The sequence below is a fragment of the Kribbella sp. NPDC050459 genome (genome assembly GCF_040655315.1).
Classification (GTDB): Bacteria; Actinomycetota; Actinomycetes; order Propionibacteriales; family Kribbellaceae; genus Kribbella.
The window spans coordinates 392,199-448,617 of the sequence record NZ_JBFAJQ010000002.1 but is presented as its reverse complement, the minus strand read 5'-3'; the positions used below and the strand labels follow the sequence as shown (position 1 = coordinate 448,617).

The 56,419-nt window shown below is 69.2% G+C and carries 54 protein-coding genes (2 of these 54 only partly in view); 29 read left to right on the top strand and 25 right to left on the bottom strand.

The features are described from left to right. Positions 1-188, bottom strand: the 5' end (the start) of a protein-coding gene (locus AB0I12_RS07995) for a WYL domain-containing protein (RefSeq protein WP_359926222.1). Its footprint begins 784 nt before the window's first position; 188 of the gene's 972 nt are visible here — the first part of the coding sequence; its start codon is at positions 186-188; its stop codon lies off the left edge, out of view. A gap of 62 nt (positions 189-250) precedes the next feature. Here AB0I12_RS07995 and AB0I12_RS07990 point away from each other — a divergent pair, with 62 nt between their 5' ends. The 3 genes from AB0I12_RS07990 to AB0I12_RS07980 are packed head-to-tail and all read left to right on the top strand — an operon-like array spanning position 251 to position 2,753. Further along, complete coding sequence (locus tag AB0I12_RS07990; RefSeq protein WP_359926221.1) at positions 251-1,219, top strand: ATP-binding cassette domain-containing protein; 969 nt, start codon at positions 251-253, stop codon at positions 1,217-1,219. Then, positions 1,216-1,971: an ABC-2 family transporter protein gene (locus AB0I12_RS07985; RefSeq protein WP_359926218.1), complete on the top strand. Its 756-nt coding sequence runs from the start codon at positions 1,216-1,218 to the stop codon at positions 1,969-1,971. Before AB0I12_RS07990 ends, AB0I12_RS07985 begins: the two co-directional genes overlap by 4 nt. Beyond that, positions 1,968-2,753 (top strand): ABC-2 family transporter protein, encoded by a 786-nt coding sequence (locus AB0I12_RS07980; protein WP_359926215.1) that lies wholly within the window; start codon positions 1,968-1,970, stop codon positions 2,751-2,753. The genes AB0I12_RS07985 and AB0I12_RS07980 overlap by 4 nt, the downstream gene beginning before the upstream one ends. Before the next feature lie 106 nt (positions 2,754-2,859). On the opposite strand, the gene AB0I12_RS07975 is transcribed toward AB0I12_RS07980, so the two are convergent. The 3 genes from AB0I12_RS07975 to AB0I12_RS07965 are packed head-to-tail and all read right to left on the bottom strand — an operon-like array spanning position 2,860 to position 5,141. Further along, positions 2,860-3,747: an aminoglycoside phosphotransferase family protein gene (locus AB0I12_RS07975; RefSeq protein WP_359927740.1), complete on the bottom strand. Its 888-nt coding sequence runs from the start codon at positions 3,745-3,747 to the stop codon at positions 2,860-2,862. Between the two features lie 44 nt (positions 3,748-3,791). After that, the gene (locus tag AB0I12_RS07970; RefSeq protein ID WP_359926213.1) at positions 3,792-4,457 is read right to left on the bottom strand and encodes a hypothetical protein; all 666 of its coding nucleotides are present in this window, start codon (positions 4,455-4,457) and stop codon (positions 3,792-3,794) included. 33 nt (positions 4,458-4,490) lie between these two features. After that, positions 4,491-5,141 carry a LysE family translocator gene (locus tag AB0I12_RS07965; RefSeq protein WP_359926211.1) on the bottom strand — a complete coding sequence of 217 codons (651 nt, stop codon included), beginning with the start codon at positions 5,139-5,141 and terminating at the stop codon, positions 4,491-4,493. A 145-nt stretch (positions 5,142-5,286) separates the two neighbouring features. Between AB0I12_RS07965 and AB0I12_RS07960 the strand changes: the two genes are divergently transcribed. Continuing rightward, entirely contained in the window at positions 5,287-5,463 is a 177-nt protein-coding gene (locus AB0I12_RS07960; protein WP_359926208.1) for a DUF5302 domain-containing protein, read from the top strand. Positions 5,464-5,527: 64 nt separating this feature from the next. Here AB0I12_RS07960 and AB0I12_RS07955 read toward each other — a convergent pair whose 3' ends face one another. Genes AB0I12_RS07955 through AB0I12_RS07945 form a run of 3 tightly spaced genes read right to left on the bottom strand, consistent with a single transcriptional unit; the run spans position 5,528 to position 7,348 of the window. Beyond that, positions 5,528-5,944, bottom strand: a complete 417-nt coding sequence (locus AB0I12_RS07955) for an SRPBCC domain-containing protein (protein WP_359926206.1) — start codon at positions 5,942-5,944, stop codon at positions 5,528-5,530. After that, positions 5,934-6,251 (bottom strand): metalloregulator ArsR/SmtB family transcription factor, encoded by a 318-nt coding sequence (locus AB0I12_RS07950; protein ID WP_359926203.1) that lies wholly within the window; start codon positions 6,249-6,251, stop codon positions 5,934-5,936. The genes AB0I12_RS07955 and AB0I12_RS07950 overlap by 11 nt, the downstream gene beginning before the upstream one ends. 32 nt (positions 6,252-6,283) lie before the next feature. Then, a complete protein-coding gene (locus AB0I12_RS07945; protein ID WP_359926201.1) occupies positions 6,284-7,348 on the bottom strand; it encodes a class I SAM-dependent methyltransferase in 1,065 nt (354 codons plus the stop codon). 93 nt (positions 7,349-7,441) lie between these two features. Here AB0I12_RS07945 and AB0I12_RS07940 point away from each other — a divergent pair, with 93 nt between their 5' ends. From AB0I12_RS07940 to AB0I12_RS07925, 4 genes are all read left to right on the top strand, one after another. Further along, entirely contained in the window at positions 7,442-10,132 is a 2,691-nt protein-coding gene (locus AB0I12_RS07940) for an AAA family ATPase (protein ID WP_359926198.1), read from the top strand. A 9-nt stretch (positions 10,133-10,141) separates the two neighbouring features. Then, the gene (locus AB0I12_RS07935) at positions 10,142-11,323 is read left to right on the top strand and encodes a cytochrome P450 (RefSeq protein WP_359926196.1); all 1,182 of its coding nucleotides are present in this window, start codon (positions 10,142-10,144) and stop codon (positions 11,321-11,323) included. Between the two features lie 97 nt (positions 11,324-11,420). Further along, positions 11,421-12,050 carry a DedA family protein gene (locus AB0I12_RS07930; RefSeq protein ID WP_359926194.1) on the top strand — a complete coding sequence of 210 codons (630 nt, stop codon included), beginning with the start codon at positions 11,421-11,423 and terminating at the stop codon, positions 12,048-12,050. 75 nt (positions 12,051-12,125) lie between these two features. Beyond that, on the top strand, positions 12,126-13,361 hold the full coding sequence (locus AB0I12_RS07925; RefSeq protein WP_359926191.1) for a hypothetical protein: 1,236 nt from the start codon (positions 12,126-12,128) through the stop codon (positions 13,359-13,361). Here the strand turns inward: AB0I12_RS07925 and AB0I12_RS07920 are convergent. Beyond that, the gene (locus AB0I12_RS07920; protein WP_359926189.1) at positions 13,356-14,180 is read right to left on the bottom strand and encodes an acyltransferase domain-containing protein; all 825 of its coding nucleotides are present in this window, start codon (positions 14,178-14,180) and stop codon (positions 13,356-13,358) included. The two genes, AB0I12_RS07925 and AB0I12_RS07920, sit on opposite strands and share 6 nt — an antisense overlap. 548 nt (positions 14,181-14,728) lie before the next feature. Here AB0I12_RS07920 and AB0I12_RS07915 point away from each other — a divergent pair. Next, positions 14,729-16,552 carry a DUF222 domain-containing protein gene (locus AB0I12_RS07915; protein ID WP_359926186.1) on the top strand — a complete coding sequence of 608 codons (1,824 nt, stop codon included), beginning with the start codon at positions 14,729-14,731 and terminating at the stop codon, positions 16,550-16,552. Between the two features lie 1,099 nt (positions 16,553-17,651). Here the strand turns inward: AB0I12_RS07915 and AB0I12_RS07910 are convergent. The 10 genes from AB0I12_RS07910 to AB0I12_RS07865 all read right to left on the bottom strand — a co-directional run bounded on the left by AB0I12_RS07910 (position 17,652) and on the right by AB0I12_RS07865 (position 27,356). Then, a complete protein-coding gene (locus AB0I12_RS07910) occupies positions 17,652-18,722 on the bottom strand; it encodes a hypothetical protein (RefSeq protein WP_359926183.1) in 1,071 nt (356 codons plus the stop codon). Positions 18,723-18,798: 76 nt separating this feature from the next. After that, positions 18,799-19,086, bottom strand: coding sequence for a 4a-hydroxytetrahydrobiopterin dehydratase (locus tag AB0I12_RS07905; protein ID WP_359926180.1), 288 nt, complete (start codon positions 19,084-19,086; stop codon positions 18,799-18,801). Positions 19,087-19,095: 9 nt separating this feature from the next. Next, positions 19,096-19,218, bottom strand: coding sequence for a hypothetical protein (locus AB0I12_RS07900; RefSeq protein WP_359926177.1), 123 nt, complete (start codon positions 19,216-19,218; stop codon positions 19,096-19,098). Between the two features lie 134 nt (positions 19,219-19,352). After that, complete coding sequence (locus AB0I12_RS07895; protein WP_359926175.1) at positions 19,353-20,747, bottom strand: MFS transporter; 1,395 nt, start codon at positions 20,745-20,747, stop codon at positions 19,353-19,355. A 34-nt stretch (positions 20,748-20,781) separates the two neighbouring features. After that, the gene (locus AB0I12_RS07890) at positions 20,782-22,758 is read right to left on the bottom strand and encodes an AarF/UbiB family protein (RefSeq protein ID WP_359926172.1); all 1,977 of its coding nucleotides are present in this window, start codon (positions 22,756-22,758) and stop codon (positions 20,782-20,784) included. A 119-nt stretch (positions 22,759-22,877) separates the two neighbouring features. After that, the gene (locus AB0I12_RS07885) at positions 22,878-23,630 is read right to left on the bottom strand and encodes a succinate dehydrogenase/fumarate reductase iron-sulfur subunit (RefSeq protein WP_355701204.1); all 753 of its coding nucleotides are present in this window, start codon (positions 23,628-23,630) and stop codon (positions 22,878-22,880) included. Further along, entirely contained in the window at positions 23,627-25,504 is a 1,878-nt protein-coding gene (locus AB0I12_RS07880) for a fumarate reductase/succinate dehydrogenase flavoprotein subunit (RefSeq protein WP_359926168.1), read from the bottom strand. Before AB0I12_RS07880 ends, AB0I12_RS07885 begins: the two co-directional genes overlap by 4 nt. A 32-nt stretch (positions 25,505-25,536) precedes the next feature. After that, positions 25,537-26,337: a hypothetical protein gene (locus AB0I12_RS07875; RefSeq protein ID WP_359926166.1), complete on the bottom strand. Its 801-nt coding sequence runs from the start codon at positions 26,335-26,337 to the stop codon at positions 25,537-25,539. Beyond that, entirely contained in the window at positions 26,337-26,639 is a 303-nt protein-coding gene (locus AB0I12_RS07870) for a hypothetical protein (RefSeq protein WP_131285659.1), read from the bottom strand. Before AB0I12_RS07870 ends, AB0I12_RS07875 begins: the two co-directional genes overlap by 1 nt. A 102-nt stretch (positions 26,640-26,741) precedes the next feature. Next, positions 26,742-27,356 (bottom strand): hypothetical protein, encoded by a 615-nt coding sequence (locus tag AB0I12_RS07865; protein ID WP_359926162.1) that lies wholly within the window; start codon positions 27,354-27,356, stop codon positions 26,742-26,744. Positions 27,357-27,373: 17 nt separating this feature from the next. On the opposite strand from AB0I12_RS07865, the gene AB0I12_RS07860 reads away from it, so the two are divergent. The 10 genes from AB0I12_RS07860 (at position 27,374) to AB0I12_RS07815 (ending at position 38,011) form a co-directional block, all read left to right on the top strand. Then, a complete protein-coding gene (locus tag AB0I12_RS07860) occupies positions 27,374-27,742 on the top strand; it encodes a (deoxy)nucleoside triphosphate pyrophosphohydrolase (protein ID WP_359926159.1) in 369 nt (122 codons plus the stop codon). 146 nt (positions 27,743-27,888) lie between these two features. Further along, entirely contained in the window at positions 27,889-28,935 is a 1,047-nt protein-coding gene (locus AB0I12_RS07855; RefSeq protein ID WP_359926156.1) for an ABC transporter permease, read from the top strand. A gap of 3 nt (positions 28,936-28,938) precedes the next feature. Then, positions 28,939-29,943, top strand: a complete 1,005-nt coding sequence (locus tag AB0I12_RS07850) for an ABC transporter permease (RefSeq protein ID WP_359926153.1) — start codon at positions 28,939-28,941, stop codon at positions 29,941-29,943. Positions 29,944-29,956: 13 nt separating this feature from the next. Continuing rightward, positions 29,957-31,027: an ABC transporter ATP-binding protein gene (locus AB0I12_RS07845; protein WP_359926150.1), complete on the top strand. Its 1,071-nt coding sequence runs from the start codon at positions 29,957-29,959 to the stop codon at positions 31,025-31,027. Between the two features lie 16 nt (positions 31,028-31,043). Then, on the top strand, positions 31,044-32,087 hold the full coding sequence (locus tag AB0I12_RS07840; RefSeq protein WP_359926149.1) for a dipeptide ABC transporter ATP-binding protein: 1,044 nt from the start codon (positions 31,044-31,046) through the stop codon (positions 32,085-32,087). A gap of 211 nt (positions 32,088-32,298) precedes the next feature. Further along, positions 32,299-33,972, top strand: a complete 1,674-nt coding sequence (locus AB0I12_RS07835) for an ABC transporter substrate-binding protein (protein ID WP_359926146.1) — start codon at positions 32,299-32,301, stop codon at positions 33,970-33,972. Between the two features lie 174 nt (positions 33,973-34,146). After that, a complete protein-coding gene (locus AB0I12_RS07830; RefSeq protein ID WP_359926143.1) occupies positions 34,147-34,443 on the top strand; it encodes a LuxR C-terminal-related transcriptional regulator in 297 nt (98 codons plus the stop codon). Between the two features lie 58 nt (positions 34,444-34,501). Beyond that, positions 34,502-35,413, top strand: a complete 912-nt coding sequence (mshB, locus tag AB0I12_RS07825) for an N-acetyl-1-D-myo-inositol-2-amino-2-deoxy-alpha-D-glucopyranoside deacetylase (RefSeq protein ID WP_359926141.1) — start codon at positions 34,502-34,504, stop codon at positions 35,411-35,413. Positions 35,414-35,595: 182 nt separating this feature from the next. Beyond that, positions 35,596-36,114 carry a flavin reductase family protein gene (locus AB0I12_RS07820; protein WP_359926138.1) on the top strand — a complete coding sequence of 173 codons (519 nt, stop codon included), beginning with the start codon at positions 35,596-35,598 and terminating at the stop codon, positions 36,112-36,114. Positions 36,115-36,226: 112 nt separating this feature from the next. Beyond that, the gene (locus tag AB0I12_RS07815; RefSeq protein ID WP_359926136.1) at positions 36,227-38,011 is read left to right on the top strand and encodes a VanW family protein; all 1,785 of its coding nucleotides are present in this window, start codon (positions 36,227-36,229) and stop codon (positions 38,009-38,011) included. A 16-nt stretch (positions 38,012-38,027) separates the two neighbouring features. Here AB0I12_RS07815 and AB0I12_RS07810 read toward each other — a convergent pair whose 3' ends face one another. Next, positions 38,028-38,465, bottom strand: a complete 438-nt coding sequence (locus tag AB0I12_RS07810) for a type II toxin-antitoxin system PemK/MazF family toxin (RefSeq protein WP_359926134.1) — start codon at positions 38,463-38,465, stop codon at positions 38,028-38,030. A gap of 54 nt (positions 38,466-38,519) precedes the next feature. Between AB0I12_RS07810 and AB0I12_RS07805 the strand changes: the two genes are divergently transcribed. Further along, on the top strand, positions 38,520-39,884 hold the full coding sequence (locus tag AB0I12_RS07805) for an MFS transporter (RefSeq protein ID WP_359926131.1): 1,365 nt from the start codon (positions 38,520-38,522) through the stop codon (positions 39,882-39,884). Here AB0I12_RS07805 and AB0I12_RS07800 read toward each other — a convergent pair. Then, a complete protein-coding gene (locus AB0I12_RS07800; RefSeq protein ID WP_359926128.1) occupies positions 39,866-40,792 on the bottom strand; it encodes a GNAT family N-acetyltransferase in 927 nt (308 codons plus the stop codon). The two genes, AB0I12_RS07805 and AB0I12_RS07800, sit on opposite strands and share 19 nt — an antisense overlap. A 127-nt stretch (positions 40,793-40,919) precedes the next feature. Between AB0I12_RS07800 and fdxA the strand changes: the two genes are divergently transcribed. Further along, entirely contained in the window at positions 40,920-41,246 is a 327-nt protein-coding gene (gene fdxA / locus AB0I12_RS07795; protein ID WP_012923087.1) for a ferredoxin, read from the top strand. Between the two features lie 45 nt (positions 41,247-41,291). On the opposite strand, the gene AB0I12_RS07790 is transcribed toward fdxA, so the two are convergent. Continuing rightward, positions 41,292-42,269 (bottom strand): hypothetical protein, encoded by a 978-nt coding sequence (locus tag AB0I12_RS07790; protein WP_359926125.1) that lies wholly within the window; start codon positions 42,267-42,269, stop codon positions 41,292-41,294. Between the two features lie 100 nt (positions 42,270-42,369). Continuing rightward, positions 42,370-43,308, bottom strand: coding sequence for a 2,3,4,5-tetrahydropyridine-2,6-dicarboxylate N-succinyltransferase (dapD, locus tag AB0I12_RS07785; protein WP_359926122.1), 939 nt, complete (start codon positions 43,306-43,308; stop codon positions 42,370-42,372). A gap of 53 nt (positions 43,309-43,361) precedes the next feature. Here dapD and AB0I12_RS07780 point away from each other — a divergent pair, with 53 nt between their 5' ends. Genes AB0I12_RS07780 through AB0I12_RS07770 form a run of 3 tightly spaced genes read left to right on the top strand, consistent with a single transcriptional unit; the run spans position 43,362 to position 48,179 of the window. Beyond that, positions 43,362-44,192: a phosphotransferase gene (locus AB0I12_RS07780; protein ID WP_359926119.1), complete on the top strand. Its 831-nt coding sequence runs from the start codon at positions 43,362-43,364 to the stop codon at positions 44,190-44,192. After that, positions 44,189-45,082 (top strand): NAD-dependent dehydratase, encoded by an 894-nt coding sequence (locus AB0I12_RS07775; protein ID WP_359926116.1) that lies wholly within the window; start codon positions 44,189-44,191, stop codon positions 45,080-45,082. Before AB0I12_RS07780 ends, AB0I12_RS07775 begins: the two co-directional genes overlap by 4 nt. 19 nt (positions 45,083-45,101) lie before the next feature. Beyond that, the gene (locus AB0I12_RS07770) at positions 45,102-48,179 is read left to right on the top strand and encodes a GH92 family glycosyl hydrolase (RefSeq protein WP_359927737.1); all 3,078 of its coding nucleotides are present in this window, start codon (positions 45,102-45,104) and stop codon (positions 48,177-48,179) included. Between the two features lie 38 nt (positions 48,180-48,217). Here the strand turns inward: AB0I12_RS07770 and AB0I12_RS07765 are convergent, their stop codons facing one another. From AB0I12_RS07765 to AB0I12_RS07755, 3 genes are all read right to left on the bottom strand, one after another. Beyond that, on the bottom strand, positions 48,218-49,216 hold the full coding sequence (locus AB0I12_RS07765; RefSeq protein WP_359926113.1) for a LacI family DNA-binding transcriptional regulator: 999 nt from the start codon (positions 49,214-49,216) through the stop codon (positions 48,218-48,220). A 69-nt stretch (positions 49,217-49,285) separates the two neighbouring features. Then, entirely contained in the window at positions 49,286-50,224 is a 939-nt protein-coding gene (locus AB0I12_RS07760) for a ribokinase (protein ID WP_359926111.1), read from the bottom strand. Beyond that, the gene (locus AB0I12_RS07755; protein WP_359926108.1) at positions 50,221-50,883 is read right to left on the bottom strand and encodes an SIS domain-containing protein; all 663 of its coding nucleotides are present in this window, start codon (positions 50,881-50,883) and stop codon (positions 50,221-50,223) included. The genes AB0I12_RS07760 and AB0I12_RS07755 overlap by 4 nt, the downstream gene beginning before the upstream one ends. Positions 50,884-51,113: 230 nt before the next feature. Here AB0I12_RS07755 and AB0I12_RS07750 point away from each other — a divergent pair, with 230 nt between their 5' ends. The 5 genes from AB0I12_RS07750 to AB0I12_RS07730 all read left to right on the top strand — a co-directional run. Continuing rightward, the gene (locus AB0I12_RS07750) at positions 51,114-52,475 is read left to right on the top strand and encodes a sugar ABC transporter substrate-binding protein (protein ID WP_359926106.1); all 1,362 of its coding nucleotides are present in this window, start codon (positions 51,114-51,116) and stop codon (positions 52,473-52,475) included. Positions 52,476-52,540: 65 nt separating this feature from the next. Next, entirely contained in the window at positions 52,541-53,428 is an 888-nt protein-coding gene (locus tag AB0I12_RS07745) for a sugar ABC transporter permease (RefSeq protein WP_359926103.1), read from the top strand. Further along, positions 53,418-54,215 carry a carbohydrate ABC transporter permease gene (locus AB0I12_RS07740; RefSeq protein WP_359926101.1) on the top strand — a complete coding sequence of 266 codons (798 nt, stop codon included), beginning with the start codon at positions 53,418-53,420 and terminating at the stop codon, positions 54,213-54,215. Before AB0I12_RS07745 ends, AB0I12_RS07740 begins: the two co-directional genes overlap by 11 nt. A gap of 9 nt (positions 54,216-54,224) precedes the next feature. After that, positions 54,225-55,250: a glycoside hydrolase family 172 protein gene (locus AB0I12_RS07735; RefSeq protein WP_359926098.1), complete on the top strand. Its 1,026-nt coding sequence runs from the start codon at positions 54,225-54,227 to the stop codon at positions 55,248-55,250. 3 nt (positions 55,251-55,253) lie between these two features. Continuing rightward, positions 55,254-56,419, top strand: the 5' portion of a protein-coding gene (locus AB0I12_RS07730; protein ID WP_359926095.1) for a DUF4185 domain-containing protein. It continues 868 nt past the right edge of the window; the window shows 1,166 of its 2,034 coding nt (coding positions 1-1,166); its start codon is at positions 55,254-55,256; the stop codon falls past the right edge of the window.

Sequence of the window (56,419 nt, the reverse complement as noted above, 5' to 3'; positions counted from 1 at the left end):
GGCAGCATCGTCCACCCGCCGCCCCGGCCGCGGATCGAGTACACCGGCACCCCGGCGAGGCTGAGCGCGTCCAGGTCGCGCTGGACCGTCCGTGGTGACACCTCGAGCGCGGCGGCCAGTTGCGCGACCGTCGACCGGCCGCGTGTCTGCAGGTTCAGCAGCAGTCGGAGGAGCCGCTCGGCGCGCATTCTCCGACTATCTCAGGAAAACAAGCCATCAGCTGTCGTCTTTGCTTCCTACGGTCGGGCCCATGAGTGCAGTCGAGGTGGAGAACCTCTCGATGTCCTACAAGGCCCCGGTGCGCAAAGGCGGGCTCCGCGCGGCCCTTGGGTCGCTGGTACGCCGCGAGTACAAGACCGTCCAGGCCCTCGATCAGGTGTCGTTCACGATCGCCCCGGGTGAGGTCGCCGGGTTCATCGGGCCGAACGGCGCCGGTAAGACCACGACGATGAAGATCCTCTCCGGGATCCTCTACCCGACCGGCGGCGAGGTCCGGGTCCTCGACCACGTCCCGTGGCAACGCCGCTCCACGTTCCTGAAGCGGATCGCGTTCGTCCGCGGGAGTCAGCCGGTCGGCGGCTCGCAGGAGCTGACCGTGATGGACTCCCTGGAGTATCAGCGCCTGCTGTACGACGTGCCGCGCGCGACGTTCCGCCGTACCCTCGCCGAACTCGAAGCGCTGCTCGACCTGGAGCCCCTGCTGGAGCGCCAACTCCGCGCGCTCAGCCTCGGCGAGCGGATGCGCGTCGGCCTCGCGATGGCGCTGATCTATCGCCCCGAGGTGCTGTTCCTCGACGAGCCGACGATCGGCCTCGACGTCAGCGCCGCGAGCCTGATTCGCGAGTTCGTGCGCGAGTACGTCGAGCAGAGCGGCGCGACTGTCCTCCTGACCAGCCACTACATGGCCGACGTCGCGTCGCTGTGTCCGCGGCTGATCCTGATCGACCACGGGCAGGTCCAGTACGACGGCCCGCTGGCGGAACTGTCGGCGCGTCTGTCGCCGTACAAGCTGATCCGGATCTCCGCGGCGGAGGATCCGTCGGCGTTCGGGGAGGTGGTCGAGAAGGCCGACGGCCAGTGGGTCCTGCGGGTGCCGCGGGACGAGGTCGCGGGCACGACCGCGCGGTTGCTGCAGGCGCTGGAAGTGGTGGATCTCGCGGTGGAGGAGCCGCCGCTGGAGAAGGTCATCGACCAGGCGTACCGGGAGGGGCTGCGATGAGAACTGCCGTACTGCTGGGGTTCCGGCTCCGTCAGGAGGTGCTGGAATGGTCCGGCGCGTGGTGGTTCCTGCTGACGCTCGTGGTGCAGGCGGTGGTCGCGCCGCTGATCGGGTTGTTCGTCTGGTCGGCGGTCTCTCCGGACGATCCGGCGATCGGGCGGTACTACACCGCGGTCATCCTGGTGACGCTGATGACCGAGTCGTTCGAGCAGCACACGTTTTCCGAACGGATCTACAACGGCACGCTCAGCCACGAGTTGCTCCGGCCGCAGCCGGTGGTGATCGGCGTGATCGGGATGAACCTCGCGATCCGCGCCTGGCTGACGGCGCTCGGCGCACCGATCGTGCTGCTCACCGGGATCGCCCTGCAGGTCGGCTTCGACTGGCCGGCCGTGCTGCGGAGTGCGCCGTACCTCGTGCTCGCCGCGGTCCTCGTTTTCCTCTGGACGTTCCTGTTGTCGCTGACCGCGTTCTGGACGGATCGGGTGCATGCCGTGGTCGGGTTCGGCAGCCAGTTGGTGTTCTTGTTCGGCGGTACGGCGGCGCCGATCGCGTTGCTGCCGGACGGGTTGCGCCGGGTCGCGGAGATGCTGCCGTTCTACGGGATGATCGGCCTTCCGGCGGAGATCGCCGCCGGGACCCGAGCTGGTGGATCGCTGCTCTACCAGCTGGCGTGGGTGGTCCTTCTGGTCGGCGTGGTCGCGGTCCTGTGGCGGGCCGGCGTCCGGCGGTACACGGCGGTGGGCTCGTGAAACCCCTTCGTCTGCTGGCGGCAGGCTTCTCGATGTCGCTGCGCCGGAGCCTGGCGTTCCGCGTCAACCTCGTCTTCGACGTGCTGCTGGCGTTCACCGGCCTGGGTACGGCGATCGCGGCTGTGCTGATCGTGTTCAGCCGGGCCGACTCGCTGGCGGGCTGGTCGAAGGCGGAGTTCCTGGTGCTGATCGGGACGTATCAGCTGATCACCGGTCTGCGGACGACATTCATCGACCCGAACCTCGCGTGGTTCCCCGAGTCCGGCATCCGCAACGGGAAGCTGGACGGCTATCTGTTGCAGCCGGCGTCGAGCCTGTTCCTGTCCAGCCTGTCGCAGTCCTCGCCGCTGCAACTGATCCAGGTCGTGCTCGGGGTCGGCGTGCTGAGTTGGGGGATCGGAGTGGCCGATCGGCCGCCGAGCGCGGGCGGCGTGGTGAGCTGGTTGGTGCTTGTCGTGGCGGGAACGGTGGTGACGTGGGCGTTGAGCGTACTGCTGGCCTGCCTGGCGTTCTGGGCGCCGAAGCTGCAGCTGGACGTCTTCTACCACTCGGCCTGGCAACTCGGCCGCTACCCGACGGATGTCTTCGCCCGCCCGCTCCGAGTCCTCCTCACCTACGTGTTCCCGATGGCGCTGATCGCGAGCGTCCCCTCATCCGCACTACTCCACGGTGCCCAACCCTCAACGATCCTCGCCGGCGTCACCGCAGCAGCCGGCACCGGCGCGCTGGCATTCCTGACCTGGCAAGCGGGCCTGCGGCGCTATACCGGCGCAACGTCGTGACGCTCTCGACAGGACATGTGCCTCGATTCGGGGGTGAGCCGGCGTCGGCTCAGGCGTGCGGGCGGATATACGTACAGGCGTACGTCCTGTCGAGAGTGCTCTAGCGTTAGGCAGCGTCGAGCAAGGCGGTCAGGGTGTGGTGGGCGGTGCGGGACATGACGGGGTTGGTGTCGACGTAGTACCAGAGGCAGCCGATGGCTTGGGCGAACGACCAGCCCATGCCACGGCGCCACTCGTCCTCGTCGCTGCCGAGTGCTGTGCGGAACGCCGCGCGGGCGGTGGGATCGAAGAGGTTCCACGCGGGCTGCAGATCCATCGCCGGATCCGAGACCGTGAACATGCCGACGTCGATGACTCCGGCCAGCCGGCCGTTCTCGGCGAGCAGGTTGCCGGGCATCAGGTCGCGGTGCGTCCAGGCGTCCGGTTCGGTGCGCGACGTCGTCCGCAGGTCGGCCCACAACTTGGTGAGCGCGTCCACGTCGATCATCCCGCGACTGCGCTCCAGGCAGTCCGCGACCCATTCGTCCTGTGACGTCAGCAGCCCGCCGCGCCACGGGCCCGTGAACACCCGCCCCTCGGTCGGCTGCGCCCGCAACGCGAGCACGAACCGCGCGAGATCCTCGGCGAAGGCGGACGACCCGGCGACGTCGGCGTCGTACGCGATCGTGCCGTCGACCCAGGTCTGCACGGCCCAGGGCAGCGGGTACCCGGCGGTGGGTTCGCCGATCGCGACCGGCTCCGGCGTCGGGTACGGCGACATCGCGTGCAGTCGCCGCGCGGCCTCGGCCTCGCCCTCGAGTTCTCGCCGGACGTCTGCCGCGTCACCGGGCTGGATCGGCAACCGCGCCGCCAGGCCGTCGCCGATCCGGAACACCGCGTTGACCGTCCCATGCGAAGGAACGGCGCGCACCGCGAGGCCGCTCCAGTCCGGGAACTGCTCCTTGACGAGCCCTTCGACCAGCTCGACCGTCACATCCAGTTGTCCCTCGTGCATCACGCCCAGAAGTATCCGGGAGCCCCCCGAGCCCCGCACACGATTTAGACCAGGACTGCAGGGGCGACCCTGGCCGAGCCGATGCCCCGGTCCGGTTTGCCGAGCCGGAACCGGACCTTCCCCTTCAGCACGGTCCCGGACTCGGCCTGCCCGTCGACGAGTTGCTCGCCGGGGAACAGCGTGAACGTCCACCGCTCGTTGTGCTCCCAGTCCGGCGGTGTCGCGCCGCACTGCAGCACCCGCGCGCCCCAGAGCTGACGGGTCATCCACTGCCGCGTGTCCTGGCCGTCCACGACGAAGTCGTCCGACGCGATCACGTCGTTGTAGCTGCCCAGCGACGGTCCGTACGAACCGATCACGCTCACGACCAGCTGCCAAGTCCCGCCATCTGGCAGCGCGACGCCTGCGGGCAGGCGCTTGTCGAACACGTCAGGCGCGGTCAGTTCGCGCGGCAGCGGCCGCCGGGTGTCGAGCCTCGACCGGTCCGGGACGAGCAGTACGCCGTACTCGACCTCGTCGGCGAAGCGCGCCGCGGCGAAGTGCTCGCTTAGCGCCCGCGTCGCGTCCTCGGCGCGTTGCCAGGAGAACGTGTCGAGCAGGTACTCGCGGGTGATCACGGGCAGGCCGCGGTCGCGCACGAGGGCGGCGACCGGCGGCGCGTTCCAGGCCGCGACGAGGTGGTCGAGTGACGAGGCAACGAAATCGTTCATCCCGGGCCACGCTAATGAGCGGCCCGGACACTTTCAGTGCGTCGGCAGCGGGCGGGCGCGGTCGGTGGCCAGCCGGACCGCGAAGACCGCGAGAGCGGTCCCGGTCAGGTAGCGGTGGACGCGCATCCAGGTCGGACGGCGGGACAGGAAGACGGCGACCGATCCGGCGGTGATCACGAAGACGGCGTTCATCACCACGCCGACGGTGAGCTGGCCGAGGCCGAGGATGAGGCTCTGCAGGCCGAGATGCCCGCGGGACGGGTCGAGGAACTGGGGCAGCAGCGAGATGTAGAGGATCGCGATCTTCGGGTTCAGCAGGCAGGTGAGCAGGCCCATACCGAACAGCTTGCGCGGGCGGTCCGGCTCGAGCTCCTGGGTCGCGAACACCGACGTACCGCCGGGGCGGAAGGCCTGCCAGGCGAGCCACAGCAGGTACGCCGCGCCGGCCAGCTTCAGTGCCACGTAGATCTCGGGAACCAGCGCGAAGAGCGTGGCGAGGCCGGCGCTTGCCGCCAGCAAGTACGTGAGGAAGCCGAGCCCGACACCGGCCAGCGAGATCAGCCCGGCGCGGCGGCCCTGCGCGATCGAGCGCGAGATCAGGTAGATCATGTTCGGTCCGGGCACGATCACCAGGCCCAACTCGACCAGGGCGATCCCGAGCAGTGCCTCACTACTGACCAGCATTCCGTGTCCCTCCCTCGGCGTCCTCCGAACCTAACAGCGCCGCCCGGGCCGCCCCGGTGGGTTTCCGCGAACTGGTATTCCACTCGCACCCACGCTCACCCTCGGTTAGCGTGGGTGCGTACGCCTACGGTTTGAAGGAGACGGTATGAGCGACAAGTCCAGCGAGCCGGCGGACGATCTGCAGAAGAAGTTTCGCGAAGCGCTCGAGAAGAAGAACGCCGGGAACCACTCGCACCCCGGCAGCGGGGTCCGGGGCTCGGGCGTCGGCGAAGCGCACAACGACAAGCAGAAGCGCCAGTTCCGGCGCAAGTCCGGCAGCTGAGTAACCGCCAAACTGTCCATCCATCCGCATGAGCCCCGGGTTGCCGCCCGGGGCTCGACCTTTGTCAGACCCGGACGCCGAGGACCGCGGCCAGGCGCTCGATCTCCGGGTCCCAGCCCATCCGGTGGTTCGCGGCGTCCTCGGCCGTCGCGAAACCGGTGTGGCTGAGCAGCATCCGGGTGCCGTCGGCGACCTCAGTGAGCTCGACCTCGACCCGGGTCGGCTCGTCGTCGGTGCCGTCCCATTTCCAGCTGAAGACCAGCCGGCGCGGCGGATCCACCTCGAGGTACGTGCCCCGCACCACGTGCGGGCCCATCTCCACGACGTACGAGCCGCCGGCCCGGACGTCGGCGTCGACCTTCAGCTCGAGCTTCGGGTTCGGGCAGTACCACCGGGCCAGCAGATCGGGCCGCGTCCAGGCGTCGTACACCTTGCCGATCGTTGCCGGGAGCACTCTTTCGATCCGGATCTCAGTGTCCATCGCCATCCCCTCGCAGAAGCTCTTCCAGCCGGTCAACGGTGCTGTTCCAGTACGTCGTGAGGTCGCCGAGCCACTGCTCGACCTCCGCGAACGCCTCCGGCCGCAGCGAGCACACCACGGTCCGGCCGACCCGCCGCCGGCTCACCAGGCCGGCGTCGACCAGCACCCCCACGTGCTTGGTCATCGCCGGGGCGGTGAGCCGGTGCGGCTCGGCGAGCTCGCCCATCGTGGCGTCGCCGCGGCTCAGCCGGCCGACGACGGCCAGCCGGGTCGGGTCCGCGAGAGCTCCGAAGGTTCTGCTCAGCACCGCATTACTTCACCAACTGGTGAACTGTTCTGTCAAGGGCGGACCTCGAAGACCAGGTTGAACGGCGTCTGCGCGACGGTGCGGAACCGGCTGAACCCGGCCGCTTTGGTGACGTCCTGGATCCGGGCCTGGCCGGCCTGCGTACCGAGTGCCAGACCCACCGGCTGCGACAGCGAGGCCGGCGTGCACAGCAGCGTGGAGAAGCCGTAGTACGCCCGGCCGACCGGGTTGAGGTTGTCCTCGACGCGGTCGCCGGCCATCGGCTCGACCAGCATCCAGGTGCCGTCCGGTGCGAGCACCTCACGAACGTGCCGGGCCGCGCCGACCGGGTCGCCCATGTCGTGCAGGGCGTCGAACGTGGTCACCAGGTCGAACCCCGATCCGCTGAACCGGTCCGCGGCCGCGACCTCGAACGACGCGCGGTCGGCGACGCCGGCCTCGGCTGCGCGCTGCTTGGCCGTCTCGATCGACTCCTGGTGGTAGTCCGAGCCGACGAACGTGGACCGCGGGAACGCCTCGGCCATCAGGATCGTGGATGCGCCGTGCCCGCAGCCGATGTCGGCCACCTTCGCGCCGCGCTGCAGCTTGTCCACCACGCCGTCGAGCGCGGGCAGCCAACTGGGCAGCAGGTTCGCGTTGTACGACGGCCGGAAGAACCGCTCGCACCCGACGTGTACGTCGGAGGTGTGCTCGTGCCAGCCTACGCCGGCACCGCTGCGAGCCGCCTCGATCGTCTCCGTGGTGTGCTGCACGGTGCCGAGCGCGATCTGGAAGAAGCCGGGCAGGTACGCCGGGCTCGTTGGATCGGTCAGCGCCACGGTCTGCTCCGGCGGCAACGTGAAGCGCCCGGTACTGGCGTCGTACTCAACCAACCCGCCGGCCGCCTGGGCGTTCAACCACTCCCGCGTGTAGTGCTCATCGGTGCTGGTCCGCTCGGCGAGCTCGGCCGGCGTGGCCGCGCCGTGGTCGGCCAGTGCCTGGTAGTAGCCGAGCCGGTCGCCCATCACGACCAGGGCCGCGTTCAGCGTCGCCCCCACCTCGTCGACGGCCTTGTAGACCAGCCCCATCAACTTGTCGACGTCGATTGCAACAGTCATGCTCTTTCTCCCCCTAGCTGTTCGGTACCGCGAACCTAGGGAGCGCAGCCGGACCATCGCATCAGGTGGGGGACCTGGTGCACACTGCGAGACATGCTCATCGGGCGGGACGCGGAGCGCCGGGTGATCGAGCAACTGGTCGCGGGGGCGCGGGTCGGAGCCGCAGGCGTACTGCTCGTCACCGGCGAGCCCGGCATCGGCAAGACCGCCCTGCTGAACGAAACTGCCGCTCTGGCCCACGGGCTGCGGATCCTGCGCGCCCGCGGCACCGAGGCCGAACGCGAGGTGCCGTTCGCCGCCCTGCTCCAGCTCCTGCGTCCGGCACTGGGCGGCCTCGACCGCATCCCGGGACCGCAGCGGTCGGCCCTCGCCTCGGCGCTCGCGCTCGGACCTGACGCGGCGAGCCCTGCGGACCGATTCGCTGTCGGAGCCGCGACGCTCAGCCTGATCTGCCGGTACGCCGAGAGCGCGCCGCTCGCACTGCTCATCGACGACGCGCATCTGCTGGACCGTCCGTCGGCAGAGGCCCTGTTGTTCGCAGCGCGTCGTCTTGTGGCCGACCCGATCGTCCTGCTGATCGCGGCTCGTCTGGGCGAGCCGCACCCGTTCGAGGCTGATCTGCCACGGCTGCACCTGCAGGGGATCGGGCTGGATGCCGCGCGGCAGGTCGTGCAGCATCTGCCGGGCGATCTGATCGAGCAGCTGCATCAGACCGTGGCAGGCAACCCGCTGGCGTTGCTCGAGCTCGCTGACGACCCGGACCGCTTGCAGCGGATACCGCCCGGGGTGCCGTTCCCGGTACCGACGATGCTCGCCGAAGCCTTTGCCAGCAGGGCGAACCGGCTGAGCGCGGCTGCCCGTACGGCGCTGCTCGTCGCGGCACTGGACGACTGCGAACTCGCAGCGGTGTCCCGCGGTTGCGCCGAGCTCGGCGTGGACGTGGCAGCACTGGAGGAGGCCGAGGCTGCCGGTCTGGTCGCCATTCGTGACGGTGAGGTCCAGTGGCGGCATCCGCTGGTCCGCTCCGCGATCTACACGAGCGCCGACCCGGCAGAACGTCGTACGGCGCACCGCGCGGTGGCTGTGGCCACACCGGACCCGGACCGACGGGCCTGGCACCTGTCCGAGACGGTCCTCGGCGCTGACGACGAAGTGGCGGCCGGACTCGACGTCGCGGCCGAGCACGCGGCGGCTCGTGGTGCACACGCGGTCGCTGCGACGGCGTACGAGCGTGCTGGACGGCTGAGCCAGAGGCCACCCGACCGGGCGATCAGACTGGTCGCGGCCGGTGAAGCGGCCTGGTCGGCGGGGCTCGCGGAGCGGGCCGAGACGTTGCTGGGTGACGCACTGACCCTCCGGCCGCCGTCACCGGTGCGGATTCGCGCGCAGGAGGTTCGGGGCGACATCGAGGTGAAGTGCGGATCGCCGCGCCGCGCCCGCGACATCCTGGTTGCGGCCGCTGCGGAGTCCACCGACCCTGCCGTTGCGACCGTACTGCTCGCCGATGCGGTCGGTGCCTGTTTCCGGTTGTGTGACGCGACCGCCGCGCTGGAGGTGGCCTATCGCCTCGACAGTCTGCTGCCGGCCGTCGATCGGCCCGGTCCGCGCATCATCGGCCTGCTGGCGAGCGGCGTCGCCAAGGTGCTGGCCGGGAACGGTGGCACCGACCAGATCCGCGCGGCGATCGCGCTGGCGCCGTCCGACGAGCTGGACCGGGACCGCCGTCGCCAGGTGTGGATGGTGCTGGCCGCGCTGTTCCTGCGGGAGACAGGGACCGGTCGCGCGCTCTTGCAGCACGCGATGCTCGAGCGGCGTGAGCAGGTCGCCCTGGGGACGTTGCCCGGCCTGCTGTTCGTGCTGGCGCGCGACGACGCGACTACGGATCGCTGGGCCGATGCCGAGGCGTCGTACGACGAGGGGATCCGGCTGTCGCGGGAGACCGGTCAAACGACTGAACTGGCGATGAACCTGGCCGGACTGGCGTGGCTGATGTCGCACCAGGGTCGAGTCGAGTGCCAGGAGCTCGCCGAGGAATGTCTACGGATCTGTGCGGCACAAGAGATCCATCTCGGCACCGTGTGGTCGCTGTTCGCGCTGGGGGACCTTGAGTTGGGCCGTGGTGATCCGGCCGCGGCGCTACCGCAGTACGAGCGTCTGGTCGACGTACTGGCCGAGTACGAGCTGAAGGACCCGGACCTGTCGCCTGCACCGGAGCTGGTTGAGGTGTACCTGCGGTTGGGGCGAGCGGAAGACGCACAGCGAGCGGTGCTCGAGCACTCCGCGCTGGCTGAAGCCAAAGGCCAGCCATGGTCGTTGGCTCGGGCGGCCAGGGCTCGGGGCGTGGTTGGAGACAGCGAGGCCGACTTCGTGCTGGCGCTCGGGTGGCACGAGGAGACACTGGACGCCTTCGAGCTGGCCAGGACCCGGCTGGCGTACGGCGCGTGGCTGCGGCGGGTACGGCGACGCGTGGACGCCCGCACCCAGCTGCGACTCGCTGTGGAGGATTTCGACGCACTCGGTGCGCTGAGGTGGGCCGATCAGGCTGCGGCCGAGCTCAGGGCGACGGGGGAGACCGCGCGGCGTCGTGTGCCGAGCACAGCCGGCGAGTTGACGCCGCAGGAGCGCCAGATCGCCGTACTGCTCGTGGACGGGAACAGCATCCGGGAGGCGGCGGCCCGATTGTTCCTGAGCCCGAAGACCGTCGAGTACCACCTGCGCAAGGTCTACGCGAAGCTCGGCATCCACTCCCGCACCGAACTGACCGAGCACCTCGGCCGACCGTAGGCTGGCCGCATGCGGCAGCCGTTCACGGAAACCAGCGGAATCGCCCGGCACTGGGGCTTCGAGGACCTGGCGGCCACGGGACCCGTGCAGCGCATGATGCTGTTCACCGGCGTACCGGTCCAGCTCGTCACCGGGTACGCCGAGACACGCGAGCTGCTCGCGCATCCGGACGTGGTGCGCTCGCCGATGGACGGCCCGCACCGCGACACCGTCATGGATGACCTGATCGCGCGCACCGAGCAGCACATGCTGGGCGCCAACCCGCCCGACCACACCCGGCTGCGCAAACTCGTCACCGCCGCCTTCACCCGCCGCCGGATCGAGGCCCTCGAGCCACGGATCCGCGAGATCGCGTCCGGTCTGCTCGACGAGATGGCCGCGGCGAGTGAGCCGGTCGACCTGGTGAACGCGTACAGCTACCCGCTGCCGATCACCGTGATCTGCGAGCTGATCGGCATCCCCGCGGTCCGGCGCGACGACTTCCGCCGCTGGTCGTCGGTGTTCGTGAACGCGGCCGTGTACACCGCGGAGGAGTACGTCGACGCGGTCACGTCGATGCTCGGATTCGTCCACGAGCTGATCGTCCAGAAGCAGCAGGCGCCGACCGGCGACCTGCTGTCCGGCCTGATCGCGGTCCGCGACGGCGGCGACAAGCTCAGCGAGGACGAGCTGACCTCGATGGTGTTCCTGCTGCTCGCCGCCGGCCACGAGACGACGGTCAGCCTGATCACGAACGGAGTCCACGCCCTGCTCCGGCACCCCGACCAGCTCGAGCTGCTCAGGGCCGAGCCGGAGCGGCTGCCCGCGGCCGTCGAGGAACTGCTGCGGTACGACGGCCCGCTGCAGGCCGCGATTCCGTACATCGCCAGCGCCCCGATCGACATCGCCGGGACCCGGATCGAGGCCGGCGAAGTGATCGTGTTCGCGCTCCTCCCGGCCAACCGCGACGTCCGCAAGGTGGAGCGGCCGGACGAGCTGGACATCACCCGGGCGGACACCGCACACCTCGCGTTCGGGCACGGCATCCACCATTGCCTCGGCGCCCCGCTCGCTCGTTTGGAGGGCCGGATCGCGCTCGGCATGCTGTTCGAGCGGTTCCCGCGGCTGCGGCTCGCCGTCCCCGCGCAGGATCCGCCGCGACACCCGAGTCTGCTGATGAACGCGATCAGCGAACTCCCCGTGCTGCTCTGACCGCAGTGGGTGGCACAGCCTGAACATCGGATGAAGCGCAGCTGAATCACACCGATGGGATTGCGGCACTTTTGCCGATGGATGGCACACTGCCGGGGTGACAGAGTTCATGGAGGTCGCCCGGCACCTGCTCGGGATCGCTATGGCCTCGCATTGGCTGCTGCTCATCCTGTTCGCCGCTGCGGCGATCGACGCGGTGTTCCCGGTGGTCCCCAGCGAAGGCATGGTGATCACGGCCGGCATGGCCGCGGCCGCCGGTCACCAGAACCTGCTGCTCGTGATCACGGTCGCGATGGTCGGGTCCGTGATCGGCGAATCGGTCTGCTACTTCCTCGGCCGCGGTTCCGGCCCGGCGCTGCACCGGTGGATGAAACGCCAGGAGCGCCGCCAGCAGCTCTACGAGAAGGTCTCGGCCGCGCTCCACTCGCGCGGCGGCCTGATCCTGATGACGGTGCGCTACATCCCCGGCGCCCGGATGGTCGCGACGCTGACGGCGGGCGCGACGCGGTACTCGTTCAAGAAGTTCATCGTCTTCACGTTCGCGGGCGTGACCGTTGCGTACACGTACGTCGCTCTGCTCGGGTATCTCGGCGGTGACGCGTTCGCGCACGACCAGCTGAAGGGGCTCGTGTTCAGCCTGAGCCTCGCCGCGGTGATCGGTCTGGTCGTCGAGACCTCGCGCCGGATCGCGGTCCGGCGCCGCGCTGCGAAGATCACGGCCGCCTAACGATCCCGGCCCCGGTTTCCCCGCGGCCGCGTGTCCCGATCCAACCTTTGAAGGCTGCCATGCGTCAGTAGACCCGTGGTGAGGCCTGGGGCGAACCTCGCGGCCGCTGCGGTGGTCGTCGCGGCGGTCCTGGCCGGATGTGCCGACGTACCGCTGGAAGGCGCTCCCACTCCCGGAGCGCCGAGCTCCGCGAAGCCCACTGGCAAGCCGACGTCGAAGCCGACGGGCAAGCCGACCTCCAGGCCGACGCCCAAGCCTGAGCCCAGCACGCCGCCCTCATCGCCGAAGCCGTCGACGCCGGCGGCCACAGCGTCGACGCCGCCTCCGGCCGGGAACCTGCTCGCCGCCGCGCCGGTGACGCGTTCCTTCCCGGACCGGCTGCCGGACGGCAAGCCGCCGCTGTTCATCGTCGTCTCGTTCGACGGCGCGGGCGACCTGATGCTCTGGTCGCGCTGGCGCGCCGTCGCGAAGCAGGTCGACGCGCGGATGACGTTCTTCCTGTCCGGCCCGTATCTGTACCCGGGCGACCGGCGGAGCGACTACACGCCGCCGTACAAGAAGCCGGGCGCCTCGGACATCGGCTGGGGCGACACGGCCGGCATCCTCGGGCGGACCAAGGTGCTGCGCGAGGCGATCGCCGAGGGCCACGAGATCGGCACCCACGCGAACGGGCACTTCTGCGGCACCAACGGCATCGGCCGCTGGACCACCGCGCAGTGGACCGCCGAACTGAGCGCGTTCGACCGGATGGTGCGGACCGGGCCGTCACTGGCAGCCGGCAAGACCATCGCGCCGCCGTTCGACCCGGCCACGGTGAAGGGCATGCGGACCCCGTGCCTGGAGGGTGACCGGCCCGCGTACCGGCTCGCGATGGCGCAGCGCGGCATGCTGTACGACGCATCCGCGCCCGGGTACATCGCCTGGCCGAAGAAGGCGAACGGGCTGTGGAACTTCCCGCTGCAGTCCGTGACACTGGCCGGCACCAGCAAGAAGACCCTGACGATGGACTACAACCTGTGGTTCGCGCAGACGCAGGCCCGCAAGGCCCCGCTCGCCCAGGCACCGGCGTTGAAGGCCCAGGTGCTCGCGACGTACCGGCAGGCGCTGGCGAAGTCACGCGCGAGCGGCAACCCGCCCCTGTTCCTCGGCAACCACTTCAACCGCTGGAACAACAGCGTCTACTCCGACGCGCTGACCACCTTCGTCATGGAGACGTGCAGACAACCCGACGTACGGTGCGTGTCGAACATGGAGCTGGCGAGCTGGCTCACGAAGTACGGCGTACCCCGCGGCCCCCGTCTGCCGTCATAGGCGGAGGTAGCCGTAGCCGCTTTGCCAGGTGCCGCCGCTCTTGATGCGTTCGACGACGAGGCGCTGTAGGCGGGTGTCCTGGGGGAGGTCGTCCAGGTGGTCGGTGCCGTGGGTGCGGAAGGTGAAGAAGATCGCGCTGTCCTGGCTGTCGTTCGGGGTGCCGTACGGCGTGAAGCGGCGGCCGAACTTCACCGTGTTCGAGTCCTGCGGGAGATGGTCCAGCAGGTACGGGTCGATCAGCCAGGACCACAGGTTCGCGGTCCGCACCGGGTACTCCGGGAAGTAGCGCGGGAAGAACTCGCGCGCCTGCTGGAGGCTGTCGTCGACGAGCTCGGGCGTGAGTGGGCCGGTCTCGGGGATGTGCACGCCGATGATCCACTCGCCGGGCTCGGTGCCCGGGACCGGCTTGTCGGCGGGGACCTGGTGCAGCAGGTACTGCAGCCGGCCGAGCGCGTAGATCTGACCGGTCCAGTGGATCGTCATCCACCAGTGCGTCTCCAGGCCGTAGTCGCCGTGAGTCCGCCGGTTCACCTTGATCTGCTGCCCGAGGTCGGCGAGCGTCGCCCAGCTGATGTCGTCCGGGATGCCGCGCTCGGCGTGGTACCGGCGGATGTCCGGGACGGTCTCGAGGAACGCCTGGATCGAGTTCCGCGGGTCCTCCGGCATCCGGAACTCCGGCTCGCTGCCGAGCTTCCCGATCGCCCCCCGGATCTGGTCCGCGAGTTCCTTCACCGCCACCTGATCCGGCGAGAACGCCTCAGCCGCCTCCCGATCCACGTCGGCGAACCCAAGCAGCCGATACACCTCAGCATTCGTCACTCGTCAACGGTAACCGATCCAGCCGAGCCAGAGACTTACCACCTGAGCCTCGGACGACCTGCGCTCAGGTGGGGAGGAAGGGAAGAGGACAAAGGGGTGAGGGGAGGGTGGGGAGGTGCCGGGGGAAGGCAGGGAAGAAAGACACAAGACAATGGCAGTGAGGATTGGGGAGTAGGGAGGGTTGGGAGGGTTGGGTCTGCAGGCGCCGCCTTCGGCTGTCGGCAGAGGTTGCTGTTCGGGGCCGTCGGGCAGCTGCCGTCGGGCAGCTGCCACAGGAACAGCGAATCTCCTGTAGCGCCGGCCTCGTTGGTGACTGCTGCGAGCAGCGGGTGGTCGGGCGCGCGCGTCCGTTCGATGGCGTCCGTGCGAGCTCCGACCAGAATTGGGCGCAGGTGTGGAACTGGGTCGATCTGTGGATCGTGCTTTCGACCGAGCGGGTGCTCCTGCACGCGGCGGAGGGTGTTTGCTGGTGTGGGCCCCCGAATTGCCCACAAAATAAGGGGATTCCGGCTCGGAAACTGTCGGTGGCGCCGTCTAGAGTCAGTGCTATGGAACTTCTAGGCGAGCGGCCGGTGTGGTCGATGAGTGGCGGCGAACTGCTGTCCACCCTCGACACGCTCGAGGCCGAGCTCGCCCGCCTGGAGGCGTACCGGCTGAGCGTGGTCGCCGCGATCGAGTCCACCGGGTACGCCGCTGAGCTCGGCGCCCGCGACACCGCCGAACTCCTGCGCTTCCGGTACCGCCTGGACCCACCGGCCGCCCGCCGCACCCTCCGCCTCGCCCAGACCGCCCCGCACTACCCGGCCGTGTCGGCCGCCCTCGACCGCACTGCCTCCTCCGCAACCACCGACGCACCCGACGAGAGCGGGTCCGACGACAGCGGATCCGGGGACGGTGGTGGTGACGGCTGGCTGCTGCGGCCGGCGCAGGCGGCCGCGATCGTGTCCCCGCTCGAGCGGGTCCGGTCGCGCGTGCCGGTGGAGCACTTGGACGCGGCCGCGGAGCAGCTGGTCGGGCTGGCCGGTCACCTGTCGCCCGGCGAGCTGCGCACCGCGGCCAAGGAGATCGCCGACCTGCTGGACTCCGACGGCCCCGAGCCCGAGGAGCTGAAGGCGTATGAACGGGAGTCCCTGACGCTGTCGGCTGCGGACAACGGCGTGAAGTTCAAGGGCTTCTTGGCCAACGAGAACGCCGAACTCCTGCGTGCGGTCGTGCATGCCGGGGCCCGCCCGCACAAGACCATCGACGGCGAACACGACCCGCGCCCCCGCGACAAGCGCCAGGCCGACGCCTTGTCCACCGCGCTGGCCATCGCCGCCTCCGCATGGGACACCGCGGGACCCACCGCGCCCACCGGACCTGCAGAGACGCCCACGGCCGCCGCGGGCAGTGCTGGGAGCGTGGGCAAGGATCGTCGGGTGGCCGGGTATGGCGCGAAGGCGAACATCACGGTCACGATCGACCTGGACGACCTGAAGGCCGCGACCGCGGACGCGATCGGGCGTACCGTCTACAGCGGCGGCCTGTCAGCGGCCACGATCCGGCGGCTGGCGTGCGACGCGAACATCATCCCGCTGGTGCTGGGCTCGAACTCCGAACCGCTCGACGTCGGCCGCCTCGAACGCCTGGTCACCAAGGCGATGCGCCGCGCCCTGGAGGCCCGCGACCGCGGCTGCGTGGTCTGCGGAGCGCCGCCGGTCATGTGCGACGCCCATCACCTGGTCTCCTGGATCGACGGCGGCGACACCAAAGTCTCGAACCTGGCTCTGCTGTGCCGCCGCCACCACACCGACGTCCACCGCGGCCACTGGCATATCCGCATCACCAGCGGCGTCGTCCACGTCACCCGCCCGAGCTGGGCCACGGCCCCACCGGCCGCCGCCGCCGCACGACGATCGGGACCGCCGGACGCCCAGCCACTCAGTACGGCACCACGGGACGCCCAGCCACGCGGGACGGCGGGGCCGGGTGGTGTGCCGGGTGGTACGGCGGGGCCGGGCGCCGAGCCACGTCGTACGGCGCCACCGGACACTCAGCCACGCCGTACGGCGTCGCGGGACGCTCAGCCGGGCGGGTCGGGTGGGCTGGGTGGTGTGCCGGGTGGTACGGCGGGCCCGGGTGCTGAGCCGCGTCGTACGGTGTCGCCGGAGGCTCAGCCGGGCGGGTCGGGTGGGCTGGGTGGTGTGCCGGGTGGTACGGCGGGGCCGGGTGGTGAGCCAGGTCGTACGGTATCGGCGGACGTCGAGCCTGGATGTGGGGCACTGCGGGTCGTCCATCCAGCTGCTGGCGGGGACCCCGGCGTGGACCGGTCGCGGTGGCGGGCGGATGAGGCCGCTCTGCAGCAGGCGGCGGCGTTCGCGGCGACCGATTGAGGCCGGACAGGACGACGGCCTTCTACCCTCGGGCACGCGGGCAGGAGGCTGTTGTGCTGCGGCGCGTCAGGATGCTGATGGTCTGGGTGGCGGGTAGTCCGAGCATGCCGCGGGTGCCGCCTGATAGGTGCCGACCGGCGGCATGCCGCGGCCCTGGAAGTGCCAGGTGGCTTGTGCTTGGGGTAGGAGGCTGTTGTGCTGCGGCGCGTCAGGCTGCTGATGATCTGGGTGGCGGATGGTCCGAGCAGGCCGGGGGGTGCCGCGTGGTAGGTGGCGATCGGCGGCATGGTGGGGGCCAGGAAGTGCCAGGTGGCTTGTGGTCGGGGTAGGAGGCTGTTGTGCTGCGGCGCGTCAGGCTGCTGATGATCTGGGTGGCGCGTGGTCCGAGCGGGCCGGGGGTGCGGCCTGGTAGGTGGCGATCGGCGGCATGCTGGGGCGAGGAAGTGCCAGAGGGCTTGTGCTTGGGGCAGGAGGTCTGGGGATCATGACCTGGCCGATGGTTACCTCGCCGACGAATCGCGGTCGATCCGACTCGCCCGGGCCATGTCGTCCAGGTCCCACCTCAGCCTGCGTACGCACGACGAGTTTGTTCAGGGACGCCCGCGCAAGTCTCGCCGCTCGTCCACCCCGAGCCCGAGTACTGGCTACCGGGAACCCTCTGACGCAAACCCGCTACCGCTGTCTACCTTCCCCAAGCAAGCCGTACGACCCATGCTGGAGATGAATCGACGGCGCCTGCGAAAGCCCGCAACCCGCGCGCCCACCGCCGATGACTGGCCGACGCTGTGCATGCCCTTCGCTCCGTTGTCGGCACGAGCCGGCGCGCCGGTTGTGCCTGCTGTCCGCGCAGTTTCCCTCGGCACCAAGGACCCGCCGACGGCTACCCCCGGTCGCACCAAGTGCACGATCGAGCGGTACATCCGCCCCGACACGGTTGGTTGGCTGATGCCGTACAGGTCCGCGAGCATCGTCTGGCTGACGTTCGGCTGTACCGGCACGATCTGCCGGTACAGCCCGAACCGGATGGTCGTCCAAGCACTGCCACCGGCAGGCCGAGCCCAGCCAGGCACCGGCCCTCGTCTCTCACTCTCTGTTCTTTTCAGCGTTCTTCGGCCAGGCCCAGGTAGAGGATGGAGGGGTTGGTGGGGTTGAAGGCCAGGGACGGGATGCCGTCGTGGGGGTTGTGTTGTTTGGTGAGGGTGCCGGTGGAGGGGATGAAGCGGTAGAGGTCGGCGCCGAAGTTCATGAACGACGTGCCGTAGCTGAAGTAGAGCAGGTCGGGATCGACCGGTGAGGCCCACATGCGGTTGCCGTTGATGAGGTCGGCGCGGGTCTGGTCCAGCACCTCGCGGAACTTCTGCCCGCCGTCGGCCGACTCCCAGATGAACCGGGTCGACCGGTCCTGGTCGTAGCCCTCCATCCAGACCTTCGACGGGTCGGCCGGCGAGATCGCCAGGCTGAACGCGTTGACCCGTTCCACCGGCCGCGACCGCGTCCAGGTCCGGCCGCCGTCGAACGTCACGTACACCCCGTCCGACATCACCCCGATCACCACGTGGTCCGGGTCCCGCGGATCCACCACGGCGTCGTACAGGAACAGATCGGCAGCCGCCGGTACGCCGACACGCTGCCACGTCACCCCGTCGTCCGAGGAGTCGTACAGCTGCCCGTCACCGGCCACAGCGCGCAAACGCCCGGGCCGTGCGTCCAGCGCGGCCAGCCCGCCACCGACAACCGGACCGAGAACGGTGGTCACCTTGGAGCCATGCACGCGATGGATCGGCTGGTCGTTGACGCTGTAGACGTACGCCGAGTCGCCCGGCCCCGGCTGGACGTCGTACGTGCTCAGGTCGTCCGGCACCTTGTCGAGCAACTGCCAGCTGCAGCCGGCGTCGCTGGAGCGCTGGATCGTCTGCTTGCCGATGCTGACGAGCGTGTTGACTTCCTGCAGCGCCGCGACCTTCGCGTAGGTCACCGGCAGCAGCTTGTTGGTCGTATCGGCGAGCACTCGGCCGTCGGTCTCGGTGAACGTCACCGAGCCGTCGCCGTACACCTTGCCGCAGTGCGGCCGGTTCCACGACGGGGTTGGTGTCGCCGCACCAGCTGGTACGGGAAGGGCGCCGAGCAGGGCGACGGCCGCGGCCGCGAGGACAAAGGGGCGTGAGGTCATGCCCTTATGTTTAAGGGCAGGACCTCACTGCAACCCAGCGCTTGTCGTGGCCGACAAGCGCCATGACGGGAAGAGGTCAGCCGGCGGCGGTGTCGATGTGCCGGGCCAGGACCAGGTCGTCGTCGGTGATACCGCCGGCGTCGTGGCTGCTGACCCGGAAGGTGATCGTGGTGTAGCGGATGTCGATGTCAGGGTGGTGGTTCATCGACTCCGCGAGCTGCGCGACGGTGGCGACCAGCCGGATGCCGTCCAGGAACGTGTCGCTCTTGACGCTCCGGACCAGTTCGTTGTCGACGACCTTCCAGTGCGGCAGGTGGTCGCGCAACGCGAGGTCGATCTGGTCGTCGGTCAAGAGGTCAGCCATGCGCTCACTCTAGACCCCGATGGTGGTGAGCGTCGCGATGACGTCGGTGCGCCAGGAACGATAGCGACCGGGGTCCTCGGCGACCACGGCGTCCGCGGTGAGCAGTTTCGGCGGCGCGCGCCTCGAGGACAAGATGGCCGGACCAGTCCGAGACCGGGAGGCTGGGCGTACAGGTTGACAGCCGACGAGGTGGTCGCGCCCGGTGTGTTGGACGGGCCAACGGTGAACTTCAGGCTGGAGCAGGCCGACCACCGAGGTAATTGCCGTCAGCAACAAGCCGGTCGACGGGCCCGCGGTGCCGCCAGGAAGCCCAGCAGTGCGAGCGCGGCGCCGGTGGTGACGATCACGCCGAAGACCCACGGCCGCGGGTCGTCGGCGTTGAACGCGAGCAGGGTGCCGCTGATCGCGAGACCGGTGGCGATGCTCATCGTCGCCGCCATCTGGCCGGCGCTGCTGTTGCGCCCGGAGTTGCCCTGGTCGGACAGGTCGAGGGTGAGGACCGACAGACTCGACGAGCTCAGTCCCATGCCGATGCCCGCGAATCCCCAGCCGATCAGCCCGATCCAGGTCGTCGCGTCCGTCCACGCGAGCAGAGACGTCACGAGCAGGCCCAAGGTCATGAACGCCAGCCCGGTCCGCAGGACGGTGACCCGGTCGATCCCGTGCTCACGGCCCTGGAGCCACGACCCGAATGCCCAGCAGACGCCGGTGATCGACAGCGTCACCCCGGCCCGCGTCGGGCTGAAGTCGTGCTGCAGCGTGAGCAGCAGCGGAAGATAAGCGCCGACGCCGGCGAATGCGGCACCGCCGAGTCCGCGGACGGCGACCACCGCGGGAAAGCCCCGGCGCGCGGTGAACGTGCCGGCGGGCATCACGCGGACGGCAGCACGTCCCAGCACTGCCAGCGCCACGACGATCGCCGTACCGCCGAGGAGCGGATGCGCTTCCAGGTGGTCACCGGCCAGCGTCATCGAGAACAGCGCGACGGAGGCGGCGAGAGCCCAGGGGAGCGCGGCCCGCCACGCCTCGAGCTCGGCCGCGTCCTCGGCCGTCCGCTCCGGTGCCGGGGTGCCGGCCGACTGCCGCATCGCCGGGCGGAGCAGCAGCCAGCTCGGCACCAGCAGGACGAGTGCGCCGAGGAACACCCAGCGCCAGCCGAACTGCTCCGTGACCACGCCGGTCAGCACCGGCCCGAGCACCGACGGCAGGATCCACATCGCCGCGAACAGCGAGAACATCCGCGGCCGCAGTACGGCGGGGAGCGCGCGGGCGACGAGCACCATCAACGACACGTCGAGCAGCCCCTCGGCGAGGCCGCTGAGCAGCCGTCCCGCGATCACCATCGGCATCGCGGTCGCCGTGCCGACCAGCAGTTGCGCGAGGGTGAACGAGATCGCGCCCGCGCGCAGCGTCGGGATCGGGCCGCGGCGGTCCGACCAGAGGCCGGCGATCGCGAGCGAGATCAGGTAGCTCGCGTTCGGCGCGGCGTTCGCGAGGCCGAAGCTGCCGAGCGCGCCGAACTCGCGCACCATCGTGGGCAGTGCCGTGCCGACCGCGCGGTTCTCGAACGCGCCGAGCGTGACCAGACCGATCACGCCGAGCACCAGGGGCAGGTGCTGTCCGGTGAACAGTCGGGGGCGGGCCTGATCGATGATCGTCATGCACGCCATCGTCAAAGGTGAAGTGAGGTTGAAGTCAAGTCGCCCGATGGCCGGGCAGCCGGAAGATCAGCACCAGCACGCGCAGGACGAGCACCGCGCAGATCACCAGCAGGTTGTAGCCGAGCAGCTGGAACAGCGTCATCGAGTCCGTGACCTTCGGGCCGCCCGGCGTCCCGAGCAGCAGGACGGCCATGATGCCCGCGGTCGCGCCGAGCACCGCCAGCAACGCCTGGTGGAGCAGGCCGGTGAAATGCCGGCGATCGCGTTCGTCGGCGAGCAGCCGCACGTTCACCCCGAGCCGGCCGCTCTCCGCGGCCGCGGCGATCCGGTCGATCCGGCGCGGCAGCCGGCGCAGCATCGGCAGCAGCGTGGCGAGCTCCTCGGTCGCCGTACGGCGCAGCGCGTCGGGCGCGAGGCGGTCGGTGACATGCGCGGTCGCGAACTGGCGCGACGCCGCCATCAGGTCGAAGCCGGGGGAGATCCGGGAGATCGTCCCCTCGATCGTGGCGAGCGCACGGAACACCGCGGCGACCTCGGGCGGTACGCCGAGCTGGTGCGAGGTGATGATCTTGAACAGGTCGTTGAACATCGCCGGGCCGAGCGCGACGCCGGCCGCGAGGTGCTTGGTCATGAACTGACCGACGGCCCGTTCGAGCGAGCGCTCGTCGACGACGTCGGGACGGTAGACGATCTCCAGCAGCGCGTCGGTGGCGGCCACCGGGTCGCCGCGGTCGACTGCCAGCAGGAACCGCTGCAGCGCCTCCCGGGTGGCCGGGTCGAGGCGGCCGACCGAGCCGAGATCGAGCATGCCGATCCGGCCGTCGGTGAGCAGCAGGAAGTTGCCCGGGTGCGGATCGGCGTGGAAGACCCCGTCGATCGCCACCTGGCCGAGCAGGCACTCGAACAGGGCGCGGCCGAGGTGCTCCGGGTCCAGTCCGCGGTCCGCGATTGCCTGGTTCGCGTTGCCGAGGCCGATCCCGTCGAGCCGTTGCATGGTCAGCACCCGGCCGGCCGAGCGCTCCGGGTAGAGCCGCGGTACGACGAGTTCCTTGCTGGCAGCAACGGACTGGCCGGCCGCCACGGTGGTCATGTTGCCGGCCTCGACGGTGAAGTCCAGCTCCTCGCGCATCGCGTCGGCGAAACCGTCGGCGAGCGCCCGGACACCCATCGAGCGGCCCCAGTCGGTGTTGCGTTCGAGCAGCCGGGCGAGCCGGCGGACGATGTCGAGGTCGCGGTCGACGACGGCGGCGATCCCGGGCCGCTGGACCTTCACCACCACGTCCGTGCCGTCGGTGAGCCGGGCGGTGTAGACCTGCGCGACGGAGGCGGCGGCGAGCGGCTCCGTGTCGAAGGCGGCGTACAACCGGTCCGGCGGCCCGCCGAGCTCGTCGGCGAGGACCTCCTCGATCTGCGCCCAGGGCGCCGCGGTGACCTGGTCCTGGAGGCGGCTGAGCTCAGCCGCGACCGAGGCCGGGATGACGTCGCTGCGGGTGGACAGGACCTGGCCGAGCTTCACGAACGTGACACCGGCCTCGTCGAGTGCGAGCCGCAGCGACCTGGCCAGCTCGGCCTGGCCGGCCGCGTTCTCCCGGCCCGGGCGGCGGCGGCCGCGCAGGTACGGCCCGAGGCCGTGCTTGATCGCGATCCGGAGGATCTGCAGGTACCGCCGGCCGCGGGCGATCCGCCCGCTCAGGTCCCGCCGCAGATCGCGGGCCCGCGGCAACGATCCGGTCGGCACCAGCGCCTCGGCGAGCACCAGGAACACCAGCCCGGCGAGCATCGAGCAGAGCACGATCAGCGCCATGAACGCGATCGCGGCGCCGTTCGACCCGGTCCACGGCGGCGTACCGATCATCGCGATCGCCAGCGGCCCGGAGACGCTCAGCGTGATCAGCGCGCCGACCGCCAGCCGCCCGAGCCCGAACCGCACGCCGAGCAGCCGCTGCGAGATCGGCACGAAGATCATCATGAAAACGACCAGGTTCACCAGCCGCAGCACCACAACATCCATGCCCCGAACCCTAGGCGCCCACGCCCCGCCCACGGCTCCCCCGCGCGGGTGAACCACCCCCCCACCACGGGCGCGCCCCCTGGCTCCGGGGTGGGGCCAGGGGGCGCGAGTGCGGTGTGTCAGGCTGGGCGGCGGCGGATCTTGTTGCCGAGCCAGACCAGCGGGTCGTACTTGCGGTCGGCGACGCGCTCCTTCATCGGGATCAACGCGTTGTCGGTGATCTTGATGTGCTCGGGGCACACCTCGGTGCAGCACTTGGTGATGTTGCAGAAGCCCAGGCCGTGCTGCTCCTGGGCCGCCTTCTGCCGGTCGGCGGCGTCGAGCGGGTGCATGTCCAGTTCGGCGATCCGCATCAGGAACCGCGGACCGGAGAAGCTCTCCTTGTTCTCCTCGTGGTCCCGGATCACGTGACAGGTGTCCTGGCACAGGAAGCACTCGATGCACTTGCGGAACTCCTGCGACCGCTCGACATCGACCTGCTGCATCCGGTACTCACCGGGCTTCAGGTCCGCCGGCGGCTTGAAGGCCGGCACCTCGCGCGCCTTCTGGTAGTTGTACGACACGTCGGTGACCAGGTCGCGGATCACCGGGAAGGTGCGCATCGGCGTGACCGTGACGACCTCGTCCTCGGCGAACGTGTTCATCCGGCACATGCACATCAGCTTCGGCATGCCGTTGATCTCGGCGCTGCACGAGCCGCACTTGCCGGCCTTGCAGTTCCAGCGCACCGCCATGTCCGGCGTCTGGGTGGCCTGCAGCCGGTGGATGACGTCGAGGACGACCTCGCCCTCGTTCACCTCGACCTCGTAGTCCTTGAGCTCGCCGCCCTCGGCGTCCCCACGCCAGACGCGGAATTTGCCTGTGTAGCTCATGCTGTCGGCAGCTCCTCTTCGGTGAGGTACTTCTTCAGCTCGTCGACCTCGAACAGCTCCAGCAGGTCCTCGCGCATCGGGATCTGCTGCTCCTCGGTTACGTTCACGCCGCCGTCGGCGTCGAGCGCGCAGACCAGCAGCTTCTTGCGCCACTCGGCCGACATCGTCGGGTAGTCGTCGCGGGTGTGACCGCCGCGCGACTCCTGCCGCATCAGCGCCGCCCCGGCCACACACTCCGACACGGTCAGCATGTTGCGCAGGTCGAGCGCGAGGTGCCAGCCCGGGTTGAACTGGCGGTGACCCTCCACCGTCATCTTCGCGATCCGGCTGCGGAACTCGGACAGGCGGCCGAGCGCCTGCTCCATCTCCTCTTCCTTGCGGATGATGCCGACCAGGTCGTTCATCGCCTGCTGCAGTTCCTGGTGGATCGTGTACGGGTTCTCGCCGCCCTCGAGCTCGAACGGCGCGAGCGCGTCGGCCGCCGCGGCGTCGACGTCGGCCTCGTCGATCTTCGGCCGCGCCTGCAGTTGATCGACGTACGTCGCCGCGCCCATGCCGGCCCGCCGCCCGAAGACCAGCAGGTCGGACAGCGAGTTGCCGCCGAGCCGGTTGGAGCCGTGCATACCGCCGGCCACCTCACCCGCGGCGAACAGGCCCGGTACGACCGACGACGCGGTGTCCGGGTCGACCTCGACGCCGCCCATCACGTAGTGGCAGGTCGGGCCGACCTCCATCGGCTCCGCGGTGATGTCGACGTCGGCCAGCTCCTTGAACTGGTGGTGCATCGACGGCAGCCGCCGGGTGATCTCCTCGGCCGGGAGCCGCGACGACACGTCCAGGAACACGCCGCCGTGCGGCGTACCGCGGCCGGCCTTGACCTCGGAGTTGATCGCGCGGGCGACCTCGTCACGGGGCAGCAGCTCCGGCGGGCGCCGGTTGTTGTCCGGGTCCTTGTACCAGCGGTCCGCCTCATCCTCGGTCTCGGCGTACTGCGCCCGGAACACGTCCGGCACGTACTCGAACATGAACCGCTTGCCCTCGGAGTTCTTCAGCACGCCGCCGTCACCGCGGACCGACTCCGTGACCAGGATGCCCTTCACCGACGGCGGCCAGACCATGCCGGTCGGATGGAACTGGATGAACTCCATGTTGATCAGCGTCGCGCCGGCCCGCATCGCCAGCGCGTGCCCGTCACCGGTGTACTCCCAGGAGTTCGAGGTGACCTTGAAGGACTTGCCGACGCCGCCGGTCGCCAGCACGACGGCCGGCGCCTCGAACAGCACGAACCGGCCCGACTCCCGCCAGTAGCCGAAGGCGCCGGAGATCGCGTCGCCGTCCTTCAGCAGCTCGGTGATCGTGCACTCGGCGTACACCTTGAGGTTCGCCTCGTAGTCGCCGGTGGTCTCGAAGTCCTCCTGCTGCAGCGAGACGATCTTCTGCTGCAGCGTGCGGATCAGCTCCAGGCCGGTGCGGTCGCCGACGTGCGCGAGCCGCGGGTAGGTGTGGCCGCCGAAGTTGCGCTGGCTGATCCGGCCGTCCGGCGTGCGGTCGAACAGCGCGCCGTACGTCTCCAGCTCCCAGACCCGGTCGGGCGCCTCCTGCGCGTGCAGTTCGGCCATCCGCCAGTTGTTCAGGAACTTCCCGCCGCGCATCGTGTCGCGGTAGTGGACCTGCCAGTTGTCGTTGGAGTTCGCGTTGCCCATCGCGGCGGCGCAGCCGCCCTCGGCCATCACGGTGTGTGCCTTGCCGAACAGCGACTTGCAGATGATCGCGGTCTTCTTGCCCTGTTCGCGGGCCTCGATCGCCGCGCGCAGGCCGGCGCCGCCGGCCCCGATCACGACGACGTCGTACGAGTGTCGTTCCAGCTCAGTCATGTCTAAGGAAGTCCCAAATCAAGAGATAGAGCTCAGTTGATGATGCGCAGGTCGGAGAACCAGCCGGCCGACAGCGCCATGATGTAGAAGTCGGTCAGGATCACGGTGAACAGCGACGTCATCGCGAAGGTGCCGTGCCTCGGGTTCAGCTTGGACACGAAGGTCCAGTACCGGTAGCGCATCGGGTGCTTGGAGAAGTTCTTCAGCCGGCCGCCGACGATGTGCCGGCAGGCGTGGCAGGACAGCGTGTAGAGCCACAGGAACACCAGGTTGATCCAGATGATCAGGGTGCCGAGGCCGATACCGAAGCCGCCGTCCTTGCCGTGGAAGGCCTGGATGCCGTCGTAGATGTTCAGCAGACCGAAGACCAGTGCGCCGTAGAAGAAGTAGCGGTGCAGGTTCAGCGCGACCAGCGGGAACTTCCGCTCTCCGGTGTAGGTCTTGTGCGGCTCAGGCACCGCGCAGGCGGCCGGCGCGAAGAACAGCGACCGGTAGCCCGCCTTGCGGTAGTAGTAGCAGGTACCGCGGAAGCCGGCCAGGATCACGAACGTGATCAGGCTGAACGGCAGGAAGCGCGGGAAGGCGCCGAACCAGGTGCCGAGGTGACTGGAACCCTCGACACAGCTACTCGTGATGCACGGCGAGTACAGCGGCGTGAGGTAGTGGTACGCGTCGACCCAGTACCACTTGTTCATGAAGATCCGGACCGTCGCGTAGACGATGAAGAACAGCAGGATCACGCCGATGCGCAGCGGCGCGAGCCACCAGCGATCCGTTCTCGCGGTCTTCAGACCTATTTGCGCGCGTCCTGGCGCGCTCACTCCGGTAGCCATCAGGGTGCATGCCTGTCAGGCGCGCCGAAGCCTTCGTGTTCCGCGTCGGTCCACATGGACGCGTCATACTCCACGTCGGGAATCTCCTCGAGTTCCTCCGGAACTGGTCCGGGCCTGTGCCTGGGGTCGGGCGGGCCCAGCTCTGCGAGGTCGTCGCTCAACCGGGCCACGTCGGACACCAGGCGGCGGATGCCGAGGGTGTCACCGTACTCCTGGCTGAGTTTGCCGACGGCAGCGTGTAACCCTTCGAGCGCGCGGACGACCGCGGCGATGTTGCCTGGGCTGTTGTTGCCCTCACCCATGCCGACTCCAGTAATGGTTTTGTAGCTGTCAGTATGGGCACACTTTGCCCCTGCCGAGCGCCCAACGGAAGACCCCTCGGTACGGCGTGTTTCCAGTTAGGCTTACCTCAGTTGCGAGCGTGCCGACGGGTGGAGTAATGGGGCGTATCCACCCTGCAGCACAAGAAGATTCGCCGGCGGCGTGAGGGTCTCGACCTCGATCGGGCCGGCCGGTCGCAGCGGTTCGCCGTACCCCTCCCATGACCACGGCAGCACCTGCCGGCCGAGCACCAGTGCCGGGGAACCGTCGAGCCGGACCATGGCTCCGTCGGGCAGGTCGGCGAGGTTCTGGGTCGTCGTGCGCTGCCGTCGGGTGCGCGACTCGACCCGCTGGCTGTGCAGGACCGCGTCCATCTCCGGAGCTCTCAGGTGCCGGCCCCAGGCGTCGGCGTACAGCAGGAAGTCCCTGCGCCGGCAGTAGGCGCACGGCCGATGACCGGCCGCGAGAGCGACCGCCTCGTCGAAGAAGAACAGTGCCGTCCACCGCCCGGGCGGCATCGGATCGCGACGCCGGCCCTGGAAGTCGAGGACGCAGGAGATCCACGCTTTCGACCGCCAGCGGGTCGTTCCCAGGCGGCGATCGGCGCCGTGCAGGCAGCCGCGGTTGCCCATCAGGAGGCCGCGTCCCGGATCCGCGACGATGTCCTGCGTGGGGAGAACCCTGTTCTGCAACGGCACGGCAGCATCATGTCTGAATGCGGATCGTGGTGGGAGTTGCAATGGTGCGGGACGACCGGGTGCTGGCGGCGTACCGGCCGGGGCCGGACGGCGGGTGGGAGTTCCCGGGCGGGAAGGTCGAGCCGGGGGAGACCGACGAGCAGGCCGCGGTCCGGGAGATCCGCGAGGAACTGGACCTGGAGATCAAGGTCGGCGAGTCCCTCGGGCCGGGTGTCGACATCTCGGCGGCGTACCGCCTGCACGTGTACCTGGCGACGGTCGTGGCCGGCGATCCGGTCCTGCGTGAGCACGCCGAGCTGCGCTGGTTCGCGCGGGACGAACTGGACGAAAGTGACTGGCTGGTACCCGACCGGCCGTTCGTCCGGGCACTGCGAATCCGGCTCTGAGTGGCGGAAGTCACACCGGTCACGATTCGGTGACTAGCTTCGGCTGCCCATGGCGTCCACACTGCGAGATACGTAGGGTTCCCGGAAACCCGGCCAGCCGGGCCGGAGAGTCCGGGGTGCATCACCAGAAGGACGGGTGACGGGCGATGACGCTGGGGGTATCGGAGACGCAGTCCCCTGATGAGGGGCTGCCGGCAGATGCTCTGGCACAGACTGCCGAGGCGAAGGAGATCGAAGGCCGCTCACTGGGCCAGATCGCCTGGGCGCGGCTGCGACGTGACAAGGTCGCGATCATCAGTGCGGTGGTGATTCTGCTGATCGTCGCGGTGGCGATCTTCGCGCCGCTGATCGTGAAACTGAACGGGTTCCCACCCGATCAGTTCAACAAGCTGGACGCCAACGGGAACCCGTTGCTGAACACCCGCGACGGCGGTATCCCGATCGGCGGCCTGTGGGGCAGCGGTACGAGCTCGGAGCACTGGCTCGGCGTCGAACCGCAGAACGGCCGGGACATCTTCTCCCGGCTGGTCTACGGGACCCGGGTCTCGCTGCTCGTGGCGCTCGGCGGCACCATCATCGCGGTCGTGCTCGGCACGGTGATCGGGATGGTGTCGGGGTACTTCGGCGGCTGGATCGACACGCTGCTCAGCCGGTTGATGGACATCATGCTGAGCTTCCCGTCGCTGCTGTTCGTGATGGCGCTGACGCCGGTGGTCGCGTCGCGGGCCCAGGACCTGTTCGGTATCGAGGACAACAACACACTCCGGATGGGCGTGCTGATGTTCGTCCTCGGGTTCTTCGGCTGGGCCTATCTGGCCCGGATCGTGCGTGGTCAGACGCTCTCGCTGCGTGAACGGGAGTTCGTCGAGGCGGCCCGTTCGCTCGGCGCCGGGTCGAACTACGTGATCTTCCGCCAGGTGCTGCCGAACCTGCTGCCGACGCTGCTCGTCTACACGACGCTGCTGCTGCCGACCAACATCACGGCCGAGGCGGCGCTGTCCTTCCTGGGTGTCGGCATCAAGGAGCCGACCGCGTCCTGGGGCCGGATGATCGCCGACGCGTCCGCCTGGATCGAGAGCAACCCGTTGTACCTGTTCTTCCCGGGGATGGCGCTGTTCATCACCGTGCTGGCATTCAACCTGCTCGGCGACTCGGTCCGGGACGCCCTCGACCCGCGCGCCGGAAGGAGCTGACCGGTGGGCCGTTACATCATCCGCCGCCTGATCCAGGCGGTGTTCGTGCTGATCGTGATCAGCGCGATCACGTTCTTCCTGTTCTGGGCCACGCCGGCCAATCCCGCGCTGCTGATCTGCGGCAAGAACTGCAACGCGGAGACGGTCGCCCAGGTCAACGCGACGTACGGCTTCGACAAGCCGCTGATCGTGCAGTACGGGCAGTACATGCAAGGCCTGGTGAGCCCCGGGGGCCGCATGATCGGCTCGGAGGGTAACGAGCGCAACTGCCCGTGGCCGTGCTTCGGGGAGTCGTACCAGAACGGCATCCCGGTCTGGAACTCGATCAAGGACGCGTTCCCGTCGACGCTGTGGCTGGCCCTCGGGGCCGCGATCCTCTGGCTGGTGGCCGGCGTCCTGCTCGGACTGATAGCGGCGCTGCGCAAGGGCAAGTTCATCGACAAGTTCAGCGTCGGCCTGGCGTTGTTCGGGGTGTCGTTCCCGACGATCGTGTTCGGCTACCTGCTGCTGTTCCTGTTCATCGTCAAGCTGGAATGGATCCCGTTCCCGGACACCGCGAACGCCGCCTTGTTCAGCGTCGGTCCGGTGAAGTGGGCGCAGTTCTACATCCTGCCCTGGATGACGCTCGCGCTGGTCTACGCGGCGCTGTACACCCGGCTGACCAGGGCGAACATGATCGACACGATGAACGAGGACTACATCCGTACCGCCCGGGCGAAGGGCCTGGACGAACGGACGGTGGTCTTCAAGCACGGGCTGCGGTCCGCGCTGACGCCGATCGTGACCATCTTCGGCCTGGACGTCGGCGGCCTGCTGGGCGGCGCGGTGATCACCGAGCAGATCTTCAGCATCACCGGACTCGGCAAGTTCTCGATCGACTCGGTGCTCAGCAACGACCTGCCCGCGATCATGGGCGTGGTGCTGTTCGCGGCGATCTTCGTGGTGGTCGCGAACATCATCGTCGACGTCCTGTACGCCGTCATCGACCCGCGCGTGCGGCTGGCCTGAGGAAGGTGGCGTGGTGACCGAATCCGTGACCAGTGCGACGCCCGCGGAGGCGCGCTCGGGGAAGCCGTTCCTGGAGGTCAAGGACCTGCAGGTGCACTTCCCGACCGACGACGGCCTGGTGAAGGCCGTCAACGGGCTGAGCTTCACCTTGGAGCGCGGCAAGACGCTCGGCATCGTCGGCGAGTCCGGCTCCGGCAAGAGTGTGTCGAGCCTGGCGATCATGGGTCTGCACAAGGGCAGCCGGGCGCAGGTGACCGGCGAGATCTGGCTGGACGGCGCGGAGCTGGTCGGGATGTCCGTGGCCGAGATGCGGACGCTGCGCGGCCAGCAGGTCGCGATGATCTTCCAGGACCCGTTGTCGGCGATGCACCCGTTCTACCGGGTCGGTGACCAGCTCACCGAGGCCTACCTGGTGCACAACGACGCGCCGAAGGCGGTGGCCAAGAAGCGCGCGATCGACCTGCTCGACCGGGTCGGCATCCCGGCGCCGGACAAGCGCTTCTACGACTACCCGCACCAGTTCTCCGGCGGTATGCGGCAGCGCGCGATGATCGCGATGGCGCTGATGTGCGACCCGGCGCTGCTGATCGCGGACGAGCCGACCACCGCACTCGACGTCACCGTCCAGGCCCAGATCCTCGACCTGATGCAGGATCTGCAGAAGGAGTTCAACTCCGCGATCATCCTGATCACCCACGACCTCGGCGTGGTGGCCAAGATGACCGAGAACGTGGTTGTGATGTACGGCGGCCGGGTGGTCGAGACGGGTGCCGTCCGGGACATCTTCTACCGGCCCGAGATGCCGTACACGTGGGGTCTGCTCGGTTCGATCCCGCGAGTGCACCGCTCCGGCGACGGCCGGCTCAAGTCGATCCGGGGTACGCCGCCGTCGCTGATCAACCTGCCCAAGGGATGCCCGTTCCAGCCGCGTTGCGACTACCAGAGCCACGTCGAGGGCGCGGACTGCGCCACCGAACTGCCCGAGCTGTTGCAGATCGGCCAGGAGCCGCACCTGGTGCGGTGCCACATCCGGTCCGAGCAGCGCCGCAAGCTGTTCACCGAGCAGATCAAGCCGAACCTGTGATGGCCGAGGAGTGCCGGTGAGTACGACGTCAGCAGCCGAGCACACGGCCGGCAAGGAATCCGCACGCGGCGAGCTGCTGCTCGAGACCCGCGGACTGCAACGCTACTTCCCGGTCACCCGGGGGATCATCTTCCAGAAGCAGACCGGCGCGGTGAAGGCGGTCGACGGTGTCGACCTCAGCATCCACGCCGGCGAGACGCTCGGGGTGGTCGGTGAGTCCGGCTGCGGGAAGACCACCACGGGCCGGCTGGTGACCCGGCTGGACGAGCCCACCGGCGGATCGATCTCGTTCCTGGGCTCGGACATCACGCACCTGAACCGGATGAAGATGCGGCCGTTCCGGCGCGACGTCCAGATGATCTTCCAGGACCCGTTCTCGTCGCTGAACCCGCGGCAGACGGTCGGCACGATCATCTCGGCGCCGTTCGACATCCAGGGCGCCAAGCCCGACGGCGGCACGAAGAAGGCCGTCCAGGCGCTGATGGAGACGGTCGGGCTGAATCCCGAGCACTACAACCGGTACCCGCACGAGTTCTCCGGTGGCCAGCGGCAACGGATCGGCGTCGCGCGGGCGCTCGCGCTGCGCCCGAAGCTGATCGTCTGCGACGAGCCGGTGTCGGCGCTCGACGTGTCGATCCAGGCCCAGATCGTGAACCTGCTGGAGGATCTGCAGAACGAGTTCGGCCTGGCCTACCTGTTCATCGCGCACGACCTGTCGGTGATCCGGCACATCTCCGACCGGGTCGCGGTGATGTACCTGGGCAAGGTGGTCGAGACCGCCGACCGGGACGAGCTCTACAACCACGCCCGGCACCCGTACACGCACGCGTTGCTGTCCGCGGTCCCGGAGGCCGATCCGGATGCCGAGGAGCGGCGCGAGCGGATCCGGCTGACCGGCGACGTGCCGAGCCCACTGAACCCGCCCTCGGGGTGCCGCTTCCGCACCAGGTGCTGGAAGGCGCAGGAGATCTGCGCCGCGGAAGAACCGCCGCTGGTCCAGATCGGCGCCCCGGGCCATCAAGCGGCGTGCCACTTCCCGGAGGAACGGGACGTGGTCTGACGACTACACAGAGCTTCGCTCCGGTGTACCAACGGCATTGAAGGGATCACGATCTGGTCAAGCGGGCGAATCTGCATTGCGCTGTTTGTGAACACGTGAGTTGATGACCGCCACATGACGTAGATCTCTTTCTTCATGCCGCCGTGACCCGGCGACAAGTGTCAACACAAGGAAGGAAACACTGGCCATGGATCACCTCAAACGAACCGGAGTGGCAATCGCCGTGGGGTTCGGTCTGAGCCTGACCGCGGTTGCCTGCGGCGGGGGAGAAAGCAATACGCCGAGCGGGCAGGCCTCGGCCGGTGCCAAGGGGGGCACCGTTACCGTCTACCACGTCAACGACGTGGAGCACCTCGACCCGGCGCGGAACTTCGTCACCGACTCCGGCATGATCGGCAAGCTGATCACCCGGACCCTGACGGACTACCGGTACGACGCCAAGGCGAAGAAGATCATCCTCGAGAAGGACCTCGCCGACAGCTACGAGTCCAGCCCCGACTTCAAGACCTGGACCTTCAAGCTGAAGGACGGCATCAAGTACGAGGACGGCACGCCGATCGTTGCCGCTGACATCAAGTACAACGCCGAGCGGTCGTTCGCCGCCGACATGGCCGAGGGTGCGCCGTACGCGCACGAGTACCTCGACTGCAAGGGCTACAAAGGCCCGTACGTGGCGAACAACAACAACGGCAAGGGCTGCACCGCCATCGAGGTGCCGGACGAGAAGACGATCATCTTCAAGCTGAACCGCCCGGTCGCCTCCTTCGACGGCACGGCGAGCATGAAGGTCTTCTCGCCGGTCCCGAAGGCCAAGGACACCAAGACGCAGTACGACAACCACCCGGTGTCGAGCGGCCCGTACAAGATCGAGACGTACACCCGCAAGAAGCAGTTGGTGCTGGTCCGCAACGACCAGTGGGACCAGAAGACCGACCCGCTGCGCGACGCACGTCCGGACAAGTTCATCTTCAAGTTCGGTGACGCCGAGGCGACCGTCGACCAGCGACTGATCGCGAACGGCGCGGCCGACCAGAGCTCGCTGAGCTTCGCCGGTGTGCAGCCGGAGAACATCGCCAAGACGAACCAGGCCAACGTCAAGGACCGGGTCGTCGAGGGCACCGACATCTGCCGCCGCTACATCGCGTTCAACGAGCAGAAGCCGCTGCTGAAGAACCAGAAGCTGCGCGAGGCCCTGTACTACGGCCTGGACCGGACCAGCTACCGCGACGGCCGTGGTGGCGAGCGGCTCGCCAAGGTGGTCGACTCGATCATTCCGCAGGACATGGAGGGCTACAAGCCGGAGGAGAACTTCAAGGCTCCGGAGCAGGGTGACCCGGCCAAGGCCAAGCAGCTGCTGACCGAGGCGGGTTACAAGGGCGAGAAGCTCGTCCTGGGCACCGCGGACTCCGGTCTGGCCGTGAAGGCCGCCGAGGCCGCGCAGGCTTCCTGGAAGGCTGTCGGGATCAACGTCGAGATCCAGAAGATCCCGGGTGACAACTACTACTCGACCCAGCAGCAGGACTCCGCGGCGACCGACCTGATCACCGCTGGCTGGTGCTACGACTGGGCGAGCCTCACGACGATCGTGCCGTCGGTCTTCGGACCTGACACGACCGCCGCGGGCAAGGCCGCGCAGAACAACTACGCGCGCAGCCAGGCCGGCTGGGACAAGATGGGTCAGATCACGTCGCAGACCGACAAGCAGAAGATCGAGACCGACCTGTCCGACCTGTACGTCGAGATCATGAAGACGGCGCCGCTGGTGCCGACCGTCCAGGACCTCAACGTGTACGTCGTCGGCTCGAACCTCGACAACGTCGTGGCCGACCCGAACACCGGTGGCATTCCCGACCTGACGCAGATCGGTGTGAAGAAGGTCAGCTGACCCCGGCACCCGCAGTACGAAATTGAACAGTATTGAACAGTGAAGGGCGGCGCCGTTCGGCGCCGCCCTTCCTGCTGTCCGGAACTGTATGGGTCGTTTGTATGGGTTGTACCTGGCGACCGCTCTCGGCCGGCGACGAGAATCCTTGTCCTGGACTCTTGGGGAGGAGTGGGTATGTCGGTCTACCCGGCGGTGCCGGTGGTGCGGAGAGAGGACTTCGCGCCGGACGTCGTCTGCGAGGTGTACGAGCTCGGGTCCCGCCGGCGGGAACCGTCCGCGGTCAACGAGCTGACCAGCCGCCAGGTGACGATCGGCCGGATGATGGCGACCGGAGCCAAGGACGCGGCGATCGCGCACGAGCTGGGCCTGTCGCTGCGCACCATCCGGTCCGAGATCAGCGCGCTGATCGCCGGCCTCGGCGCCAAGTCACGGTTCCAGGCCGGGTGCCTGCTGGTCCGGCGCTTCGGCTGACCGGTGTCGGGAAAATTCCTTATCCCGAACTGTCCGCCGCCCGACGTAGGCTTTCGGCATGGTTGAGCTTGCTGAGCGCCGGCTGCTGCTGGTGCACGCCCACCCGGACGACGAAACCATCAACAACGGTGTGACGATGGCGCGCTATGTCGCCGAGGGAGCCCACGTCACCCTGGTCACCTGCACCCTCGGCGAGGAGGGCGAGGTCCTCGTCCCCGAGCTGTCGCACCTGGCCGCCGATCAGACTGACGGCCTCGGCGAGCACCGGATCGGTGAGCTCGCGGACGCGATGGCCGAGCTCGGTGTCACCGACCACCGCTTCCTCGGCGGCCCGGGCAAGTACCGCGACACCGGGATGATCTACAACGACGCGGGCAACGCGGACGTCCCGCCGGAGACCCGCAAGGACAGTTTCTGGCAGGCCGACCTGCTGAGCGCGGCAGACGACCTGGTCCCGATCATCCGCGAGGTCCGCCCGCAGGTCCTGGTCACCTACGACCAGTACGGCAACTACGGCCACCCGGACCACATCAAGGCCCACCGGGTGGCGACGTACGCCGCCGACCTGGCCGCCGCCCGGTCGTACCGTGAGGACCTCGGACCGGCGTGGGAGATCCCGAAGATCTACTGGACGGCGATGGCCGAGTCGCGGATGCGCCAACAGCTCCGGCTGCTGCGCGAGTCCGGCGACACCACCACGTTCGAGGGCATGGACCCCGAGGGCCCGCTCGGTCCGTTCGTCACGCCGGACCGGCTGATCGACTGCGTGATCGAGGGCGAGGAGTTCATCGACCGGAAGATGAACGCGATGAAGGCGCACGCCACCCAGATCACCGTCGACGGCCCGTTCTTCGCCCTGTCCAACAACCTCGGCAACCAGATCTGGAGCTCCGAGCCGTACCGCTTGGTCAAGGGCACCGCCGCCCCGGCCCCCGACGGCCTCGAACACGATCTCTTCGCCGGCCTCTGAGCCGGACCGGCAGCACTCGGAGATCCAGCCGGCCGCTCGCGCCTGAGCACGAGCGGCCGGCGATCCCGGTCACCAACCATCGATGGTCCGGTACCCCGGGCGGCGGTAACGATGCGGGTGGCGTGATCGGTCCCACACGCCGGGTTGAGGTATCAACCCGGGTCCGGGCATAACCTGCTGAGGTGTCGTCTTCCGAGTCGAGTGGGAGTGTCCCGCCTGCGGACTTCCGGGCTGCCCTGGGGCAGTTCGCGACGGGGATCACGATCATGAGCACGCTCCAGGACGGTGTCGCGCACGCGATGACCGCGAACGCGTTCACCTCGGTCTCGCTCGATCCGCCGCTGGTGCTGGTCTGCGTCGACAAGGCCGTCCGGATGCACGCGGCCGTGCTGGACTGCGGCTACTGGGCGGTGTCGGTGCTGTCCGGGGGGCAGCGACCGATCGCGGACCGGTTCGCGCGGTCCGGGCGGGATCTGTACAGCCAGTTCGACGGCATCGGGACGACGGCCGGCCCGAAGACGGGCTGCCCGACCGTCGACGGCGCCCTGTCGTGGCTCGAGTGCCGCACCTGGGCGACGTACGACGGGGGAGATCACACGATCGTGGTGGGTGAGGTGCTGAGTCTGGGATCGGGCGATCCGGGCGACCCGAGCGCGCTGATCTACCACTCCAGTCACTACCGGGAACTGCCCGGAAACTGACCGTTACCCCCGGGGCATCGCGGGGCAGCCCCGACGGTCGGGAGGGTCCGCAACGTCCCGTAGGATGTGCGCTTGTGCCCTGACCAAGGCTCGAGCAGGAGGACTCTGTCCGGTGGGGAGAAAACAGCTCGCGGGGATCATCGCCGCCGCCGGGCTCGGTGTAGTCGTCGTGGGGTACGGCGCGGCGTTCGCGTTCGCCGGGGACAAGATTCCGGGTGACACCACCGTGCTCGGGATCCCGATCGGCGGGCTCTCCGAGAAGGACGCGAAGGCCAAGCTGACCGCTGGTCTCCAGGACCGCGCGGCCGCCCCGATCGCGCTGACGGCGGGCGGGTCGACGTTCCAGGTGGCGCCGGCCGACGCCGGACTCACCGTGGACGTCGACAAGACCGTCTCCGCCGCGGGCGCGGGCCGCAGCCTCGCCCCGGGCCGGATCTGGCACGCGCTGACCGGTGGCGACGCGGTCGAGCCGGTCGTCACCAAGGACGACGCCAAGCTGAAGGCGGCCGTCGACAAGCTGGCCGGCCAGGTGAACCGCAAGGCCACCGAGGGCACGATCACGTTCAAGGGCACCAAGCCGGTCAAGCACGAGCCGGCCGACGGGCTGCAGCTCGACACCGCGAAGGCGGCCGGCGCGGTGTTCGCGGCGTACCCCGCGGACGGCGCCCCGAAGGACCTGCCGGTCGAGGTGACCAAGCCGCAGGCCGCGCCCGAGGCGATCGAGAAGGCGATGACGGAGTTCGCCGAGCCGGCGATGTCGGGCCCGATCCGGCTGACCGTCGGGTCGAAGTCGGTCGAGCTGGAGCCGGCCGAGCTGGCCCCGGCGCTGGCCGTCAGCGTGCAGGAGGGCAAGGTCATCCCGGCGCTGAGCACGAAGGCGCTGGAGCCGCTGTTCCAGGAGCGGTTCAAGGCGCTGGAGACGCTGCCGAAGGACGCGACGGTGCAGGTCGCCGGCGCCGGCCCGAAGGTGGTCCCGGCGGTCGACGGCATGGTGGTGGACCGGGCGAAGGTCGGCGCGGCGATCCTGACGATCCTGCCGAAGCCGACCGGCGAGCGGCGCGCCGCCGTACCGCTGACGGCGACCAAGGCGAAGTTCACCACCGAGCAGGCGACCGCGCTCGGGATCACGCAGAACATCGGCGACTTCAAGACCGAGTTCCCGCACGCGCCGTACCGCAACACCAACATCGGGACCGCGGCGGCGAAGATCAACGGGACGCTGCTGAAGCCGAACGAGATCTTCAGCCTGAACAAGATCGTCGGCGAGCGGACCAAGGAGAACGGGTTCGCCGAGGGGTACATCATCAGCGGCGGGAAGTTCGAGAAGGACTTCGGCGGCGGTGTCTCGCAGTCGGCGACCACGACCTTCAACGCCGCGTTCTTCGCCGGCGTGAAGATCCTCGAGCACAAGGCGCACAGCGTCTACATCAGCCGCTACCCGGTCGGCCGGGAGGCGACCGTGGCGTGGCCGTCGGTGGACCTGAGGTTCCAGAACGACTCCGGGCACGGCCTGCTGGTGCAGACGATCTTCAAGGCGTCGACCCCGGGCAGCAAGGGCAGCATCCGGGTGATCATCTGGGGCACGAAGTTCGTCGACGTCACCGCCGGGCAGTCGGCGAAGACGAACGTCCGGCAGCCGAGCGTCGTCTACAACACGGCCGCCAAGTGTGAGCCGCAGGCGCCGACCGCGGGCTTCGACATCACTATCTACCGGTACTTCGCGAAGAACGGCGTCCGGCAGAAGACCGAGTCGTTCACTACGAAGTACAACGCCGCCGACGACATCCGCTGCGGTCCGAAGCCGGGCACCGTGGTCACACCGCCGCCGGGTGGAATCACCCCGCCGCCCGGCCGGAAGCCGTCGAGCGCGACGAACACCACGCCCCCGGCCAGCTGACGGATCAGCCGGCCGGTCAGCCGCGGTGCAGGTTGTGCAGTCCGGCCGCGACCTCGTCGAAGACGCTCTCGTCGATGACCGCGCCCTCGCGGCGGACCTGCTGCGGGTCGATGCGCAGGACGCGGTCCAGGCGGACCTCACTGGGCCGGTGCTCGTTGTCCCAGGCGCCGCTGCCGATGTCCAGCCAGACCCGGCCCCAGCGCGCCTCGTCGGCGGCGTCGCGGTCGTGGTCCTTGCTGGTCAGGATCAGCGCCAGCAGGTAGGGCTCGTCCCAGCCGACGACGAGCACCGGGCGGTCCTTCCCGCGGCTGTGGTCCTCCTCGAACGGCACCCAGGTCCAGACGACCTCGCCGGGATCCGCCACCCCGTCGTCCGGGTGCGGCGTGTACTCCACCCGCACGGTCCCCTCGAAGTCCCCGGCGTACTCCGGCCGCTCCACCACGTGATCCGCCATGGCAGAGCAGCGTAGCTCCCTCACATCTCGGCACCCTCGCAACGTTCCATCGGCGTGCTGCTCACTCGTAACCGCGGTGCGGTTCTCGCTGTTCTGCTCATCGGTCAGTTCATGGCCAACATCGACACCGCGGTGGCCAACATCGCGGGGCCCTCGATCGGGACCGACCTGCGGGCGTCCCCGGGGGCGGTCGGCCTGGTCGTCTCCGGGTACGTCGTCGCGTTCGCCGTTCTGCTGATCACCGGCGCCCGCCTCGGGGCGTCGCTCGGTTACCGCAGGACGTTCCTGCTGGGACTCGCGGTGTTCACCGCTGCCTCGCTCGCCTGCGGTCTCGCGCCCGGGATCGGCGCGCTGGTGGTCGCACGGTTCGTCCAGGGGGCAGGCGCCGCGCTGATGGTTCCGCAGGTCCTGAGCGGCATCCAGCTGCACTTCGAGGGACGTGACCGTCTGAAGGCCCTCGGCTACTTCTCGATCGCGCTCTCCGGTGGCGCCGTCGCCGGCCAGCTGCTCGGCGGCGTCCTGATCGCGGCCGATCTGTTCGGCACCGGCTGGCGGCCGATCTTCCTGGTCAACGTCCCGATCGGCATCGCGCTCGCGGTCGCCGGCCGTCGTCTGCTCCCGGCCGATCCGCCGGGCCACCGCGACCGGTTGGACCTCGGCGGCGTACTCGCCTTGTCCACAACGGTTCTGCTCGTCGTCCTGCCGCTCCTGCTCGGCTCCGAACGCGGCTGGCCTGCCTGGTCCTGGGTCTGCCTCCTGCTCAGCGTCCCGTCGCTGGCGCTCTTCGAGTACGGCGAACGCCGCACAGCCGCCCGCGGCGGCCGCCCGCTCGTAGCGCGCCAAGTGATCCGGAACCCGGCGGTCCGCGCCGGTCTGCTCGCCCACGGCTGCACCAGCGGGACGTACTTCGCGTTGCTGTTCGTCCTGGCGTTGTACCTCCAGGACGGCCTGCACAAGGGCCCTGCGTACTCGGGCTTCGCCATGGTCGTCTGGGTGGCTGCGTTCGGTCTGGCGGGACCTGTCATCCCCAGGCTGCGCAGGGGAGCGCACTGGATGCCCGTCGTGGGCTGTCTGGTGCTGGGAGCCGGCTACCTGAGCGTCCTGGCCTATCTGCTGCTCGGCGGTCGCAGCGGCCCGCTTCTGTTCGCTCTGCTCGGCGTCGGCGGGCTGGGGCTCGGTATCAGTGCCAACACACTGATCGGTGCCATCACGTCCAGCCTGCCGGCGCAGTACGCGGCTGACCTGTCGGGTGTCGTCGCCACCAACGCACAGCTGTCTGGAGCGCTTGGCGTGGCGCTGGCTGGTTCGACCTATGCTGCACTCTCTGACGACCCTAGAGGGGCCTTGGCGGTCGTTCTAGCGGGGTTTCTCGTGCTGACGCTGGTCGGCGCGGCCGCGGCTCACCGGCTGGTCAGATAGCGGTACCTGTACGCCTCGTGGTAGCCGAGACGCGTGTACGTCGTGATGGCCGGCGTGTTCTCCAGCAGCACCTCGAGGTACGTCCGCCGGCCGCCGTGGGATCCCGCCCAGCGCGCGAGCCCCTGCACGATCGCCGTACCCAACCCGCGGCGCCTATAGCTGTCCGCCACCCGGATCGCGTCCACACCCAGCCAATGCCCAGTCATCGAGCCCCGCCCGACCGCGGCCATGACCCCGTCCACGACGACCGCCGCGAACATCGCCTTCGGCGCCCCTTCGAGGACCTTCGGCGCCACGTCCGGCACCGGGCCCTCGAAAGCAGCCGCGTACCACGCGTCGTCCGGCTGCTCGGCCAGCTGGACGTCGTACCCGGGAAGCCCGTTCACGTGGTCCAGCGTGGTGTGCATGACGAGTACGTCGGACTGCTCCGGGCGTGCGTCGACCCAGCCGAGAGCACGGATCTCCTTGTCCTGCGGGCTGTCGACGCGGACCAGGGCCTGTGGCGGCAGGTGGCGCTCGCGGTAGAAGTCCTCGGCCCGGGACAGCGCGTCGGCGACCGGCAGGCCGGGGTCGCCCGCGGGCAGGAGCGAGTTGCCGCGGCCGGTCCAGCCGGAGGATGCTCGCAGCAACCAGTGACCGACGTACGCCGTCTCGACGGCTGGGCGGCCCAGTGCGGTCGTCAGGAAGAGCTGGTCGACGTCCACCGGGCGGAGCGGCATCTCGGGGATCGTTTTCGCGGCCGTCACGTCCGCGGCCGGGATCTCGTGCACCGTGCCGTCGGCGTGCCGGACCGCGACCAGTTCGGGGGTCCGGGCCTGCAGGACGCCGATGACGTCGGTCAGGCCGCCCGGTATCCGGTGCCGGACGACGACACGGTGGCCGATATCACGGGCACTGAGGCCTGACACGATCCGGACTCCTGGCAGAGTGGGCGACGTACTACCGTGATACTAGAGACACCAGAGACACTGAGCACCACCGCATCGCAGCACCCCAAGTCCAGCGCTGCGCTTGCCTGCCATAGGAGGAGTAGCAGTGACCTACGTCATCGCGCAGCCGTGTGTTGACCTGAAGGACCTCGCTTGTGTCGAGGAGTGCCCCGTCGACTGCATCTACGAGGGCAACCGGATGCTGTACATCCACCCCGACGAGTGCGTCGACTGCGGAGCCTGCGAGCCGGTCTGCCCGGTAGAAGCGATCTACTACGAGGACGACACCCCGGAGCAGTGGAAGGACTACTACACGGCGAACGTCGACTTCTTCAACGACCTGGGCTCGCCCGGCGGCGCGTCCAAGCTCGGCAAGATCGACAAGGACCACCCGTTCATCGCCGCGCTGCCGCCACAGGAGCACGACGAGTAAGCAGTTGGTTGCACGGAGTAGGGCGTCCTTCGGGGCGCCCTCCTTTTATTGCTCGAGCACGTCGACGTGGACGTGGTCCAGGTGCCGGAGGATCTTCGGGTCGCCGGACCGCTCGGGCGGGGTGTAGTCGCGCCAGCCGGAGTCCGAGCGTCCGCCCGCGGTCCAGATCTTGTCGCTGAAGATGACGGTCTTGATCTTCAGCAGGTCCGCCCGGGCGACCAGGTACTGCGCCATCGCCCAGCCCTTCGTGGTGTTGGCGGCCGAGATCGGCCGGACGAACACGTCCACCGCCCGCCCGTCGTAGTGCGCCGACCCCTCCATGTGGCCGGTCCGCACCCCGCCGACGGCGTACCCGCCGGTGGACACCTTGCCGAACGTGCGGGCCAGGTCCTTGCGGACGGCCTCCGCGCGCGGCGTCAGCCCGTTGGGGCCCATCACCTCGGCCGGCACCGAGTCGGTGTTCACGGTGCAGCTGAAGACGCTCTTCGACTGCCCGGTCAGCGCCGACGCCAGCACCCGGGCGTCCGCCTCGTGGTCGGCGTACGCGTTCGGGAACGCGCTGCGCTGCACCTTGTCGGCGGCGACCGTGATCGCGAGCTTCTGGTAGTTCTTGATCTTCACGAGCGCGTCGTAGAACTTGCCGCTCGCGTAGTACGGGTCCTGGACCTGCTGCGCCGTACCCCAGCCCTGTGACGGCCGCTGCTGGAACAGGCCGAGCGAGTCCCGGTCACCGTGGCCGAGGTTGCGCAGGCCGGACTCCTGGTACGCCGTGGCGAGGGCGATCGTCGCCGCCCGCGCCGGCAGCCCGCGGCGGACGGCGATGCCCGCGATGATCGCCGCGGACTCGGCCTGTTCGAAGTCCACCACGACCATCTGCCCGTTGACCGTGGCAGTGCACTCCTCGGTCGGCGGCAGCAGCTTGCCGACGTGCTTACCGCCGAGCCAGGCGATCCCGACGCCCACCACGAGGCTGAGCACGCCAATGGCCCCCACGGCCACCAGGGCACCACGCTTCACCGCCATACCGCTCCCAACGTCCAAGGGCGGGTGACAGGTTCCTGTCCCACGGACAGGTTGACGTGCTAAGCCTCACGCCGGTTGGCGAAGTCATACTTTCGAACGATCAGGCGTTCGCGTGCAGCGCCTCGTTGAGCGTGATGCCCTCGCCCTTGCGCGGGCGGGCCTCGACGGCGCCGGTGACGGAGTTGCGGAGGAAGAGCAGACCGGGCTGCCCGGACAGCTCCCGGGCCTTGACCACGGCGCCGTCCGGGAGCGTGACCTTGGTGCCCGCGGTCACGTACAGCCCCGCCTCGACCACGCAGTCGTCGCCGAGCGAGATGCCGGTGCCGCCGTTCGCGCCGAGCAGGCAGCGCTTGCCGATCGAGATCACCTGCTTGCCGCCGCCGGACAGCGTGCCCATGATCGACGCGCCCGCGCCGATGTCGCTGCCGTCGTCGACCACGACGCCGGCGACGATCCGGCCCTCGACCATCGACGTGCCGAGCGTGCCGGCGTTGAAGTTCACGAACCCTTCGTGCATGACCGTCGTGCCCGCGGCCAGGTGCGCGCCGAGCCGGACCCGGTCCGCGTCGCCGATCCGCACCCCGGACGGTACGACGTAGTCCGTCATCCGCGGGAACTTGTCCACGCTCGTGACGCTCAGGTGCTTGCCCGCCGCACGGGCGCGCAGCCGGACGCTCTCGATCTCGTCGACCGGGACCGGGCCGAGCGACGTCCACGCGTTGTTCGGCAGGGCGCCGAAGACGCCGTCCAGGTTCACGCCGTGCGGGCGGACGAGCCGGTGGCTCAGTAGGTGCAGCCGCAGGTACGCGTCCGCCGTACCGCTCGGGGCGTCGGCCAGGGCGATCTCGGTCGCCACCACCGCACGCCGGACCTGGCGGAGTTCGTCGTTGCCCTCCGCCGCGACCAGCTCGGCCGGCGCCTTGGCGTCGTCCGGCCGCGTCCCGAGCGCGGGCGCCGGGTACCAGACGTCGAGGACGTCCCCGGCGGTCGTAACGGTGGCGAGGCCGAAGCCCCAGGCGTGCGTGGCGTTCTCCGTCATACCCACACCCTAATTCGGCAGCGCCGGACGACGACGCGTGGTCTACTTTTCGGATGCTTCCTGCGTGGGTTCCGGGACGGGTGGTTCTGGAGGCTCTGGGTGCTCCGGCGGAGGACGCGGTGCACGGCGAGCTGTTGCGGCAGTGGGGCTCGTCCGAGGTGCGGCGGCTGTCGTACGGTCTGCGCAGCGTGATCGTGAAGCACGGGACCGACACGCAGTTCGGCGAGGACGCGGCGTACGAGCGGTTCGTCGTACCGCTGGAGCTGCCGGCGCCCCGCCTGCTGTACGGCGGTGACGGCGTGATCGTGCTCGAGGACGTCGGCCGGGTGACGCTGGAGCAGGAGCCGACCGCGGACGGGTTCCTCGCCGCCGCCGACCTGCTCGCCGGGATCCGCGGCCGGGCGGTGCCGGGGCCGAGCGGTTTCCCGCCGGAGCGTGTGAAGGAGCTGGCCGGCCGGATCGGCCGGGTCTCGTTCGACATCGCGCCGCTGACCGAGGCGCTGGCGGCGCTGCACCGGCAGGCATCGTTGAGTGTCGTGCACGGCGACTTCGTACCGAAGAACCTCGTCACCGACGGGACCCGGTGGACCGCGGTCGACTGGCCGCTGGCGTACGTCGCCCCGCACCTGAGCGACCTCTACACGCTGGTCCGCGATGCCGTTGCCTTCGGCTACGAGCGCGGGCCGATCGTGGCGCGGTACGTCGAGGCCGCCGGGGAGGACTCGTTCCTGGTCGATCGGCAGCTGCTCGTCGGCGGCGCCTGCTTCTGCCTGCTCGCGCTGACGTTCGTGGTCGAGGAGGGGGTGCGGACGATCCCGGAGTCGGAGGGCTGGATCGATCCGCTGCTGGCCGAGCTGGCGGATCTGGTGGAGCAGCTGTCGTGAGGCTTCTCGTCCTCGGCGGCACGAAGAACCTCGGGCGGCACGTCGTCGAGGCCGCGCTCGCGGACGGCCACGAGGTGACACTGTTCAACCGCGGCCGGACGAATCCCGCACTGTTCCCGTCGGTCCGCCGGATCGTGGGCGACCGCGCCGCGCCCGAGGCCCTGGCGACCGGCGAGTGGGACGGCGTGATCGACATGTCCGGCTTCCTGGTCCGCGACGTCGCTCTGACCGCGGCCGTCCTCCGTGACCGCTGCGAGCACTACACCTACATGTCCTCTATCGCGGTGTACGCCGACCGGATCACCCCCGGGATGACCGAGACCGCGCCGCTGCTGCCGTGGCCGGACGGCGCCCCCGAGGACCATTTCACGATGGACCTCTACGGCCCGTCGAAGGTCCGCAACGAATCGTTGCTCACCGCCACCTTCGGCGACCGCGCCGCCGCCGTCCGCTCCGGCTTCGTCGTCGGCCCCTACAACCCGGACTTCGGCAACTGGGGCTGGGCGCTGGCGCACGGCCTCCCGATGGAATGTTCCGCCCGCCCCGGCCAGCCGGTCCAGTACATCGACGCCCGCGACCTCGCCGCCTTCCTGCTGCACCTCACGACGCGCCGCGTGCCGGGCCCGTTCAACGCGGTCGGCCCGACCCACACGCTCGCGGACCTGGCCGCCGTCTGGCAGTCCGTCGTACCCGACCCGAAGCCGGTCGACTGGTCACCCGCCGTGGACCGCTTCCATCTCCCGCACGACGGCTCCAACGACGGCACCTTCCAGCTGACCAACACCCGGGCCCGCGCGGCCGGGCTCACCCTCCGCCCAGCCGCCGAAACCGCTCGCGACTACGTGGCCTGGGTCCACGATGGAAACATCCCTCCGGAGCCGCCGCACTGATTCGTAGGATTGCGGCGTGATGATCGAGACCGGTGGTGGACCAGGTGGACCGACCAGCCCGCGGGCGGGGTTCAGTGCGGTGGACGGGACGCGGTACTCCGGGACGAGCGGCGGGCGGCAGGAGGCCGAGCTGCCGGGCGCCGGGGGAGTGGTCGCCGCGGGGGACCGCTTGCGGTACAAGATCTACCCGGAGCTGGACGCGGGGCTGACGTACGCCGCGACGTACGCGGCCGTCGAACTGATGTTCGCCGACGGGACCCGGCTGGACGGCGCCCGGGACCAGTACGGGAAGGCGGCCGACGCGGCGAGCCAGGGCGCGGCGAAGATCCTGTACGCCGACCAGTGGAACGACGTACAGGTCGACCTGACCGCGGCCGCCGGCCGGACGATCGCGCAGGTGCTGCTCGTGGTCGACGCGCCGCAGGCCGGGCACGAGTTCGCGGGCTGGATCGACGACGTCGAGATCGGCCCGGCGCCGGCGGAGCCCGACGGCTCGGACCTCGCGGCGTACGTCGACACCCGGCGCGGGACCAACGCCAGCCACGACTTCTCCCGCGGCAACACGCTCCCGATCACCGCCTGGCCGAACGGGTTCAACTTCCTCACCCCGGTCACTAACGCCTCGACGCACCGCTGGCCGTACGAGTACCAGCGGGCCAACAACGCGGACAACCGCCCCGAGCTGCAGGGGCTCACGTTCTCGCACCAGCCGAGCCCGTGGATGGGCGACCGCGATCAGCTGACGATCATGCCGGTCGCCGCCGCCGAGCCGCTGGGCGATCCGGCCGAGCGCGCCGCCGCGTTCAGCCACGACGACGAGACCGCCCGCCCCGACCTGTACGCGGTCGCGCTCGCGAACGGCGTCCGCGCGGAGCTCGCCCCGACCGACCACGGCGCGATCTTCCGCTTCACGTTCCCGGCCGGCGCGCCCGGACGGCACCTGGTCTTCGACACCATCGACGAGCACGGTGCCTTCGCGTACGACGGGAACGCCGTCACCGGCTGGGTCGAGAACGGCTCGGAGTTCGGCCGCACCCGGATGTTCTGCTACGGCGTGTTCTCGAGTGCGCCGACGGCCTTCGGCGCCACGTCGGGCGGCCGCGACAACGCCCGCGCCGCGAGCTTCGACGCCTCCGAGGTGACGTTGCGGATCGCGACGTCGTTCATCGGGGTCGATCAGGCCCGGCACAACCTGGAGCTCGAACTCGAAGGCCGCTCGTTCGAGGAGATCCAGGCCGCCGCCAACGCGATCTGGAACGAGCGGCTGCAGGTGATCCGCCCCGAGGGCGCGACGCCGCCGCAGCTGCTGACCGTGTACGGCAACCTCTACCGCCTCAACCTCTATCCGAACTCGCACTTCGAGAACGTGGCGAGCGCGGAGAACCCGGACCATCGGTACGCGAGCCCGGTCCTGCCCACCGAGGGCGAGGCCACTGACCAGGTCACGAACGCAGTGGTCAGGCCCGGCAAGATGTACGTGAACAGCGGGTTCTGGGACACGTACCGGACCGCCTGGCCGGCGTACGCGTTCTTCTACCCGGCCCTGGCCGCCGAGCTGGTGGACGGGTTCGTGCAGCAGTACCGCGACGGCGGCTGGATCGCCCGCTGGTCGTCGCCGGGCTACGCGGACTGCATGACCGGGACGAGCTCCGACGTGTCCTTCGCGGACGCGTACCTCAAGGGCGTGGCGTTGCCGGACCCGCTGGCGACGTACGACGCCGGCCTGCGGAACGCGACCGTCGCGCCGGAGGCGACCGAGGTCGGGCGGAAGGGCGTCGAGACCGGGTTCTTCGCCGGCTACGTGAGCACGGACACCGAGGAGAGCGTGTCCTGGTCGCTCGAGGCGTACCTGAACGATTTCGCCCTCGCCGAGATGGCCACCCGCCTGGCCGACGTCCATCCCGAGCGTCGGGCGCAGCTCCTGGTCGAAGCGGAGTACCTGCGCCGCCGGTCGCTCAACTACGTGCTGCTGTTCGACCAGGACATCGACTTCTTCCAGGGCCGCCGGCCGGACGGGACCTTCGCGAAGAGCCCGGAGAGCTTCGACCCGGAGGAGTGGGGCGGCGACTTCACCGAGACCTGCGGCTGGAACTTCGCCTTCCACGTCGCCCACGACCCGCGCGGCCTGGCCAACCTGTACGGCGGTCGGCGCGGCCTGGAGGCCAAGCTCGACGCGTTCTTCGCGACGCCCGAGCTCGCCACGAAGAAGGGCACCTACTCGATCGTCATCCACGAGATGCTCGAGGCGCAGGCGGTCCGGATGGGCCAGTTCGGCTTCTCGAACCAGCCCGCGCACCACATCGCCTGGATGTACAACTACGCCGGCGCCCCGGCCAAGACGCAGGCGATCGTCCGCGAGGTCCTCGACCGGCTGTACGTCGGCGAGCAGATCGGGCAGGGGTACCCGGGCGACGAGGACAACGGCGAGATGTCCGCCTGGTACCTGTTCGCCGCCCTCGGCCTCTACCCGCTCCGCGTCGGCGCGCCCGAGTACGCGATCGGCTCGCCGCTGTTCCGGCGGACGGTCGTGGCGCCGATCGGCGGCGCACCGCTGACGATCACCGCGACGGGTGCCGAACACCCTTATGTGCAAGAGGTCCAGGCAGACGGCAAGCAGTTGGCCGTAGCGTCGATCACCCACGAGGCATTGACGACGGCCGGCCGGCTCGACTTCACGCTGGGAGCCGAGCCGTCCGACTGGGCGACCCTGGAGTCACCGCCCGCACTCACCCAGGACGACGCTGTCCCGGTGCCGCTCGTTGATCTCGTCCCGGTCGACGCCGGCAACCCGCTCTTCGACGACACATCCGCCACGGAGACGGTTGTCGACCAGAGCGTCACGTGGTCGCTGCCCGCGCCCGCAACGCCGACCCTCTACACCGTGACGTCAGGCTCCGGCCCAGCGCCGACCACCTGGCAGCTGGAAGGCTCCACGGACGGCACCACCTGGACCGTCCTGGACTCCCGAGCCGGCGAGACCTTCACCTGGCCTCGCCAGCTTCGCCCCTTCACCATCGAGAACCCGGGCGAGTACGAGCTGTACCGGCTGACCACCGCCACGCCGGTCACTCTCGCCCAGCTGGAACTCTTCCACTGATCCTCCCCGCCGATCGTCACGACTCGACGCGGTGTGGGTCAGGTCTTGGGGGCGGAGGTGGCTCGGATGTGGAGCTCGGTGCGCAGGGTGACGGTGGACGGCGGGCGGCCGGGGGAGGCGGTCCGGTCCTTCAGCAGCAGGCCGGCGGTGCGGCCGAGCTCGTACGTCGGCTGGGCGACTGTGGTCAGGCTGGGCACGACCAGGTCCGCCCACGGGATGTCGTCGAAACCGACGATCGCGATGTCGTCGGGCGCCCGCAAACCCTTGCGCGCCAAGCACTCCAAGGCACCAACAGTCATCAGGTTGTTGGTGGCGAACAGCGCCTCGGGCGGATCGGCCAGCTCGAGCAGGCTCTCCATCGCGGCGTACCCGCCGGCCTCGCGGAAGTCGGCGTGCCGGACCAGGTCCTTGTCGTAGCGGATCCCGCCCGCCCGCAACGCCGAGCGGTACCCGGCGAGCCGGTCCATCGCGGTCGAGACCTTGCGCGGCCCGGTGATACAGGCGATCCGCCGGTAGCCGCCGTCGATCAGGTGTTTGACGCCCTCGAAGGCGCCGTGCTCGTTGTCGACCAGCACGGTGTCGGCCTCGACGCCCTCGACGCGGCGGTCGATCATCACCATCGGGATCTTCGCGTCGGCGAGCAGATGCACGCCCTCGGCGGTCGACGTCGGGGAGATCACCACCCCCGCCATCTGGTCGGTCAGCACCGCCGACGCGTACGCCGCTTCCTTCGCGGCGTCCTCGTCGGAGTTGCAGAGCACGACGTGGTATCCCTCGGTCTGCGCCACGTCCTCGAGCCCGCGGACCAGCGAGGTGAAGAACGGGTTCTCGATGTCGGAGATGACCACGGCCCACAGGTTCGTCGACGACTTCCGCAGGTTCCGCGCGACGCCGTTCGGCCGGTAGCCGAGCTCCGCGACCGCGGCCCGGACCTTCGCGGACAGCTCGGGATCCACGTTCCGCCGGCCGCTCAGCACCCGGGACACCGTCGCCGGTGACACGCCCGACCTACGCGCGACGTCGTAGATCGTCGTCATACCCGCTCCCCGCTGGAGATCCGATGGTCGTCTGGATCGCACTCTAACTCCGATCCGACCGAAAGGATCTCATGAGGCGGAGGTTGCGCCGTCCAGCAGTGCCAGCGCTGCCGCGTGGGAAGGCGCCGAGTCCGCGGCGCCGTTCACAGTGGTCGACAGGGCACCGGCCGCGTTCGCCAGCCGTACGGCGTCCACCAGGCCGGCCCCGTGTGCGAGCGACGCGGCCAGCGATCCGCAGAACGCGTCCCCGGCGCCGACCGTGTCGATCGTGTCGACGTCGTGGGCGGCGATCCGTTCCTCGAACCCGCCGGCCCGGTCCAGTACGTAAGCACCCCGGGACCCCAGCGTCACCACGCAGGCGCGCAGATCCCAGTCCTCGGCGAGCTTGCGGGCGATCATCGGCACCTGCGACTCGTCGTCGCAGTCCAGCCCGGTGAGCGCCGCCGCCTCCACCTCGTTCGGCACCAGGATGTCGACGTACCCGGCCAGCGTCGGGTCGACCGGGCCGACCGGGGCCGGGGTGAGGATCGTCGTGACACCTGCGGCCGAGGCGAGCCGGAGGGCGGTGTGGCTGGCCTCGACCGGGAGCTCGAGTTGCACGCTCAGCACCTTGCTCGACGTCAGCACCTCCCGCGCGGCCTCGACATCCGGCGCGGTGATCGCCGCGTTCGCACGGGACACGATGATGATCGAGTTGCCGCCGTCGGGCAGCACCAGCGGCAGTCCCACGCCGGTCCCCAGCGACGGGTGCCGCACGACCCACGAGGTGTCGACCGCGTTCGCCGCCAGCAGTTCGAGGAACTCCTCGCCGTACCGGTCCTCGCCGATCGTCCCGACGATCGCGGTCCGGGCGCCCATCCGGGCCGCCGCGATCGCCTGGTTGACGCCCTTGCCGCCGAGGAACTCCGCGAAGCCGGTGCCGTGCAGCGTCTCGCCCGGCAACGGCCGCCGCTCCGCCGACGCGACCAGGTCCTTCATGAACGATCCGAGCACGCACACCTCCGTCATGCCTGGTCCTCCAGCAGACGCTTGCCCAGGGCACCGGACGGGTGGAAGCGCGCGAAGTCGTGATGACTGAACTCCCGCAGGACGACAAGGGCGCAGGCCAGCGCGTCGCCCATCGCGAGGGACGCCGTCGTCGACGCGGTCGGCGCCAGGTTCAACGGGTCTGCCTCGCGGAGCACCATCGTGTCCAGCGTGTACGTCGCCAGCTGCGCCAGGGTCGACTCCTCGCGGCCGGTCATCGCGATCACCGGGATGTCCCGTTGCCGCAGCATCCGCACGAACGCGCACACCTCGGCCGTCTCGCCGGACGCCGACAAGGCCAGGACGAGGTCGCGTGCCGTGACCGCGCCGGAGTCCCCGTGCAACGCGTCGCCGGAGTGGATGAACGTCGCCGGTGTCCCCGTACTCGCCAGCGTCGCGGCGATCTTGCGGCCGACGAGGCCGGACTTGCCGAGGCCGGTCACCACCAGGTGGCCTTCGCAGCGGGCGACCGCGGTCAGGACCTCCAGGAAGACCCCGTCCAGCCGGTCGGCGAGCGCCGACACGGCCGCGGCCTCGGTCTCGATGGCGTCCCGCGCCGCTTGCAGTCCCCGTGCCACCAGGTCCCTGGACAGCTCGTCGGCCGTGCGGTGGGCGGACGCACGGTTCGGCACAACTGGCATCCCAGCGCCTCTCATCTCAGAAATCGATTTCCGCAGATTAGGCAGCAGGGCCGGGACGTGTCAACGTCTGCACCCAGGTCGAATCCCTTGTGTGCAGGCGGGAATCCGGCGAGTTGACCACATCGGCACCCCGCCGCCCCTTGACCGGCATGGCGGCTACTCGTAAATTGCGAGAAATCGATTGCCCTCGCACCACGGCTAGACCGTTCGAGACACCCCCTGGAGCACTGATGGCCGCAACACCGTCCCCTGCCAGGCAGTTCAGCCGCCGGTCCGTCCTGCGCGGCGGGCTCGGCGCCCTCGCCGCGTCCGCGGCCGGCGTCCCGTTGCTGTCCGCCTGCGGCGGCAACTCCTCCGGCGGCGACGCCAAGGAGATGTCGTTCTGGAACTTCTACGGACCGTCCGACGACCAAGGCCCGCAGAGCAAGTGGTTCGTCGACACCGTCGCGGAGTGGAACAAGAACAACGACGTCAAGGTCAAGCTGCGCTACATCCCCGGCAAGGACTACCTGAACGGGACCACGCTGCAGACCGCGTTCCAGTCCGGGCAGGGTCCGGACATCTTCCTGATCAGCCCCGGCGACTTCCTGCGCTACTACAACGGCGGCGTCCTGCAGGACCTCGGGTCCGCGCTGTCGGAGGAGTCCAAGAAGGACTACCTGCCCGGCCTGCTCGAGGCCCGCAGCGTGGACGGCAAGGTCTACGGCCTGCCGATGGAGATCGAGCCGCTCGCGCTGTACTACAGCGAGGCCGCTTTCGAGAGCGCCGGCCTGTCCGAGGCGGACCTGCCGAAGACCTGGGACCAGACCCTCGCCGTCGCGCAGAAACTCACCAACAGCAAACGGTACGGCGTGATGTTCGAGACGCTGCCCGGCTACTACCAGAACTTCACCTGGTACCCGTTCCTGTGGCAGGGCGACGGCAACGCGATCAAGGACGGCAAGGCCGCCTTCGACTCGCCCGCCGCCGCGCAGGCGCTGCAGTTCTGGGGCGACACGATCAAGAACAAGGTGGCTCCGCGCAAGGCGCTCGGCGACGGCGGCGGCGACGTGGTGTCGAACCTCGGCTCGGGCGCGGCGGCGATGCAGCAGAGCGGTATCTGGGCAGTCGCCGACCTGCGTGCGAAGGCGAAGAACTTCAAGTACGGCATCATCCCGCACCCGACGCCGGACGGCGGCAAGCCGGCCACTGACCTCGGCGGCTGGGCGTTCGTCGCGAACTCCAAGGGCAAGAACCCGGAGGCCGCGGCGAAGTTCATCGCCTGGGCGCTCGGCTCCACCGACGAGGCCGGTGTCGAGCGACAGCGGCAGTGGAACACGGTCGTCAAGACCAACGTCCCGCCGCGCAAGTCCGTGCAGGAGGCCGCCGACGCCAAGGGCGCGTTCGGCGAGGGCGTGCTGAAGAAGTTCGTCAGCGAGATCGCGCCGACCGGCAAGCCGGAGCCGCGGTTCCCACCGGAGGTGTACCAGCCGATCGCGGACGCGATCCAGGCCTGCCAGCTGAACGCGGCCGATCCGGCCAAGGCGGCGGCCGACGCGGCCGAGAAGATCGACACGTTCCTGAAGACCTACCAGGGCGCGCCGATCAGCTGATGGTGACCACAACCGCTCCTCCGTCCGAACCCAGGGCTCGCGTGCGGGCGTTGCCGAAGGCGGGGATGACGAGGAAACGGCGCGAGGCACTGGCGGCGTACGCCTTCCTCGCGCCGGACACCCTCGGTCTGCTGATCTTCGTCGCGATCCCGATGGTGCTCGCCTTCGGCGTCGCGTTCTTCAAGGTCGACGGCTTCGGCAACTATCAGTACGTCGGTCTGGCCAACTACAAGCTGATGGCGGGCGACGACCAGCTGTGGGCGTCGTTGAAGGTCACCGCGACGTATGTGGTGACGTTCGTGCCGATCGCGTTCGTGGTGAGCTTCGCGCTGGCCATGCTGGTTCGCAACCACTTCAAGGGCATCGGCTGGGTCCGGTCGGCGTTCTTCCTGCCGAACGTGGTCAGCCTGGTCGTGGTCGGCCTGATCTGGCAGTTCCTGCTCGTCGACAAGCGCGGCGCGCTGTCCAAGATCCTGGCGCCGCTCGGCCTCGGCGACGTGTCGTTCCTGGGGACGCCGTCGCTCGCGCTCGGCACGTACGTCGTGATCAGCGTCTGGTTCCTGATGGGCTACCAGATGCTGGTGTTCCTGGCCGGCCTGAAGGACGTGCCGAAGGAGCTCGAGGACGCCGCGGCCATCGACGGTGCGGGCCCATGGCAACGATTCCGGTACGTGATCTGGCCGCTGCTGCGCCCGACCAGCTTCTTCGTCGTGGTGAACTCGACGATCGGCGCGGTCACCGGCCTGCAGGCGTTCGACCTGGTCTTCGTGCTGACCAAGGGCGGTCCGGCGCGCGCGACCAGCACGGTCGTGCTCTACATCTACGAGCAGGCCTTCACCTTCAACAACATGGGGTACGCCGCCGCGCTGACCACCGTGGTCGTCGCGATCCTCGTCGTCTGCACCGGCCTGATGTTCGGCTTCACCCGAGGAGGTCGCTTCGATGAGGATTAGAGTCCTGCCGGTTGTCGCGCACGTCCTGGCGGTGATCGCGATCCTGCCGCTGCTGTGGATCCTGATCAGTGCGCTGAAACCGGCCGAGGAGGTGTTCGACTTCGGGTGGCCGGCGCACTGGACGCTGGACAACTTGCGGTACGTCCTGCTGAAGATCCCGATGCCGCGGTTCATGCTGAACTCGGCGATCGTGTCCGTGGCGGTTACCGTGATCGCGCTGTTCTTCCACTCGATGGCGGCGTACGCGCTGGCCCGGCTGCGGTTCCCCGGGCGCGGGATCATCTTCTCCGGCATCATGTCGACGCTGCTGGTGTCGCTGCCGGTGATCCTGGTCCCGCTGTTCCTGGTGGCCAAGCAGCTCGGTCTGCTGGACAGTTACGCCGGTCTGATCGTGCCGAGCATCTTCCACGCGTTCGGGATCTTCCTGCTCCGGCAGTACTACCTGAACATCCCGCGGGAGCTCGAGGAAGCGGCCGACCTGGACGGCTGCGGGTACTGGCGGCGGTACTGGAGCGTCATCCTGCCGCTCAGCCGCCCGGTCCTCGCGTCGCTCTCGGTGCTGTTCTTCCTGGCCAACTGGAACGCGTTCCTCTGGCCGCTGACCATCACCCGGAACCCGGACCTGCGGGTGATCCAGCTCGGCGTCTCCGGCATGCAGGGGCAGTACGCCTCCGCGTGGAACCTCATTCTCGCGGCCGCGGTGATCGCGGCCGTCCCGACGGTCGTGGTGTTCGTCGCGGGCCAGCGCCGGCTGGTCGACGCGATGAAGACGACCGGCCTCAAGTAAAGGGCGTATATGTACGGCGACTATGGCAGCAGTCTGCGTGATCTGCCCCGGCTGCGGGACTCAAAGCGGCGCAGAGCGTCCAGTTGGGACCGCACCGGCGGCAACGACGACCGGTTGACGATCCGTCCGGGTGAGACCGCCGTCCTGGCGGACATCGAGGGACCGGGATCGATCAACCACATCTGGTGCACCGTCGCACGAGACAGCCCGTGGGGGCCGGACGAGATGGACGGCGACTACCTGCGGAAGCTGATCCTGCGCATCACCTGGGAGGACTCCGACCGGCCCAGTGTGCTCGTGCCGCTCGGTGACTTCTTCGGCGTCGGGCACGGGAAGACGGTCAACTTCGTGAGTGCGCCGCTGCAGATGAGCCCGCAGGACGGGAAGGGCTTCAACTGCTGGTTCCACATGCCGTTCGCGTCCCGGGCGCGGGTGGAGATCGTCTCGGAGCTGTCCGCGGCTCCGGTGTTCTTCTACTACTACGTCGACTACGAGCTGTTCGACGGCGCGCAGGACGGGCTCGGGTACTTCCATGCGTCGTACAACCGGCAGCAGCCCACCGACGGGGTCGAGCAGGGCGACGAGACGCTGCGGCAGTACCAGGTGGAAGGCACCAACCTCACCGGCGACGGGAACTACGTCGTCCTCGACACCGAGGGCAAGGGGCACTACGTCGGCTGCGTGGTGAGCATCCGGAACCTGCGCGAGTCGGCCGAGTGGAACTGGTACGGCGAGGGCGACGACATGATCTTCATCGACGGCGAATCGTTCCCGCCGTCCTTGCACGGCACCGGCACCGAGGACTACTTCAACACCGCGTGGTGTCCGAGCGAGGCGTACTCGGCGCCGTACCACGGGATCACACTGCCCGGTGGACCCAACTGGAGCGGGGAGATCTCGCTGTACCGCTTCCACATCGAGGATCCGATCACGTTCTTCCGCAGCATCCGCGTGACCATCGAGCACGGTCACGCCAACAAGCGCAGCGACGACTGGTCGTCGGTCGCGTACTGGTACCAGACCCTGAAGGGATAGCTCATGAAGCGTGGGGCCTTGCTTGCTGTCCTCCCGCTGGTCTTCGGATCGGCGGCGCTGTTCACTCAATCCTCTGATTCCTCGCCCGCTCCGGTCGCTGCCTCGGCTGGGATCGGCACCGCTCAGGTGGAGTCGAAGGGCAGGCCCAGCCCGAGCGACGGCGACCTGTGGCCGTCCTGCTGGGCCGGCAACGACAAGCTGTACGCCGCGAACGGCGACGGCAAGGGATTCAGCCTCGACGGGGACTTCGCCGACATCGCGGTCAGCGAGATCACCGGTACGCCGGGAAACTTGTCCGGGGCAACGATCTCGAAGGGCAACCAGGTCGGGTCGATCTGGAGCGGCGCGGGATACAACCGCAAACCCACCGGGATGGTGTGCGTCGGGGACACGATGTACCTCGCCGTCCAGGACCTCGCGCTGGACTTCAACGACGTACCGGCGGCGACGATCCTGAAGTCGACCGACCACGGCCGGACCTGGACCTGGGACAAGTCGAAGCCGATGTTCGCGGACCACGTCTTCACGACGATCTGGTTCGCGGACTTCGGGCGCGGCGGGGCGCTGGCGCCGGACGGATACGTCTACGCGTACGGACTGGACGGGAACTGGCGGGACTCGTTCGACGACACCGTCGCCGATCCGCAGTCGGTCTTCCTGGCGCGGGTGCCTCGCGGAAGTGTTCAGGACCGCGGCGCGTGGAAGTTCTACACCGGCGCCGGATGGTCCTCGAAGATCGCGGACCGCAGACCGGTGCTGACCGACACGCGGCGGTTGTACGCGCAGACGTACGGGACGAACGCGTCCAACCTGAGCGTGATCAGCCAGGGCGGCGTGACCTACCTGCCCGCGCAGAAGCGGTACGTGTACACGTCCTGGACGGAGTACACGTTCGAGTTCTACGAGTCGCCGACGCCGTGGGGACCGTGGAAGCACTTCCTGAGCAAGGACTTCGGCGGGTATCCGTGGTCGACCTCGAAGTACGGCGGCTACGGCGTCACGATCCCGTCGAAGTTCGTGCAGCCCGACGGCGAGACGATGTACGTCCAGGCGAACGTCTGCCCGTGCGGCGGTGGCGGGATCGGCACGTCGGTCTACAACTTCAACCTGCGCAAGCTGGTGCTGACCCCGTCCGCCGGTACGCCGGCCTCGAACCTGCCGGGACCTGA

Coding starts and splice junctions, on each gene's coding strand:
- AB0I12_RS07990 (WP_359926221.1), top strand. CDS start 251: ATGAGTGCAGTCGAGGTGGAGAACCTCTCGATGTCCTACAAGGCCCCG.
- AB0I12_RS07985 (WP_359926218.1), top strand. CDS start 1,216: ATGAGAACTGCCGTACTGCTGGGGTTCCGGCTCCGTCAGGAGGTGCTG.
- AB0I12_RS07975 (WP_359927740.1), bottom strand. CDS start 3,747: ATGCACGAGGGACAACTGGATGTGACGGTCGAGCTGGTCGAAGGGCTC.
- AB0I12_RS07970 (WP_359926213.1), bottom strand. CDS start 4,457: ATGAACGATTTCGTTGCCTCGTCACTCGACCACCTCGTCGCGGCCTGG.
- AB0I12_RS07965 (WP_359926211.1), bottom strand. CDS start 5,141: ATGCTGGTCAGTAGTGAGGCACTGCTCGGGATCGCCCTGGTCGAGTTG.
- AB0I12_RS07960 (WP_359926208.1), top strand. CDS start 5,287: ATGAGCGACAAGTCCAGCGAGCCGGCGGACGATCTGCAGAAGAAGTTT.
- AB0I12_RS07955 (WP_359926206.1), bottom strand. CDS start 5,944: ATGGACACTGAGATCCGGATCGAAAGAGTGCTCCCGGCAACGATCGGC.
- AB0I12_RS07945 (WP_359926201.1), bottom strand. CDS start 7,348: ATGACTGTTGCAATCGACGTCGACAAGTTGATGGGGCTGGTCTACAAG.
- AB0I12_RS07940 (WP_359926198.1), top strand. CDS start 7,442: ATGCTCATCGGGCGGGACGCGGAGCGCCGGGTGATCGAGCAACTGGTC.
- AB0I12_RS07935 (WP_359926196.1), top strand. CDS start 10,142: ATGCGGCAGCCGTTCACGGAAACCAGCGGAATCGCCCGGCACTGGGGC.
- AB0I12_RS07915 (WP_359926186.1), top strand. CDS start 14,729: ATGGAACTTCTAGGCGAGCGGCCGGTGTGGTCGATGAGTGGCGGCGAA.
- AB0I12_RS07910 (WP_359926183.1), bottom strand. CDS start 18,722: ATGACCTCACGCCCCTTTGTCCTCGCGGCCGCGGCCGTCGCCCTGCTC.
- AB0I12_RS07905 (WP_359926180.1), bottom strand. CDS start 19,086: ATGGCTGACCTCTTGACCGACGACCAGATCGACCTCGCGTTGCGCGAC.
- AB0I12_RS07895 (WP_359926175.1), bottom strand. CDS start 20,747: ATGACGATCATCGATCAGGCCCGCCCCCGACTGTTCACCGGACAGCAC.
- AB0I12_RS07890 (WP_359926172.1), bottom strand. CDS start 22,758: ATGGATGTTGTGGTGCTGCGGCTGGTGAACCTGGTCGTTTTCATGATG.
- AB0I12_RS07885 (WP_355701204.1), bottom strand. CDS start 23,630: ATGAGCTACACAGGCAAATTCCGCGTCTGGCGTGGGGACGCCGAGGGC.
- AB0I12_RS07880 (WP_359926168.1), bottom strand. CDS start 25,504: ATGACTGAGCTGGAACGACACTCGTACGACGTCGTCGTGATCGGGGCC.
- AB0I12_RS07875 (WP_359926166.1), bottom strand. CDS start 26,337: ATGGCTACCGGAGTGAGCGCGCCAGGACGCGCGCAAATAGGTCTGAAG.
- AB0I12_RS07870 (WP_131285659.1), bottom strand. CDS start 26,639: ATGGGTGAGGGCAACAACAGCCCAGGCAACATCGCCGCGGTCGTCCGC.
- AB0I12_RS07860 (WP_359926159.1), top strand. CDS start 27,374: ATGCGGATCGTGGTGGGAGTTGCAATGGTGCGGGACGACCGGGTGCTG.
- AB0I12_RS07855 (WP_359926156.1), top strand. CDS start 27,889: ATGACGCTGGGGGTATCGGAGACGCAGTCCCCTGATGAGGGGCTGCCG.
- AB0I12_RS07830 (WP_359926143.1), top strand. CDS start 34,147: ATGTCGGTCTACCCGGCGGTGCCGGTGGTGCGGAGAGAGGACTTCGCG.
- mshB (WP_359926141.1), top strand. CDS start 34,502: ATGGTTGAGCTTGCTGAGCGCCGGCTGCTGCTGGTGCACGCCCACCCG.
- AB0I12_RS07810 (WP_359926134.1), bottom strand. CDS start 38,465: ATGGCGGATCACGTGGTGGAGCGGCCGGAGTACGCCGGGGACTTCGAG.
- AB0I12_RS07790 (WP_359926125.1), bottom strand. CDS start 42,269: ATGGCGGTGAAGCGTGGTGCCCTGGTGGCCGTGGGGGCCATTGGCGTG.
- dapD (WP_359926122.1), bottom strand. CDS start 43,308: ATGACGGAGAACGCCACGCACGCCTGGGGCTTCGGCCTCGCCACCGTT.
- AB0I12_RS07780 (WP_359926119.1), top strand. CDS start 43,362: ATGCTTCCTGCGTGGGTTCCGGGACGGGTGGTTCTGGAGGCTCTGGGT.
- AB0I12_RS07770 (WP_359927737.1), top strand. CDS start 45,102: ATGATCGAGACCGGTGGTGGACCAGGTGGACCGACCAGCCCGCGGGCG.
- AB0I12_RS07765 (WP_359926113.1), bottom strand. CDS start 49,216: ATGACGACGATCTACGACGTCGCGCGTAGGTCGGGCGTGTCACCGGCG.
- AB0I12_RS07760 (WP_359926111.1), bottom strand. CDS start 50,224: ATGACGGAGGTGTGCGTGCTCGGATCGTTCATGAAGGACCTGGTCGCG.
- AB0I12_RS07755 (WP_359926108.1), bottom strand. CDS start 50,883: ATGCCAGTTGTGCCGAACCGTGCGTCCGCCCACCGCACGGCCGACGAG.
- AB0I12_RS07750 (WP_359926106.1), top strand. CDS start 51,114: ATGGCCGCAACACCGTCCCCTGCCAGGCAGTTCAGCCGCCGGTCCGTC.
- AB0I12_RS07745 (WP_359926103.1), top strand. CDS start 52,541: ATGACGAGGAAACGGCGCGAGGCACTGGCGGCGTACGCCTTCCTCGCG.
- AB0I12_RS07740 (WP_359926101.1), top strand. CDS start 53,418: ATGAGGATTAGAGTCCTGCCGGTTGTCGCGCACGTCCTGGCGGTGATC.
- AB0I12_RS07735 (WP_359926098.1), top strand. CDS start 54,225: ATGTACGGCGACTATGGCAGCAGTCTGCGTGATCTGCCCCGGCTGCGG.